This is a genomic window from Terrabacter sp. 01T434, assembly GCF_056398545.1.
Map to the genome: position 1 here is coordinate 1 of NZ_JBFTPP010000002.1, position 55,839 is coordinate 55,839.

Genomic DNA, 55,839 nt, shown 5'->3' on the forward strand with positions numbered 1-55,839 from the left:
GCAGGACTGTGATGAGACACATCCGGCGCCTCTAACGCCAGATGGTCAAGCTCCTGATCAGGCCAGCTCCTCCAACCGGGCCGGGGCCGGTGACCACGAGCGGACAAGTCGCAACAAAGGCACGAAGCCAGTCATTCCGGGGGTCACACTCGCGGTCACCAACCACAGCCCAGCACCATCAGGCTGCCTTGGCGATCCTCACAGTCCTTTCGCCGCCTGACGGCGCATACGTTTCACCCACATGCAGCCGATAAGCGGACGTGTGTAGGCCTCTCGTGGCGTTCACCCGGGCTGGGTGAGGCGGTCGTCCGGTTGGGTGGTGAAGTCTTGAGGTCGGGTCTTGCGTTGGGTGACACGGCGCGCTGACCGTGGAACAGCACCGGAGGTAGCAGATGGCCGAGGTCGCACCGCCCCACGAGGGAATTCTGCTCACACACTTCATCGTGTCGGGCGATGTCGAGCGCTCTCGTCGCTTCTACACCGAAGTCCTTGGGGGGCGGGTCGCCTTTTCCGGCCCCGGAGGGCCGACCAACGTCGCACTGTCCAATAGCTGGATCGTCATCAACACCGGCGGAGGCCCCACCGACGACAAGCCGGAGGTCACCCTGGCAACGCCTGGCGATCCGAATCGGGTGAGCAGCTTTGTCAACATCCGGGTCAAGGACGTGGAGACGGTGTACTCCGAATGGAGCGCCCGAGGTGCTCAGTTCCTGACACCCCCGAAGCCACACCAGTACGAGATCCGTTGCTACATCCGTGATCCCGATGGTCACCTGATCGAGGTGGGGCAGACCACCGATCCGCAGGGAGACTGGGTGCCAGATCATTGGCCAGTGACTTCGCCCGCCGGCGAGCTCCCACCGGCCCCAGAGGGAATCGTGCTGGCGCACTTCATCGTGTCGGACGATGTCGAGCGCTCTCGCCGCTTCTACACCAGTGTGCTCGGGGGAAGGGAAGCGTTCTCAGTTGCCGGAGGGCTCACCTATGTCCAACTGTCGAACAGTTGGATCATCATCAACGTCGGCGGAGGGCCGACCGACGACGAGCCGGAGGTCACCCTGGTAACGCCTGGCGATCCCAACCGGGTCAGCAGTTTCGTCAATATCCGGGTGAGGGACATACACGCTGTGCATGCCGAATGGAGCGCGCGTGGAGCGGAGTTCCTGACGCCCCCGAAGCAACACCTGTACGAGATCCGTTGCTATCTGCGAGACCCCGACGGTCATCTGATCGAAGTGGGGCAGACCACCGATCCGCAGGGAGACTGGGTGCCAGATCACTGGCCATCGAGCAGGTCTGAGTGACCCTCGCGACGGGGCGGAGGACTCCTCATCCTCATCACCACCGAGATCATCGGCACCCCCATCATCGCCCGGGTCGGCGTCTCTTCGTTTGGGCCTATCGCACAGTCACAGTCGCCATGGCCTTGACGTTCCTGGGATCGGCTGCTGCGTTCGTCTTCTTCGACGCCGGTGGGTCGAAAGGTACCGACGCGTTGCTAGGTTCGGGTTTCTTCGTTGGGGCGGCTTACGCGCCCTTCCGGACATGCCGCCGAATGCGCGTTGTACGGGCCTGCTGGAGACTACAGCGATGACGACCATCCAACCTGAATTGTGGGTAGACGCCGGCGCCTCTGCGGTCAGCTTCTACGAGAACGCCTTCGGAGCCAGGCTGCTCCACATGGCGGGCGACGGGGAAGACGTCGTTGCTCAATTGGCGATCGGCGAAGCCGTCCGCTGGATAGCCACCGCCGGTGCGAGTTCCGAGCGACTGGTCCCTCGGGACGTCGGCGGTTCAACCGGTCGAATCCTGCTTGTCGTCGACGATCCCACGGCCGTGCAGACGAGGGCGGTCACGGCCGGCGCGACTGAGAAGTCGCCCGTCGATCAGGAGCACGGATGGCTCGTTGGCCGGGTAGCCGATCCATACGGTCATGAATGGGAGATCGGCAAACCACTTGTCGACTGGCCTCCCGCGAACATCGGGTGACGCTTCCGTCCAACGCACGCAAATGCCGCGATCCACTCGATCAAGCGATGGTCGTAGAAGGTGCTTCTAACCGCCGCCTGTCGGGCGCACTCGTCTCACCCACATAATGCCGATGTGAGGCATGGGTATAGGTGGAGCCATCGCGGACTCCGGAACTGTCGAGGTCTGGCGCGGCTTCGAGGGTCTCGCAGCTTAGCTTAGTAGCCGGGGAAGACCTTCCGGAGCTCGTCCAGCGTGACGTTGCCGGTCACGGTCACGCCAGCGGCATGTTCGCGGCCGAGCCGTCCGCTGAGCAGCCGCACCACGGCCTCCGCCGGACCCTCGAACGTGGCCGTCGGATGATCCACGGAGTCGGTCATCGTGACCGCGTCGGTGATCTCGAGTGCGCCGCCCGGGATCGTCAGGCGGACCTCCTGTTCGATCGCGTCCGCCTTTGCGGAGAACCCCAGCAGGAAGGCCAACGGCCCGCGAAAGAGCTCGACGAGCAGTTCGGCAGATTCCGGGTCCACCGTCGCTGACGGGTCGACCCCAACGCGCACGTCCCAGGCATGGTTGGCAACCTCATTGAGCCGCATGCCGAGCGCGACCAACAGCGGCACTGGCTCGGGAAGGAAGCCCAGGTCGATCATCAAGCTATCGCGCTGCTGGGTGGTGAGCGCCTCGATAGTGTCGAGGTACGCCTCGTCGTGCTTGACGAACTCGGCTGCCTGGTCGGCCGGGGAAGACGCGTTCCACCGCGCCCAGATCGCCTGGTTGTCCTCAGCCTCGACGCGCTCGCCCGCGGCGGTCGCGATCGGCTTGCGGCCGATTTCCGCACCGCTGCCGAGGTGCGAGAGCGCCTGCGCGACGCTCCACTGCGTCGCGCCACTGGGGTCGCTCAGGTTCTCCTCGGACAGGGTCGCCACCAGCGCGGCGAGGGTGGTGTGGTTGACACGCAGCGCCGCGACGGTGCGCTCGACAAGTGTGGTCATGTCCGACGTAACCGTGCAGACCATGGCCTTCTTCCCGCGGTCGCCCAGTTCGCATTGCAGCCGCCGGATCTGGCTGCTCGGAGTCCGAGGACGGCCGGGACTGGATGGACATCGCAGCAGCGGTCTTCGGCGCAGGACTGCGGGGCACGTGCCGTTGCCTGGGGCGCTTCAAGATGCCGGGCGCGCCAGATGCGGCTTTCTCAGCCCCGTCGGACAGCTGGCCCTCGAGTCACTTCCCGGTAGCTATGCCCTCAGCCCTGCCGCATGGCCAGAGCCTCGAAGTTCTCGTAGAGCTCAGGGACGCCGTGCTTTTCGCGCAGCTTCACGGCTGCTGGACCCACCCGTGTCCATAGGCCTGAGACCCAGAGCCAGTCCAGGACCAGGTCGGTGTCGAGAAGTCCGTTCTTGGTGAGCGTGCCAACGGTCTCGCCCCAGGTGAGGATTCGGGATACGAGAACGTCGTCGGCGGACGCCGTTTCGGGGTCGAAGGTGTCGCTCCACACTGCGTGCTGTGCTTCCTCGATGCCCATCGTGGAGCCCCACTGTGCGAGTTGCACGAGCAGAGTTGCGTCTTCCCGATTCGCCACGTCACGTCTCCTGTCCGAACATCTGCCGCGGCCCCCGATGGTGCTGTTAGGAACGCTACTCGCCAGCCCGTGCAACTGGAGGAACTTTGCACGGGACCCTGGTTGGCTGGAGCGACCATCGAGGAAACGTCAGGACCACAGACCGACCCGCACCCGATGCCGCCTCGGCTTCGGCCAGCCGCCGCTTGTCGGTCCCCGACTGGATTCGCCGTGTCGGGGACTTGTCAGCGACGGTAAAGGCTGTCGACCGCGATATGGCGCCTACCTGCGCCCAAGCTCGAGCAACCCCGTCCGCAAGACCCGGCCTGTCGCGATGCCGCCGAGCCGAAGCTGGGACAGGATTCGGCAGTGTCATAGCGCCGCCGGTCGGGCGTATGGCCAACTCGGCCACGGTTCAGCCCCGGATCCACTTGGAGACATGTGCGTGGATCTGCTTTCGGTCCCGGCGGCGGGGGGAAGCGGCGAAGAGAGACCCAGCCACGGGGACCAAGACGGCTGCTGCAAGAGCCGCCGATGTGAGGATACTGAAGCCCGCCCGGAGCCCGGTGTTCGCGATCGCGCCGATGCCGACTACCCAGAGCAGCTGGGCTCTGGCGGGACGACCCGTGCACCCTCTGGGCGGTCCACACCCATGGGTCGATCGAGCGCATTGTCGGAATAGAGGCGACCCACAGGTTCGGACGTGACCGCGAGGGCGGCTCTCTCCACCGCCTGCGGCCGCGGTGACCTCATTGGGACTAGCGTCGATCTGGTCCAGTTGCCCGGCCTCGTTACCCGCGGCCGAGTTCGCGTCCGATGCCCAGTCGCCCTTGAGAAGACGCCATGTCCGCTTCAACGACTCTTGTCGACTTCCGCCTTGCGACGATGACGGACGCTCAACTTTCGGCTGTGACCTACCTCGCCGGCGACTCCGAACTCACGCACCACCCGCGACGGCGCCCAGCCGTAGAAGCGGTGGTTTACCGAGCGATCACGTGTGGCCCTGGTCGACGGCGCGTCATCGGCATCACCTTCTTGCAGGGCCGCGTGACGGGGAAGCCTGTCGCTCGCCGGTCATCTCGTGTCCCGGAAACGGTCAGGGCAAGGGCAACGCGGGGGCCTAGATGAGTCACGCTTCGGGTCGAGCCGGTCGATGCAGCCACGCATCGCCGGTGCTCATCGTGCTCGTGTCGTTGGTGCTTACTGGCTGCTCATCCCGGAACGTCCAGGCTTCGGAGTCGTCTGCCTCGCACGTCGGCTTCCCCCCGTGCGCAACATCGGTTGGACCTGAACCCCCGCTTTCGAGGGCACGGAGCGAGTTTGTTGCTGTGCCTGGTGATCCCTTCGCGATCGTCACCACGCACGATGGCCGGTGGTCGTTCGCTTCGCTGGGGCCCAGGATTGGCCTGTTCTCCGACGACTCCTTCGTTCCTCGCCTCGTCCGTCAGTTCCCAGTCCCGGGCACCAGCGCGGGAATGGCCCTGACCGCCGACGGGTCCGATCTCGTCGTAGCCGACAGCGGCTCGGGCGCGACCGTGATGGATGTGGCTGCCGCCATCGCGGGCACCGAGGGCGCGGTAGTGGGCACCATGACAGACCCGGGACGATCCGGCGCAACCGGTGTGGCGATCTCCCCGGACGAAAGGTACGCCTTCGTCACACAAGAGAAGTCCTCAGCCCTCGATGTGTTCGATCTTGCCGCTGCGATCGACGGAAAGTCTCCCACCCTGGTCGGGGCAGCACCTCTCGGCCCGGCACCGGTGGGCGTCGCCGTGTCCCCGGACGGAAAGTGGCTGTATGCCACCAGCCAAGGCGGCTCCGGACGCGACGGCCTGCTCAGCGTTCTCGACCTCCACCGTGCAGAGACCGACCCGGCCCACTCCGTCGTTGCCAGTGCGGCCGCAGGCTGTAGCCCGGTCCGTGTGGTCGTCTCCGCCGACGGGACCGTCGTCTGGGTCACCGCAAGGGGCAGCAATACGGTGCTCGCGTTCGATGCCGCCGTCCTGCGCACCAGTTCGACCCATGCCCGGCTGGCCGAGGTCGCCGTCGGCGCGGCACCGGTGGCTCTGGCGTTCATCGGTGACGGCCGATACCTGCTCGTGACGGACTCCAACAGGTTCAGCGGCTCCGCCGCCGGCGACGTTCGCATCGTGGATCTTGCTGCCGCGCTCGCGCGGCGCCCGGCCGTGGTGGCTCGAGTCGAGGGGGGCGGCTTTCCCCGGGATGTGGCCGTGGAGCCGGGTAGAAACACAATCCTGGTCGCCAACTACGGCTCCCAAGAGATCCAAGCCATTGACGCCGCTCAGATCACCGAGCGGGGGCAGCCAACAGGCTCGCCCTCGCCCGCCCCGTTGGGCCGATGAAAGAAGATCGCGCCCTCGAGCTGAACACCTAGGCGATGGTCGTGAGCAGTGCGTCTAACCGCCGCTATAGACTGCCGATCCTTCGGCGCTTCAGGCGCCACTCCACCAGGAACTTGTCCTTCTTGGCGTAGTTGCACGATGGGCACGCGGGCAAGATGTTTCCCACGCCATGGGTGCCGCCTCGGACTAGGGGAACGACATGTTCTCGCTGCAGCGCGTCGCTGCGCTCGCCGCAGTAGGCGCAGCAGCCGCGGTACCGGGTTACGAGCCGTTGCCAGTCCTTCTCGGTGAAGCTGAAACTGTTGGCCTTGATTCGTCCCTTGCGACGAAGTCGAATCGCCCGCATCCGCTCCGGATTCGCTTGCAGGTACTGCCTCGCATACTCACGGCGCTTGGCGCCCTCGCGGTCGTACCTGGCACGGTCGCGCTCCTGAAGGAGGCCTTCTGTTCTGTATTTCACCTGGGCTGCAGCGGCCTTGCATTTTCGCGAGCAGAAGCGCGCGTGTGGTCGCTTGCCGATCATCGAAGCGCCACACTGCTCGCAGGCTCGCGACACATCGACACCAGCCCACTTCTCTGCCTTGCGACGAGCGGCCAGCCGAGCGTGGTTGCATGCGGTTGAACACGCAAGTGCTGATGCCTTCTTGCCTTCCATTCCGCGCCCGCACCACAGGCACGCCCGGACCGGCTCGCCTGAGAGTTCTGCACCGTTCTCACCCACGCAGGAGATCTTGGCACCCGGTTCGCCTTCGCGCTGCGGTCCCTGACGGCAAGCCGCCGGACGGTTCTCCCAGGTGCGGTGTCGACATGCGTCTCTACGCCGCCTGCCGGGCAGGCGGCTCAGCCATCATCCGCGCTCAGGCCGGTGATTTGCCTGGTCCGCATCTGACGGATGGGGTCCTGGCCGGTTTGCCACCGTCGTAGTGGCGATCGGGGCTTGCCCGAAGTCGCTCGAAGGTTGCGTACTGCGCGTCGACCGGACCTGAGTCCAGTCGCACCCATCCTCGGTCTCCTGGCGCTAACCATCGCGGACAGGTCCGCTGGATGCACGCTCGACCAGCGTTACGGGTACTGAATCCACTGCCGCCTTCTTTCTGGGACGCGGGGTGCCGTGCACGGCATCGAGGAGGCGTCTCATGGCCAACCGGCCCACTGACGTGGGCAGGTCGACGGTGGTGAGTTGGGGACGGACAAGGCGGGCGACGGAGAGATTGCCGTAACCGACGATGGAGAGTTGGTCAGGGACCGGGACATTTCGTTCGCTGCATGCCACAACGAGCACAGCCGCGAGCAGGTCGTCGTCACATACGACGGCTGTCACTGAGCCCACAGAAGTGATCGCGTCCAGGAGCTGATTGGCCGCCGATTCGGCTGCTTCGAGTTCCAGCGGCGACTCCCCCGAGCACGTATCGACGAGTTGTCCGCCGCGCGAAGCCACGTATGTCCGCAGCGCTTCCTTACGACGCCGGAACGTCTCGCGATGTGCCTTCACGCCGAAGTAGCCGATGTGCCTGTGTCCGAGCTTCGTCAGGTGCAAGCCGACCAGTTCAGCGCCGCGCTCGACTTCCAGATCGATCCGCTCGAAACCGGCTGAGCTCGCCTCGATAAGCACCAACCTGCTCCGAATCACCTTGAGAAGAAGAATCTCCGCTTTCGTCGGCGCCCAGACGATGGCGCCATCGAGTTGACGGCTGCGGATCATCCGAACCAGCCGACCGGTCCAGTCGTTGTCGGTGCCGCTGTCGAAAAGGATCACATCACAACCGACTTCGCGAGCCTCCTTTTCGGCTTCGACAAGGACGCTCGCGAAGTACGGTTGTGTGACGGTTGGCACGACGAGCGCGACGACGTCGGCGCGGCCTCGCTTGAGGCTGACGGCCACGGCGTTCGGCTCGTACTCGAGTTCGCGAGCGGCCTTGCGCACCCGTTCCGCCGTGGTCGGGGTTATGCGACCCTCGTCCTTTCCGCGCAGGACCAGCGACACCGTGGACTGGCTTACGCCGGCACGGCGGGCCACGTCGGTGCTAGTCGCCGGTCGCTGCATGGGAGGCCTCTCGGTAGTGGGTTAGCGGGACAGCGGTACGGCGCTGCTTCCGAGGCTCTCCTCGGCAGTGGTTCGCGAGAGCACATAATCGTTCGCCACGCGCTCATCGACAAAACGTGGCACAGGCACGACGCAATGCTCCGGCCCGACGCGTCCCGCCGCAACGGCTTCCAGGCAACGCGCCTGAAGCGCGAATCCCAAGTCCATCGAGTCGATGGAGTTGCCCAACGGAAGGGGTCCGCTGAGATTCATCATGTGCCCCTCGGCGATCACATGCACCCGGCGGCCGCTCTCGAGCAGCCATGTGTCCATGCCGTTGACATTCGGGATAACCTTCGTGACGGCTGAGGAAGACACCATGTCGGCGACGTCGATCTCAAACGGGAAGTGCCCGGCGTTGGCCAGGATGGCATCCTGCTTCAGAAGCGGCAGGTCATCGCGGGTGAGCACGTGGTCGGCACCCGTCACAGTGATGAGCACGTCGGCCGAGCGGATCGATTCCTCGCGAGAGGCGACGATGTAGCCGTCGAGGAAGGCCTCCAGACGGCGAACCGGGTCACTGTCGACGACAGTCACCTGGGCGAAGGCGCTGCGGAAGTTCATGGCGACACCGCGTCCGCACTCGCCGTAGCCGAACACCGTGATGCGCTTCCCGTTGGTCATGATGTTGGTGATCCGCAGCACTGATTCGAACACACTCTGCCCAACAGCATGGCGGTTCTCGCCGAACTGCTTGATCGGGCTGTCGTTGATCACAAGGATCGGCATGGCCAGCTGGTCGCGCATCCTCGTGAGGCGGGTACGGCCCGAGGTGGTCTCCTCGGTGCCTCCGCGAAGGCCACTGTACGGGTCGGCCAGGTAGCGCGCGAAGAGATCCCCTCCGTTGTCCAGGATGAGGTCTGGCTTGGCGGCAATGACCTCCGCCAAGAACGCCTGGTGTTCGTACGGGTCACGGGTTGGACCGCCGATGACGGTGACGCCGTGACGCCGTAGGTAGTCCACTGCGGTCGGCTGGGTCGTGTTGAGATTGCCGGTGCTGACGACCTTGGCGCCGCCAGCGGCCAGCGTAAGCAGCAACGTGACCGTCTTCGGTTCGAGATGGATTCCAGTGCCAATCGTCATTCCGGCAAAGGGCTGTGACTCGCTGTATTCCTCACAGAGCGCCCCGAGGAGTCGGCACTGCGACTTCACCCACTCGATGCGGGCGTCGGCGTTCGAGATCGTCATTCTTCCGTCCTTTTCTCTGGTCCGTCGGACGACAGGCCAGTCGCGGTTGCGAGCGGTGGCACAGGAGGCCGCCGCCGTCTCATCGGGGCGGAATTGCCCCGTCCAGTCATTGGTCAGAACCGGGTGGGGTCGATTCCCTTCGTCTCGGGCCCGTAAGGAAAGGTTTGGAGAACGCCCATGGTCAGTCGTTGGCGAGGGCCGTCGGTTGGCGCGCTCACGACGACCACGTCGGGGTCGCCGCCGCAGAACTCCCACACCGTCTGTCGGCACTCCGAGCAAGGAATGCCGGAGTAGGGGCCCACGACGCAGACGGCGCGGACGCGCCGATGGCCAGCGTTGGCCATCGCGATGACGGCTGCTCGCTCGGCGTGCACGGAGCTTTGGAGGGTCACTGTCTCCATGTTCGCTCCAGCGAAGACACTTCCGTCGGCGGTGAGGACGGCGGCACCGACCAAGTGTTGCGAGTACGGCGCATACGCGTGGTCGCGGGCGGCGGTTGCGGCGTTCACGAGTTGGGTGACCTCGGATGGGGTGATAGTCACGCTGCGGCCTCGCATCCGGCACTGACTACAACAGCTGAGTTGCGATCGACGTAGACGTCGAGGCTTTCCCCGGGTGAGGGCGCCGGCCAATCGGGCCCCACCGACACGATGCCTTCGTTGCCCGAAGGACCCAGCAGTTTCAGCTTCAGGTGGTCCCCGGCGAACGCCGAAGCTACGACTGTCGTGGACATGCGCGTCCAGGAACCGTGAGCGTCGACGGGCGGGATGGGAGTTACAGAGTTGCTTCGCCAGATTGCCTTTGCGGAGCCGTTGGATATCTCGGGATCGACGTTCAGAACGAGCGGGGTTTCGCCGCCGGTCGTGAAGACGCCGTCGGTCACGCCGCCACTGATGGAGAAGGACTCTCCAAGGAAGTCCGCGACGAACAACGTCCGCGGCTCGCGGTACACCTCCTTGGGTGTACCCACCTGCTCGACTCGACCGTGGTTGAAGACCACGATCTGGTCGCTCATGGCGAGTGCTTCCTCTTGGTCATGGGTCACATAGATGATCGTGACGTCGAGGCGCTCGTGCAGTGCCTTGATCTCGAGCTGCATGGCCTCACGCAGTCGCCGGTCCAGCGCGCCGAGTGGTTCGTCCATCAGCAGGAGTGCGGGGTCGAAGACGAGGGCTCGGGCGATCGCGATGCGCTGTTGCTGGCCGCCGGACAACTCGTGCGGCCGACGATGAGCAACATGCGGCAGCTCGACCAGCTCCAGCGCCTCGCGGACCTTGCGGCGACGAAGGTCGCGGTCGACATTCCGCATGCGAAGAGGGAACTCGACGTTGCGAGCCACGGACATGTGCGGAAAGAGCGAGTAGTTCTGGAAGACGACACCCACCCCACGCTGCTCCGGCGGGAGCAACGTGATGTCGCGGTCGCCGAACATGACAGCACCTTCGTCAGGACGCTCGAAGCCAGAGATCATCTTCAGAGTGGTGGTCTTGCCTGAGCCGGAAGGTCCCAGGAAGGACACAAACGATCCCGCCTCTACGGCCAGGTCGAGGGGGGCGACGGCCGTTTCGGCGCCGTAACGCTTGGTGACGCCGCGAAGCAGAACGGGCACGGCTCCACTTTGGACGTGCGCCGACCCGCGGGCACCTCGGCTGGCAACCGCTTCATCAGGTCGGGCGCTCGCTCGAATCTCACTGGACACGTTGCTTGCTCCCTCTATTGAAGACGACGTAAGCCATGACCAGGCTGGTCACCGCGAGAAGCAGGGTGGCGACGACTGCCACGTTGGGGTCTACACGTTCGCGCAACTGGTTCCACATGACCACGGGCAACGTCTTGAAGGTTGGGTCGGTGAGGTAAAGCGCGACGACCACTTCATCCCAGGAGGTGATGAAGGCGAATACAGCGCCCGTAGCGAGGCCGCCCTTGACCAGCGGCAGGACGATCTCGGCCAGCACTCGCCAACGGCGTGCTCCCAGGCTCTGAGCGGCGGTGAGCAGCGTCGGGTCGACGAGTTGAGCGCTCGACATGACGGTGAGCACGACGAAGGGAAGCGCCATTACCGTGTGCGCGGCTACCAGTCCCCAATAACCGAGGAGGTCGAACTGGGCGTAGGTGATGTACATCCCTAGTGCCAGAACCATCGGTGGCATCACCGCGGGAACCAAGGCGAAACCGAGGAGTAGCGATCGGCCGCGCCACCGCCACAAACCAAGGGCTATGCCAGCGGGGGCGCCGATGAGGGTGGAGAGAACAACCACAGCCAGTGCCACGGCGAGGCTGTTACGGGCGGCTTGGAGCCAAGCATCGTTTGTTGCGATGGCTTGGTACCAGCGCAGGCTAAAGCCTTGCGGAGGAAACTCCAGGATTGCCCCCGACGAGAAGCTCATCGGTATGACGACCAGCGACGGTAGGACGAGGAGCGTCACGATGAGCAAGACGGGCAACACCGTGACGGTGCGCCGCAGGGCTAGGCCTCGGGCCATCATGCTTTCCTTCCGGTCTCGAGGACGGATCGAGTGAGCGACCGCCAGCCCGCCATGAGGGCGACCAGCACCATGACGGTTACAAGCGCCGCCAGCGCGCCGGCCGAACCCCAATCTCCCTGCTGCTGAACGGCGTTCTCGATCAGCACCGCAATGGGCTGGTCGCCGGGACCGCCCAGAAGCACGGGTGTGATGTAGTAGCCGGTCGCCAAGATGAAGGTGAGGAACGCGCCAGCTGCGAGACCAGGGCGCGTGAGCGGAAGGAAGACGCGAAAGAAGGCGTTGCTTGGCGAGGCTCCGAGGCTCCGTGCCGCCTGCACCAGGCCGCCATCGATGCGGGTCATGGCGCTGAAGCACGGCAAGATCACAAAAGGCAGAAGTATCTGGGTCATGCCCAGCGTGACGGCAAAACTGTTGCGGAGCAGAGGCAGTGGGACGTCAATTAGCCCGATCGAGGCGAGCGTCTTGTTGACCACTCCTTCGTCACGGAGCATGACGGCCCATGCGTACGTGCGGACCAGCAGACTCGTACAGAAAGGCACGAGTACGCAGTAGAGCATGAGCCCCTGCACGCGTCGTGAGGCCCGGAAGGTGGCGTACGCGTAGGTGTAGCCAAGAACGGAAGCGCACACCGTGACGGTGACTGCCGTGCGAATGGTGTTCCACGCGAACCGCCGTGAGGCTGAGTCTTCCAAGACGCGTTGATAGTTGGTCCAACCGGCGCCGGGCGGATCGGTGAAGCCACGCGCGATGACGAAGTAGAGCGGCGCGATGAAGAGCACAGCGAGCACCGTCAGGAGCGGCAGGATCAGGAGCCAGTGCAGTGACCCGGTCTTATGTTTCGACATCAGTTGCCTTACCTCGTCATCGAGCGTGGAGCGGCCGAACGGGGCCGTGGATGAGTCACATCGACGCGCGCCATTGCTGGTAGGCCGTCTCGATGTCCGCGGCATTCTTGGCGATCCATGCGTCGTCGAACGCGGCGTGTGGCTCGGCGAGGTGCGAGGTGGGAAGGTCCTTCTTCATCTTCGCGTCTGGCGTTGCCTTGGTGTTTGAGGGTGCGAGAGGCAAGTACTTGCTCGGGTTGCCATTCGCCTGTGAGCCCACGGCGTAGCCGATCAGCTTCATTGCTGCGTCCTTGTTCTTCGTGCCCTTCGGCACTGAAAGGTATGACGCAGCCAAGATCTGGTCACGGAACGTGTAGTCGACCGGCTTTCCGAGGACGTGCTTCACGTCGTAGGCTCGAGCGTTGTAGGTCATCACCATCGCGACCTCGCCTGAGCCGACAAGGTCCTCAGACTCCGCACCGCTCTTCCAGAAGACCAGGTCATCCTTGATGGTGTCGAGCTTGGCGACCGCTCGCTTGATGTCCAGCGGGTAGAGGTCGCCAGGTGCGACGCCGTCAGCAAGCAGAGCGATCTCAAAGATGCCCCCGGCCGAGTAGTCCATCACCGCGCGCTTGCCGGGGTACTTCTTGGTGTCGAAGAAGTCGGCCCAGCCCTGAGGAGTGCCCTTCACCTTGTCGGTGTTCCATGCGAGCTGAATCGAGTAGATGGTGTTAGCCACTCGGTACTTCGACGCGTATCCCGCAAGAATCTGCTCCTTGGGGATGGCCGCGTAGTCCAGAGGCTCGAGGTACTGCGCGTCCAGGTCCGTGCCCCAGGTGTTGTCACCGTTGTACACGTCCCAGCTCACGCGGTTGGCCTCGACCATGGCCCGCAGTTTGGCGTTGTCGGTGCCGGCCTCCGAAACGATGTCAGCACCGCCCTGGGCTTGGTACGGCTGCAGGACGCCCTTGTCCAAGGCCTCGTGGTAGGCGCCTCCGCCGTCCACCCAGACCAACGAACTCTTGGCCCCGCTCTCGCTGCCAGAGGACGTGCCGCAGGCGGAAACCAAGAGGAGTCCGACGCCGGCGAGGGCGGCCAGTGCTGCTGTCCGTTTCATGATCTCTTCTCCGTTGAAGCGAGGGGTACGACAGACGACCGGGGTGGACGTCAGTCATTCGTATGACTGCCGACGGTAGGCGCCTTGGGGTCCGGACGTCAAGGGTCTTGCCAAGTCCGATGTGGCCATGACATCGTCCCGCCATTCCCTTTAGTCATACGATTGAGCAGGAGACACCATGCTGAGCCGACCTGTCCCGGTCCTCCTTGACAGCAAGCGCCAAGGCGCTGAGATGAGTGAGGACGACATCCGTGGTCTCGTCCAGGGCTACGTTGCCGGCCACGTGGCCCACGAGCAGATGGCGGCCTACTGCATGGCGGTCTGCTGCCTGGGCGCCAGTCCGCGGGAGACAGTTGCGCTCACGCGGGCGGTCATCGAGTCCGGTCATCGTCACGACTTGTCCGACTTGGGCCGCCCCACCGTCGACAAGCATTCCACCGGCGGCGTGGGCGACAAGATCAGCCTTCCCCTCGTGCCGCTCGTGGCCGCATGTGGCGTCGTGGTGCCCCAGACTGCCGGTCGAGCACTGGGACACACGGGTGGAACTCTGGACAAGATGGAGTCCTTTCGGGGTTGGCGCGCGCAACTGAGTCCCAAGGAGCAGTCCGACATTCTCCGCGATGTTGGTGCCGTCATCAGCGGTCAGAGCGACGACTTGGCGCCCGCGGACCGCCTCATGTACGCCTTGCGCGACATCACCGGAGCGGTCAAGTCGGTACCGCTCATCGTGGCCAGCATTTTGGGCAAGAAGATTGCCGAGGGCACGCGAGGCCTCGTCCTCGACGTAAAGGTTGGCTCCGGAGCGTTCATGAAAAGCGTCGACGAGGCCCGCGAGCTCGCCACCGCTCTGGTTGAGACCGCGAGGGACTTCGGCGTCTCAGCCAGCGCTCTCCTGACCGACATGAACACCCCCCTCGGGCTGACGGTGGGGAATGCCCTCGAGGTGCGCGAGGCGGTCGAAGTTCTCCAGGGCGGCGGGCCCTCCGACGTCGTGGAGCTGACCATCGAGCTCGCCCGGGAGATGCTGAGGCACGCTGGGGTCGATGCCGACCCGGCCGGGAAGTTGAGCGATGGGAGCGCCTATGCCGTTTGGCGACGCATGGTGGCCGCCCAAGGCGGGGATCCTGATCAGCCGCTCCCCACAGCTCTGCACGTCGATAACGTGGTTGCCGAGCAAGATGGATATGCGGTTCTGGACGCTTGGGACGTCGCCACTGTCGCCCGCGCCGCGGGCACCGGCCGTGACCGCAAAGAAGACCGGGTGGATCCGACTGCAGGCGTCGAGTTGCTCGTGGCTCCGGGGACCTGGGTGGTCGCCGGGCAGGAGGTGGCGCGGGTGCATTCAGCATCCGAACAGCGACTGCAAGCCGGTAAAGCTGCGGCGGTTCCGTTGAGCGTCACCATGCCCGACCCGGCGTCGCCGGTGCCTCGCAACCGCGTACTCGGTCGGGTCGACTGAGGGGAGCGAGCTTCACGGCGCACCTGCCGCCACCCGTGATTGGTTTGGGTCCTGCCGTGGTGAGGACCTACTCATTTGCCATGGTCCGCTCGGTCAAGCGACGGTTGTGCCCGCTGCGTCTATCCGCCGCCAGTCGACCATGTTGACTGCAGCAGCGGGCACTCCCTTGAAGAGGAGGTTGGAGCTGTAGCTCACAACGACTAGTGAGCGACAGCTCGCCGAGGGCGCTGTCGACGTGTTGCCCCGCGCCTACGCGCCGAGCTCGACCTGGACAGTGTTGGCGATGCCGCTTCGGGCGACCTTGCGCGCGGGCGCCCGCCTGATCTCGTCGCTGACATGCGCAATCATGCGCGGTTCGGGCAGGCATCGAGCAGAAATGTGCAGTCAAACCCTTGACTCCGAGCTGAGCGGCTTCCTAGTGTCAGCAGCACCGTTCCATCCGAAATGTCGTTTTTTGACTCTCCTTGGCCGCGACGTCGCCCTCGCTCCGCGACCAGATCTCCCGACCGTCGCGCGCGTAGCGCGCCTCCCCAAGGAACGTCCCATGACAAGAAATCGCACCTCCCGAAGGACCCCGCAATCCTGGACGACGACCCGAACCTGGTCCGTCACCGCCGTCGGGGTGGCGGCCCTGTGCCTCGCTCCCGTGCTATCCGCGGCCAGTACCGCAACGGCCGCGCCTGCGCGCTCCGCCTCACCTCAATTTGCTGCATCGAGAGACCAACTCAGTCTCCGAGTTCCCGCATCCAGCGGCGCACCCGGCTACCGGCTGAACATCCGACGTGCACCGTTGCGGATCACGACGGTGAGTGACGGGCACACCGTGCTGCAGACCGCCAATACCGCGGTCGGTTTCACGACTGCGGCCGGCCCGGGATCGGCCACGAGCGTCACCGATGCGCGTTGGCACGACGGAGTCCTTGACCTGACGCTGGCCACGACTGTCGCGGGCGACACGGTGAACTACCGGATCACCCCCTCAGCCGACCGGTACCGCGTCACCTGGTCCGTCACGGGGACTACCGCCGCCACCCAAGTGTCCGCCCACTACGACCTGGCTTCCGCCGGGCACTGGTACGGCCAAGGTGAGGCGCAAACGCCCGACGGCGGGCCCTACACCCGCCAGCCCTGGCCCCTGGACTCCGGCAATGTCCACGATGACGCGATGGCCCCCGCCGAATACCTGATGACCGACCCGTTCTGGTTCACCGAGCGGGGCACCGGGCTATGGGTCGACACCCGTAACGTCATGGACGTCTCCCTGAACTCCGAGCAGCACGGCGTCTTCGGCTACGCGATCAAGGACGCGAACTCGATGGACGACACCGTGTTCGTCGAGAGGAACGCGCACGACGTGTACCAGGACTACGTCGGGATCACCGGTACACCCACCAAGAGCGACGCGAGCCCGGCGGAGTTCAAGACCCCGCTGTTCAACACGTGGGCGCAGAACTACACGGCCGTGTCGCAGCAGTCCGTCCTCGACTACGCGAAGGGTCTGCATAACGCGGGGATCCCGCTCCACGCGATCCAGATCGACGACGGCTGGTCGACCCACTACGGCGACTTCGACTTCAACAGCAAGTTCCCGGACCCCAAGGGACTCTCCCAGCAGATCCACGCCATGGGATACGACTTCGGCCTCTGGGTCACGTTATGGATCAACAACGACGCCAAGAACTACGCCTACGCCGCCGACCACGGCTACCTGCTCAAGTCCAAGACGGACCCGAGCAAGCCGTGCAGCGTCACCTGGTGGAACGGCACGGCCGGCATCGTCGACCTGGGCAACCCGGCTGCCAAAGCCTGGTACATCGCGCAGCTGAAGAACCTGCAGAGCACCTACGGTGTCGACGGCTTCAAGTTCGACACCCGCTTCTTCGACGAGTCCTGCGCGCCCTACCCCGGCTACAGAGCCCTCGACTACATCAAGCTCGGCGCCCAGGTCACCGGCCTGTTCGACCAACAGGGCGCGGGCGTACGCCTCTCGTGGACCGGCTCACAGAAGTACGGCTTCGTCATCCGCGAGGTGGACAAGGGCACCGGATGGGACTCCCTCCAGGCCGGCGTCGCGCAGGCCATGGCGATCAGCACGATCGGCTACCCCTTCGTCGAAACGGACATGATCGGCGGCTCGCTCGGGCAGCCACCGGCAACCAAGGACGTGCTGGTCCGGTGGGCGCAGGCAGCCTCCCTCATGCCACTCATGTACTCCTCCACCTCACCACTGGGCGTGAGCAACGCCAGCGGCAGCCACGCGTACGACGCCCAGACCGCGCAGCTCTACGCCGACGCCGTTCGCCTGCACCAGGCGCTCGCCCCCTACATCGACACACAGGTGAACCGTGCGGTCCGCACCGGGGAGCCCATCATGAAGCCGCTGTTCTTCGACTTCCCGAACGACCACGCTTCCTACACGGTCGACGACGAGTGGCTGCTCGGCGACTCCCTGCTCGCGGCACCGGTACTCACCACAGGCACGACCCGCAGCATCCACCTGCCGGCCGGCAGCTGGTACGACGTGCTGCGCCATCGGGTCGTGCATGCCGGGGCGCAGGGTGTCACGCTCAAGGATTACCAAGCCAGCCTCGCGCAGACCCCCCTGTTCGTGCGGCTCGGGACTGGCTCGTCCCCGCGCCTGGTGCAGGCGATGACGCAGCGAGGCCACAAGTGAGCGGGCTGGCACGGGCACTCGCCGCAGCGGCCGCCGCAGGCCTGGGCATCTCGCTCGTGGCCGCACCGGTGGTGGCTCAAGAAGCGGCTCGCAAGGCACAAAGCACCGCCACCCCGCAGTCCTCGGCACCAGCCGTCCTGCCAAGCCTGCGTCAGTGGACGGGCCGGGCCGGCAGCTTCGCGCTGACACCCAGGTCCCGCATCGTCGTCGAGTCGAACGCGTTGCGGGCGACGGCCACCACGTTCCGCGACGACCTGGAGCTTGAGACCGGGCACCGACTTCGAGTGGTGACGGGGATGGGCCACGCCGGGGATGTCGTGCTCACGCTGGACCACGACACCAGCCTGGGCGCTGAGGGCTACCGGCTCGACTCCAACCAGCAGCTGAAGATCAGCGCGCCCACCGACACCGGTGTCTTCTATGGCACGCAGACCCTCGAACAGATGCTCAAAGCCGACCCACATCGAGCGCGGGTGCCGCACGGCTCAGCGAGCGACTCGCCGAACTTCGGCGAGCGCGCCCAGATGCTCGATGTCGGGCGGAAGTTCTACCCGATCTCCTACCTGCGCTCGCAGATCCGCACGATGGCGTGGGAGAAACTCAACACCTTCCACCTGCACCTGAGCGACTGGGAGGGCTTCCGCATCAACCTGCCACAGTTCCCCGGCCTGGCCGCTGCCGAGTCGTACACCCCCGCGCAGCTGCGGGACCTGCAGGCCTACGCCAACCGGTACCACGTCACCATCATCCCCGAGGTCGACCTGCCGTCACACGCAACCACGTTCACGCACTGGGACCCGACGCTGCGGTTCAGCTGTCACTCGCTGGACTACAGCCACTGGCCAGGGGCGCAGTACGGCGGCTGGGTCATGAACATCACCACTCCGCATACCCGCGCCTTCGTTCATGACCTGCTCGCCGCGGTGATCCCGATCTTCGACAGCAAGGTGTTCCACATCGGCGGGGACGAATATCCGTATGACGCCGACCAGGCGGCCTGCCCGGAACTCGTGGCCTACCAGCACCAGCGCGGCTTCGCCTACACCGGGGATGTGTTCACCGACTTCTTCAACACGCTAGACGCGCAGGTCCGCTCCTACGGCAAGACCACCGAGATGTGGGAATGGTGGGACTTCAACAACCAGAAGACCAGCATCCAGCCCAACAAAGACATCATCATCGACTCGTGGGTCAACAACGACCCGAGCGGCTTGGCGGCGCAGGGCTATCGGGTCGTCGGGACGCCGGAGATGGCGCTCTACGTCAGCGCCGGCTTCGGGCAGAAGCCCGGGGACTACGGCTACGTCGACGTTCAGAACGTCTACGAGAACTATCCGTTCGAGCACCCGGCCGGCGTGCTGGGCTACAGAGTCAGCCGCTGGTCGGACAAGGCCGAGACGCAGTCCCCGCAGTGGCTGGACTTCTTCGCCCGTCGCCCGCTCCAGATCCTCGCCGAACGCACGTGGGGCGGCCCACGCTCTTCATCGGTGTGGCAGTTCTTCGGCCGGGCCGACGCGATTGGCGACCCGCCACCGTCCCAACTCACCGGCATCGCCAAGTCGGCAATCTCGGTCACGTCGCTGGACGGCACCGCAGCTGGTGCAGCGCGCACCATGCTCGACGACAACCCCTACACCAAAGTCGATACAACAGGGGCACTCCCACAAGGGATGACCCTCGATCTCGGCGTGCCGACCCGTCTTGCAGGGCTGCGCTACGAGCCCCCGCAGGATGGAACCACGACCGGGCGCATTGCGGGCTATCGCGTTGAGGTCGCGTCCAGTCCGGGCCGTTGGCGGCTTGCAGCAGCCGGAACCTTCAACGGCGACCAGACCGAGAAAGAAGTCGACTTTGCGCCGACGCACGCGCGCTGGCTGCGCCTGGTCGCTCTGTCTACGTCCGACGGCGGAAACACCGTGAGCACCGCCGAACTAACCCCGCTGCAGGCGCCTGCATCGCCCTGACGCACCCAGCAGCGCGACGGTACCCGCCGATCTTCGGACCGGCGGGTACCGCTGTGAGTGCTGTCCAAGTCGGCAGGACCGCGTTTGGACGAGCGCCCGAGCGACAGCGCGCCTTTCCGCCGCGAGGCGGCCACCTCCTGAAATGTGCAGAAGTGCACTCCCCCTACCAACCCGTGGCGACTCCAAGGCATCCTCGAGGTCGCTCAGCCGTTCTGCACGAGTCGCAGAAGATTGCCGTCCGGATCGACCAGGGCACCAATTCGCAGCCCGGACGACTCGCGGCGGGGTGGATGGATCCGAGGCCATCCGTGTGTGGTCTCGGGCAATCCATCGGCGCGGCATACCGCATAGAAGTCGTCGACATCGTCGAGCCTCAGGCAGCAGCTGAACGAGCTCGTGGATGGGTCCAGGTCGGGAAAGGGGAAGAACTCCAGGTGCACCCCGCCGCGTCGCAAGATCATCCAGCCGTCGTCGCGGTAGTCCTCGGTGAACCCCAGCTGCGCGTAGAACGCGCTCGTACTCACGAAATCACGCGCTGGCAGGTTCGGTGTAGCCCGATCGGTCATACCGCATCGTAGGCGCGCACCAGAGGCTGAGATCGGGCGCGGCGCCCCCGGGCGACCGAACGATTGGGCGTATCCCACTCCGCCGCGAAGCGGCAGGTCCTCCGGCCCGCTTGCCGTCCTGGAGGATGAAACCACCTCATGAAAAGGGAGCTCTCGTTTCACGAACACGGCCTTCAGCGCGTCGGGACTGCCCTGATCAAGGAAGCAGTCCAGTCACGTCCGAGCGAGGCTAGGGTCGAAACCATGAGCATCACCGACATCGGCCCCAATCCTCAGGCCTTCGACCTCGAGGGCGAGACGCTCGACAACGCGAACTACCGCACCGTGGCCTGGAGCGGCAAGTACCTGCAGGTCACGCTCATGTCGATCCCAGTGAACGGCGACATCGGACTGGAGAAACACCCCGACACCGACCAGTTCATCCGACTCGACCGCGGCCGCGGCCGGGCGCAGATGGGACCCAGCAAGGACGAACTGACCTTCGACCAAGAGGTCACCGACGGCTGGTGCGTGATCGTTCCGGCCGGCAGCTGGCACAACGTGACCAACGTCGGCGACGAGCCGATGCAGGTCTACACCGTCTACGCGCCGCAACACCACACACCAGGCAAGGTCCACCAGACCAAGGCGATCGCCGACACCGACACCGACGACGAACCCGCAGACTGGTCGGTACAACCAGACTCGGCCGCGGACCAACACGCCTAGGCTGAGCGGCCCGAACAGCAAATCTGCAACGATAACCGCGTCCTTCCGCAGCCAGTCGGTCATCCTCATAGCGGCGCGTCGGTGATTCTTCAGAGACCGAACCGGGTGGACGTCACCTCTTCGACGGCTCGCGGTGGGCCCTCGATCTGGACGTCAGCAACATCTTGACGCCCGAAGAGATACAGCAAGAGTTCGCCTGGTTCTCCGTCGAGTCGGACCATGTCCGGGCCGCGCCGGGCGCGGACTGTCTCTCCGGTCAAGGCGTTGTGCAGTTCAAGTCCACAACCGCGCAGTCGGCGAGCCAGGAGCCAGCTTCCGCTGCGAACGTTCCCCCAGAGCGCCCGGCTCATAGCCGGGTCGAGGTCCCGAGGGGCGCCGCCGTTCGCACGGCGGACGTCCTCGTGGTGGACGAACAGCTCATTGAGATTCGGCACGTGTCTGAGCCAGCTGAGCCGGAACACTCCGGTGGGCCCCGACCGGACCGACGCGACGAGCTGCGAGTAGTCCCTCGTCGCCGCACGCGCATGGTGACGCTGGGCGAGACGCGCCCACGGGCCAGGCACCACCAGCCCGGGGCCGGCCACCGGGTCGCGCTCACGCAGGACCAAATGCACGGCGATGTCGCGGGTGGTCCACGGCGCGAGAACAGTTGCGGCGTCTGGCCCCAACTGGTCGAGAAGGTCGCACAGCGCCGCCCTCTCCGAGGCGTCGAAGAAGGGCCGACTCACGCCCACAGCGTAGCCACGCACGGGGCGACGGTCGGCGAGCGATGCTCGAGACAGCGTCCTACCGCCGCTTGCCGATCATCGTGCCTGCGTTCCCACTGATGGGGGCCTAAGTGGCCGCGTTCTCGAGGAGGCTCCTGAGGGTCCGGAGGTCTTTGAGGTTGGCGCGGCGCATGGCGCGTGCCATCACGGGCGCGGCGAGCTGGCCGAAGCCTGTCGGTTCTCCCTGGTTGCGCAGGGTCATTCGGGTACCACCGGTCGCCGTATCGGACCAGGTGTAGGTCGTCTCCATCGGGAACGGGCCTTCAGCGGTGCTCATCACGAACCGCTCGCCGACCACCATTTCGCGAACCTCGTAGGTGTACGCGATCCGCCGGCCCAAGAAATGTGCAACGAACGCCATACGCGACCCGACAGCGACAGGTGGCGGAGTCTCCATGACGACGGAGCTGATGTTCACGTACCAGCGAGGGGCGTTCTCGGGATCCGAGGCGAAGGCGGCAACCTGATCGCGGGCAACGTCGGTCTCGATAGAGGTCACCACGTCCACAGTCATCGCAGGAGCCTACTTCCGACCGGATCGACGGGACGGCTCACGGGCACGCGCGCGGCAATCCGCCCCGTGCGTTCGCCTGCCATGCCCGAGCTGGCACCCGTCGACCGCCGCAACTGCACGGCCCGACACTTCGCCGCAATTCGGGCGAGGACGACGAAGGGCAGAGCCCCAGCTCCGCGTCCGTTCCACGTCGGCTCGCAACTGCTGCAGCTCTCTCTCCAGCCGACTGGAGTGACCAGAAAAGACTCGGCGAAAGTGACTAGTCATGGCGTGCTCAAAACGGTCTAAATGGGCTATATCAGGACAGGGTTTGCGCTCGTAGTGTCTGTCCTTGGGCCTGTGGGGGGTCCGCATGATCGGGGCCGGTGTGACGGCCCGGGTCGGCTCGGTAGTCATGGGAGGCGCCGGGCCGGGGAGGGGTGGTTGACATGAGTGCTGTCGCGTTGGATCTGTGGGTGGACGAGTGGGCCAGGGAGGCCAACTGTGCCGGCCAAGACCCTGAGTCGTTGTTCGTCCGGGGCAAGGCCCAGCATGCCGCAAAGGCCGTCTGCAAGACGTGTCCGGTCCTCGCGCAGTGCCTGGCCGAGGCCTTGGACAGCAGGACAGACTCTGGGGTGTGGGGAGGCATGACCGAGCGGGAGCGCCGAGCGCTGCTCCGGAAGCGGCCCGACATCACCTCATGGAAGTCTGCCCTTCGGGCAGGAATGGAGTCACAGGCCAGGTAAGCGCGCTTGGCGATGCGAGGTGACCGGTAGATCGGTTCGTGACCGTCCGGTCGGTCGGAGATCGCGGCTCCGTCGCACGGAGCAGCTCCTCGCCACAAGTGGGACGGGGCCGCTCCTATGCGCGACAGGACGGCCATACAGGGCGCCTGAAGAGGAGACAACCCCATGCCAGAAGGCACCCCTCACGTTCAGGGGACGGATGATCCCGCACCGCCGCCGCGGCGCGACCTCGTCGACGATCAGCTGCTCGAGGAGATCGAGCTCCTGGTTGACGTGATCACCCGCGTGGCAGGTCACGCCGGCTACCTGTCGAGAGACGAGGTGGACTCCGTACTGGGCCTGCCTGGTGTTGCCCACGGAGCCTTCTATGGCCCGGAGGACACAATGGCTTCAAGTCGCCGATCACACGCCGACCGTGCAAACCTTCTCCAGCCTGAAGGAGCGGTTACAGCCGTCCGCTAACTGACCGCGGCCCGCCGTTTGCAGGGTTGAGAGTCTCCGGCACCGGTCCGCCTCCCCACGGAGTTGCGTCTAACCGCCGCAGTCGACCCTCGAAGGGGCGCAGCCGGACGCCGCTTCAGAGCTCAAGTCGCTGCTCGGCCCACCCAGCCTGCGGCCGGCGGCTGCACCCACGGCCGGTCAGCGTTGTCACGCATGCGCTTCATCGCCAGGATTGCTTGCTCTCGCAGGCTGCGTCACCGCCGTCGGGCGACGGTCAGACCATCGAATGCGGTGAGAACCATGGCCTCGACGCGATCGTCGGAGGCGACCACGTCGTTGAAGGCGCGCAGGGCGGTGGTGTTGGCGTCTGTCGCCTCCGGGTCGGCGATCCGGCCACTCCACAGGACGTTGTCCGCAAGCAACAGACCGCCGGGGCGGACGCGCGGCACCAGCTCAGCCCAGTAGGCGGCATAGGAGGGCTTGTCCGCGTCGATGAAGACCAGGTCGATGTCTGCCGCCAGGGGTAGGGCGCGCAGGGTGTCGATCGCCGGTGCGATGCGCAGCTCGATCCGGTCGGCCAGACCGGCCGCGGCCCATGCGCGTTGACCGAACTCCGTCCACTCGACGCTGACGTCGCAACACAGCAGTGAGCCTCCCTCGGCCAGGCCCCGAGCGATGCACAGGCTCGAGTAGCCGGTGAACGTTCCCACCTCGACCGCTCGGCGCGCGTTGATCAGCCGAGCGAGCATCGTGAGCAGCTGGCCTTGGTCGTCGCCGATCTGCATGCCTGCCGGGTCCCCCAGCTCGGCTGTCTGCGCTTGCAGCTCACGCACCACACCGTCCGGGCGCCAAGTCCCGTGAGCCACGGCGTAGGAACGAATCTCGTCGGTCACCGGGAAGCTGCGCATCCTCGGACGCTACGCCTGCCGTCGCGCGGTGCGGGTGCGTTCAGGACGTCTTGGCGCTGTCACTACGCTCGGATCCGCGGATCGTGTGGGCGGGCCGTGCAGGCGACCGTCCGCGCGGCGCACTGAGCTTCGAGGAGAACCGTGCTGGCCAAGTTTCCGGGACGCTGTACGCGCTGTCAGGCACCCATCCGAGCAGGCGACGAGATCGTCGGCGCCGGCAGCGACGCCACGGGCTGGGTGCACACCGACTGCCGGGACGACCTCGCGCTCCCGGGCCTGACCACGCCACAGTCGAACACGTCCAGTTCGCCGCATGGCCGGACCGCGGGCAAGGCCCGGGCGTCGAGGCCAGCGATGGTCGCTCCCGAGGGTGCGACCTTCGTCTACACCGACGGCGCGTGCTCGGGGAACCCGGGCCCGGGTGGATGGGCCTGGGCGATCGACCACGACCACTTCGCGTCGGGCTCGGAACGACCGAGCACCAACCAGCGGATGGAGATCCGCGCAGCCCTGGAGGCCGTCACCTCACTCTCTGGCCCGCTCGTCGTGGTGAGCGACTCGACCTACGTCGTGAACTGCTTCCGCGACACGTGGTGGGACGGGTGGCTCAAGCGCGGCTGGACCACATCGGCGAAGAAGCCGGTGGCGAACCGTGACCTATGGGAGCGGTCGTACTGGCCGTCAAGGAGCGCGGCGACGTTGCCTTCCAATGGGTCAAGGGTCACTCCGGCCACGAGATGAACGACCTCGTCGACCGGCTCGCCGTGGCGGCCAGTCTCGGCCGGGAGCAAGGCGGTCGCGCAGCGTCAGGACGCTGAATTTTCCGACTCCCACTGGGCACCGCAACGGTCACACTCGCGGTCGTACCCGGGGTGAAGGCAGCCCACCCACTCGACCCACGGCGGCGTGCTCGTCAGGGGTTCCGGGTCAGCGGGCAGGCCGATCACGAGATGCCGGACCTGGCCGCCCCCGCACGCTGGGCACGTGCCACGGGGAAGGTCGTATGCCGTGACGTCATCGGCATCCTCGTCACCCCAGCGGATCATCATGCTGCGAATTCTGCATCGGGACCGAAGGGGCTGAGGCGGTTTTCCAGCTCGCCCACCCAAGCGATCGGCTTCGGTCAGAGTTCGGCCCACCGTCGTGGCAGGTCAGCCACGGAGTCGAACACCGCGTCGGGGCTCACCCCGCCGTGGAGATCGGACGCGTGGAACTTGCCCGTGCGCACGAGCACTCCGGTCAGCCCCGCCAGCTGGGCACCCTCGATGTCGGTGTGGATGTCGTCGCCGATCATGACGACCTGGTCGGCCGGAAGGTGCAGGGCCTCGACCGCGGCGCCGTAGAAGGTCCGATCGGGCTTCCCGACGACGACCGCGGTCCGGCCCGCGGCATACTCCAACGCCCGCACGAAGGCGCCCGCGTCGAGGCGAAGGCCGTCCTCGGCTCGCCAGTACCGGGTCATCCCCAAGGCGACCAGAGGGATTGCAGGGTCGCTCATCAGCAGACGAAGAGCGCGGTTGAGCGCGGAGTAGCTCCAGCCCTCGCCCAGGTCGCCGATGACCACCGCACCAGCCCCGTGCTCGAGCCCGTCCGGCAGGGGATCCAGCTCGGCGAACTCCGCAGCAGTGGCCTCCGGGACGAAGACGGCGGGCCGAGTGACGTCTTGGCGCCGCAACCAGGTCACTGCAGCCACGGCCGGTGTCAGGACCTGGTCCACCCCTGCCGCGATCCCCAGACCAGCCAGCTTGGCGACCACCGCCAGCCGCGGACGCGAGGTGGTGTTGGTCAGGAAGAGGTGTCCAATGCCCTCACGCTCCAGCCAGCCGATGGCTTCGGGGGCGCCCGGCACCGGCCGGTCACCGACGTAGACGACACCATCGAGATCGAGCAGCACCCCGCGCACGTCTCCATCATCATGCGCCAACGCGCGGGGCATGGCTTCCCCGGGCCCGTCCCTCCGGCAGGGCCCGACCCAGCGCCGTCAGGCTGCCTTGGCGATCCTCACAGTCATCCCGCCGCGTGCCGGGCGTCGGCGATCAGCCGAGACCGAGGAGAACGCACAGCACAGCGAGGCACGCCGTCAGCGCTCCCATGCCCCATCGCTCCAGGGGGTGCCGGCCGGCGAGGTTCCCCACGGTGTTCACCGCGAAGAGCAAGGCGAACACCCAGCACGCCAGAATCAGCGCCGAGCTCTGCGACGTGGAGCCGACCACTCCGCCGCGAAGCAGCAGCAGCCAGCCGATCGCGATCAGCACCACGGCCGTGACCAGGCTGGCGGCGCGGTACCTGCTCGGCAGTCGGCCGTCGGACAGCGCCACGCGGCCGCCGTAGGCGGCTGCTGCCCATGGGGCCCCGGCGCTGAGCCCCAGCTGGAACGCGGCGGCGAGCAGCAGCAGTCCGCAGGCTGCGACGGCCAGGCCCTCGGTGACGGTGTGAGTCATCGCGCTCCTTTGCGTCGGGGGCCTCCGTGACAGTGGTCGCGAGGCGACGTGATCATTGCATCGTTCAACGACGGGCATCACCTCACGGCGCTCCGGGCTTGCGCCTACAGCTTCCCGACGTGACTCCGCGCCTGCTCGATGACGGCGTTGACGTCGAGGCCGTAGGCCCAGCGGCCGGTCGCCTCGAAGGCGGTCAACCGCTCCGCGGCCCGGTCGAAGAGTCGATCGGCTCCGACCTGGTTTCCGCGGGCGGCATGTGTCATCGCGACGCAGACCTGCGCGAGCCCCTGCCACAGGTCCCGTTCCTCGACCGGCCCCGCCTTCCAACGCGCCTCCAGCACCTCGTGCGCGGAGAACGGACGGCCTGCTCCCACGAGCTCTCGCGCTGCTGCAAGTGTCTCTTCGGGTGGCAGCGGTTCCTCCGACACCGGCTCGACACCCTCGGCGCCGTAGGGCAAAGGCCGGCCCAGAGCGTCGCGAGGCCTCCCCTGGCGCGCGCGGCCTACGGCGTCCCGGTCACGATCAGGTCCCGTCATACGACCAGTCTGCCAAGGGGCCGCACCCGGTCCGATCCGGATCAGACGTGGAGCACGTGCTCCTGGCGGTAGCCGGTCGTGAGATCGGTGAGGGACAGCTCGATGATGCCGGCCGGGTCGACGGTGTAGCGCTCCTCGAGCAGCGGGCCGGCCTCGAGGCGCACGATGGGCACCTCGCGCAGGGCCGAGGCCTCGGCGGGGGATTCGCTTCCGGTCGGGCTCACCGTCCGCTGGAGCTCCGGGTCGAAGGGGAAGACGATCTGGGCCACCGGCGTGAGGTCCCCGCGGGGCTCGCCCTGGTCGTCGACGGAGGAGTACTCCACGAAGCGGAACCAGCCGATGTTGTGGGCGGCCCGGTAGCGGCGCGTCACCACCACCGGCTCGGCGGATGCCGGGTCGCCGAGTGCGTCGGTGGTCCGGAGCGACCGGTCAAGGACTGGGTCGAAGGACACCGCGGCCCCACCCTCGCGCTCCCGGAAGACGCCGAAGCCGCGCGACAGCCGGTCGCGCAGCGAGAACCCCGCGTCGGGGTCGGCCGCGATGGCCAGGCCGATGGCGGTGGAGGCGCTCGGCATCGGGGAGCGGTGCACGCGGCGGCCGAACCGAGACCGCAGCAGCCGTGGGACCAGCGGTAGTCCGCTCGCGCCGCCGACGATGTAGATGCCGGCCACCCCCTGGAGCTCGTCACCGTCCCCGTCGGGCGAGCTCAGGGACTGCACCAGCGGTTCCATCGCCTCGGTCGTCGCCGTGACCAGCGGAGTCACCGCGGCGTAGAAGTCGTCGACGGGGACGGTCACCGCGGTGCCGGCCTCGCCTTCGGCCGCGGGCACCTCGACGGCGACCCGGCGTGACTGCGGGCCGATGCGCTCCTTGGCCTCGCGGCACTCCTCGAGCAGGCTCGCCCACGACGCCTCGGACAGCTCGGTCCCCGAGCGGCCGACACCCTGCAGGGCTGCCTCGGCGAGGGCGTGGTCGAAGTCGTCACCGCCGAGCCGGTTGACGCCGAAGGAGTCGAGCACCTCGTGCTGGGTGCCCGACAGCCGCAGCAGCGAGGCGTCGAAGGTGCCGCCGCCGAGGTCGTAGACGATGACGAGGTCGCGCCGGGAGGTGATCGACCGGGCCTGCCGGTGCGCGAACTCGAAGCTGGCTGCCGACGGCTCGTTGACCAGGCCGGCCACGTCGAAACCGGCACGTCGGCACGCCTCCAGCGTGAGGAAGCGCTGGGCACTGTTGGCCTGGGCCGGCACACCGAGCATGGCGCGGGGCGGGACCGCCCCCTCCAGCCGGCCCTCGATGCTCGACGCGGTCCGGAGCGCGTCGAGCACGGCCGAGAAGTGCCCGGTCAGCACGTCGAAGAGCGGCACCTCGCGGTCACCGAGACGCATGAGCGTGTCAGGCGTGACCCGCGGCTCGGCGAGCACCCGCTTGAACGAGCGGGCGCACGGCATACCGCGTCGGGCCGCCTCCAGCGCCGCGAAGCCGTAGACCAGCGTGCCCGCGTCGTCCGCGACGACGGAGGGGAAGTGGTCACGGGCGTCGCCGTCCTCGTCGAGGAAGGACACGACCGGGTAGTTGCCGCGGTCGCCGTGGGCCACGACGGTGTGCGTGGTGCCGAAGTCCAGGCCGAGATCCATCCCACAAGGCTAGGCGGCAGCGCCGAGACCACAGAGCCGAGCGACCAGCTGACGAGACGGCGCTCGTGCGCCCGCTCAGGCCCAGAACGCGATCACTGCGGGCGGGTCGCCGACGAACTGGTCGACGGAACGCACCTTGCCGTCCTCGAGCTGGAAGTAGAGGACCTGGGTGTCGTCGAACGTGCGGCCGTCGGGGCGCGCCCCCGTGATCCGGGTGAGGACCGCCACGTGTCCGGCGCCGTCGGGCATGAACAGCTCGGGCACCGGCCGGAGCGTGCCGGCGGTCAGTTCCATCGAGGCTCCGAGGAACGCGAGGATCTCGTCGATGCCGTGCTTGATCCCGCCGAGCCGGTCGGGGTTGCGGTGGTTCCAGGTCGCATCGGCGTGGAAGCCGTCCGCGAAGGCCGCGAGGTCGCCGGTGCCGACAGCCTCGAAACCGGACCGCACCGCCTGGACGTCCGTCTCGGCGGTGGAGTGGGTCATGGTGGTCATCAGGTCCTCCTGAGGTCGGTGCTTGGTTGGTCCGGCCCACGCTAGGAGGGGGCGGGCGACCGGCACATCGACCGTTCAGTCGATATCCGGTCCGGCCCGGACGGGTGCCGCGACGAGGCCGTGGCGCATGGCGAACATCGCCAGACCGGCGCGGGTCGTGACCTGGCACTTGGCGTACACGTGCACCGTGTGGGTGTGCACCGTGGCCGGCGAGATGAACAGCTGTTCGGCGATCTGCTTCTTGGTGAGCCCGTCGACCAGGAGGCGCAGCACCTCCAGCTCCCGTCCGGTGAGGTCGACCGGCAGCGGCGGGAACGTCGGCCGCGGGCCGTGGGCGGCAGCCAGGACGGCGCGGACGGCGTCCCGGTCCAGCGGCAGGGCCGAGATCAGCCGGGCGGCGTCCGCAGGTGGATGTGCGGGCCGATGGGGCCGTGGCTCCCCCAGCGTGTGCCACACGTCCGCGGCGGCGAGCAGCCTGGTGGCGGCGTCGAGCTCGCCGGCCTGGACGCCCATGGGGTAGCCGGAGCCATCCAGCCGCTCGTGATGTCGGCTCGCGATCGGCGCGAGCGGCGCCAGCTCCGGCGACCGCGACAGGATCCGGCCCGAGTGGTAGGGATGCAGGCGCACCAGCTCCCATTCCTCTGGTCGCAGCGCCCGGGGCTGCTCCCAGACACCCGTCGGGACGGCCACCCGGCCGAGGTCATGGACGAGCCCGGCGCGGTACACCAGCCTCGGCTCGATGCCGTCGAGCTCATGGGCCGCTGCCCGCGCCAGCAGTGCCACACCACGCGAGTGGCCCTGGAAGAACGGGGCCTTGAGGTCGGCCGCATCGCCGAACCCCGCCAGCACCTCGTCCAGGTGGTCGTCGTCCCGGAAGAAGCGGTGCGGATCCGGCTCTGCGGCAACGACCGTCGCCCACAGGTCCTCGGGATCCGCGAGCTCGAGCAGCTCGCGCGACGCGTCGAGGAAGCTGCCAGTGGTCCGCGGGTCCAGGGCACGTCCGGACCACCGGGTGAGGTTCTCGACGGCGAGACCCGGCCCACCGACGGCGTCGAACATGACGGCGGCGTGGCCGACCGCGGCGTAACGGGCCGGCTCCGGCAGCTCGTCCCCCGACCGACCGACCGGCGCGCCCTTCCCGTCGTACCGCTCGAAGGCGCACAGCACGGATGCCGTGACCGCCGAGGGCAGGCCGAGCAGCGTGGTCAGCTCGGCGCCCACCTCGCAGTCGGCACGCGCGGCCGCTGCCACCAGGCCGGGGACCCTCGGCATCCGTGCCAGCACGCGAAGCCGCTCGACCCCGGTGCCAAGGCTCGCGAGGAACCGCACGGCCTCCGCCGGACGGGCCGTGTCGACGAGGTCGCCGCGGGCACGCACCGCGATGTCGTCGCCGCCGAAGGCCGCCGCCGCCTCGTGCGAGGTGGCCGCGCACCCGGCATAGCGCATCAAGGTCGAGTAGTAGACCTCGCCCAGACGGACCGGAGGGAGACCGTCACGGCGAGCCAGCTCGCCGGCCACCAAGCACGCCCGCATGGCCTCTCCCGGCGGACGGCCTCGAGTCAGGTCACTCGTCACCGAGAGCGCAGCCACGACTCCCGCGACGCGGACCCGGCTCGGCACGTCGTGAGTCTAGCGCCGTCACCGGCCCCACCCGGGTCGCTGCAGAGCGACAGTGCAAGGACCTTCGCCTCTTCTCACGCCCTGCACGGCGAGCGACGCTTGCACTGGAGGAGGCGCTCATCATGGCCAGCACGACGCATACGACCAGCTCGTCCACCAACGCTGCGGACGAGCAGGGCCCGCGGACCCGGAGCCCGTTGGCCCGGGCGTGGATCTCCATCGCCCTCGTCCCGGCCTTCTTCGTCGTCGCGTTCGCTGCGGCGCATGGCCGCTCTGTTGGGCGTCGGGGCGGGCCTGCTCGTCGTCCTCTAGCAACCCACCTCTGGAGGGCCAGCCTCCGGACTGCTGTACGTCGCGCTTGACCGGTTCATTCGCGTCCCTGCGCGCAGCTCATCGGCAACGATGTCAGAGAGGGGAGCAGACTCGCGGGCCATCGAAAGGGGCGCCCCCATGAGAAACGCGGTCAAGGCGTTCGCGCCGCACTCCCCGATCGGTTGGACCGCTGTCGCCCTCGGGTTCGGGGTCGCTGCCGCCGGCCTGCTGCTCTACTACGTGTCCGACGCGGTCACGAACGGGGGTTCGCGGTCGGCGCCCCTGTGGCTGCACGTACTCGTCCCTGTCGCCGTCCTCGCCGTCGCGATCCCCGCGGTCATCGTGGGCTTCCGGTCCCGCCGCACGGATCCCTCGACCCTGGGCACCATCGCACTGGCCGTCGCGTGCGTCCTCGGCGGCTGGACCGCCTTCAGTGGGGTGGTCGGCTTGATCGTCTAGCGCCGATCTGACCGGCCCGTGGCTCCGGGTGGGAACGGACGTGGGAGGTTGGTCGACTGCTCAGGCGGGTAGGACTCGTGAGTCCAGCACCCCGATCGAAGGAGCGCACATGTCGGACGACGCAAACGTCGCCAAGGAACTCGTGGAGACCCTGAAGGACGGCGAGCGAGGCTTCGCCTCCGCCGCCGAGAAGCTGCGGGACAGCGACCGCGCCGAGTGGGCCACCACCCTGCAGCGCCTCGCTGAGCAGCGCGCGGGCTTCCGGAACGAGATCGTCGCCATGGGCCACGAGTACGGCGACGACGTCGACGAGAGCGGCTCGGCCGCCGCGGCCCTGCACCGCGGGTGGATCTCGCTCAAGGACGCCCTGACCGGTGACGACGCGAGCAGCGTCCTCGGTGCCGCGGTCACGGGCGAGGACCACGCGGTCTCGGAGTACGAGAAGGCCGAGAAGGCGGACCTCAGCGCAGGCTTCCGTGCAGTCGTCGCCCGCCAGCACGCCGCCATCGTGGCGGCTCGCGACGAGGTCAAGGCCCTCCAGATCGCGGACTGACCCGATGCCTCCCCGACCCGGTGAGTCGGGGATGTGACGCAGCCTCGGGAGCCTGGCTCCTGACGCGGTAAGCGACACCGGTTGGTCGACACCCCTCCGAGGAATGAAGCCCTCGGAGGGGTGTTGTCGTTCCGACGACGGCACTGGGCGGCGCGGCGGCTCCGGTTCCTCAGTCGGCGCGGAGGGTCAGTGGCTCTCGCGCCCCGAGAGCTGCTGTCGCAGTTTGCTGACCAGCTCGCGAGTGGGCAGGTCGGCGGCGAGCGCGTCCGAGACGATGGCGGCCTGCGTCGGGGGAGACATGCCGTCGACGGGCTGGTCCCGGTCGAGGTTCGTCGGGAAGGCGTAGCCCTCGGCGCTGGCGGCGACGACGTTGGCGACGTCGCGACCCGGCATGCCGGCGGTGCGCGCCGAGAGCAGGGCCGGGTAGACGGCCTCCACCACGCGGGCGCGGTCGACGGTCTCCATCGCGCGCCCGAAGGCCGAGCTGACCTGCAGGAGGTTCGCCATGCGTCGCACGTCGGTCGTGTGGTTGGTCCCGGCGGCGTGGAAGAGCGCCGGGTTGAAGAACACGGCGTCGCCGGCCGACAGGGGCAGCTGCACGTGGTGGCCGACGAAGTAGTCCTGGAACTGCGGCTGCTGGTAGGCGACGTAGCCGTGCGCGTACTTCTGGCTGTGCGGCAGGTAGAGCGTCGGGCCCGACTCCACGGGCATGTCGACGTGGGCCACCGCGCCCTGCAGGGTGAGCACCTGCGAGAGGGCGTGCACGTGCGCCGGGTAGGCGGCGCACGTCTGCGCCGACTGGAACCCGAGGTGGTAGTCGCGGTGGACCGTCTGCCCGGCGCCTCCGGGGTTGACGACGTTGAGCTGCGAGGTGACCTGGTAGCCGGGCCCGAGCCAGGCCTGCGCGGCGAGCGCGACGGCGTCGTTGGCGTAGTAGTCGACGAATGCCTCGGGGTCGGCGACGGCGAGCTTCTCGAGGGCGTTCCAGATGCGGTCGTTGGCGCCCGGCTTGGCGAAGTGGTCGCCGGCCGCGACGCCGTTGGCGCGTTGGTCGGCGATCATCTGCTCGAAGGCCGCGGTGGCGCGGTCCAGGGGTTCGGCGTCGAACGCGCCTGCCAGCACGACGATCCCGGGGCCGTCCGAGAGCGCCCGGGCCAGCTCCGCCTGCACGTCGCGACGGGACGCGTCGTCTGCTGCCGTATGCCGCAGGGTGGCCCAGTCGTAGACGAGCACCTGCTGCTCGACGCGGGTCGCATGGGGGTAGTCGGCGAAGTGGGTCTGCTCGGTGAGCACCTCGAGCAGGTCGGACAGGTGGGCATCCTCGGGACGGATCCAGCGCGTCGCTGAGCTGGTCGACGTGACGGTCATGGTGCCCTCCTCGGGCTGAACGGTGCTCACCGGCTGACGGCGCGGACGGTGGCGAGGGTGGTGGGGTGATCTCTCAAGGATGCGGTCGTGACCGCCCCCGGTCAGGCCGCCGAAGACCTCAGAAAGACCTCAGGCACAGTGGCCCGGCGTTAGGCTCCGGCTCATGGCTCCACAGCGATCCACGTCGCACCGGGTCCGCGACATCGCCGAGCAGTCGGGCCTCTCGGAGGCGACGATCGACCGGGTGCTCCACGGCCGTCCGGGCGCGAGCCCCCGGGCGGTCCAGGCCGTCGAACGGGCCGTGCTCGACCTCGACCGGCAGCAGACGCAGCTGCGCCTGGCCGCCCGCACGATCCTGCTCGACGTCGTGGTGCAGGCGCCGTCCCGCTTCAGCTCCGCCGTCCGGTCTGCGCTCGAGGACGAGCTGCCGGCGGCGCGTCCGGCCGCCGTGCGGGCCCGCTTTCACCTACGCGAGAACGCTGACGTCGACGCCGCCGTCGAGGTCCTCGACGGTCTCGGTCGTCGAGGCCGCGTCTGTCACGGGGTGATCCTCAAGGCACCGGACGACCCCGGGGTGGCCGCTGCCATCGGGCGGCTCGCGGAACGCCGCATCCCCGTTGTCACGCTCGTCACGGACGTCCGCCACAGCGCGAGGGTGGCCTACGTCGGGCTCGACAACGCCGCGGCCGGCGCCACGGCGGCCTACCTCGTGACCCAGGTGCTCGGGGACCGTCCCGGTGACGTCCTGCTGACCTTGAGCCGGTCGTCGTTCTTCGGGGAACGGGAGAGGGCCGCCGCCTTCGGGGCGGCCCTCGCACGTCTCTCCCCTGCACGGCGCGTGCACACCATCACCGACAGCGACGGGCTCGACGCCACGATGAGCGCCCTCGTGTCCGATCTGCTTGCGGCGCAACCGAAGGTGCGCGCCGTCTACTCCGTCGGCGGCGGCAACCGGGCCATCGCCGAGGCGTGCGCGGCGGCGGACCGCCGACCGACCGTGTTCATCGCGCACGACCTCGACGAGGACAACGTCGAGCTGCTGCGCTCGGGTGTGCTCACGGCGGTCTTGCACCACGACCTCCACGCGGACATGCGCAACGGCGTGCGTCAGTTGATGCGAGCGCACCGCCTGTTGCGTGGCGCACCCACCTCGGTGGCGGCCAACGTCGAGGTCGTCACGGCATACAACATCCCTCCCCGCACCCGCGTGCACTGACGCTGAGGTCTTTCTGAGGGGTCGAGGTGCTGCCATGGCAGCCGTCGCCACTGCACGATGGGGTCATCAACCGGGACCACGACGTCATCGGTCGCCTCGGCGGGTCGGCGTCGCCCCTTCGCCCGCTCGAGGAGAACCATGCGCCTTGGCCTGATCGGACTCGGCCGAATCGGCTCCTTCCATGCCGATACCCTGTCCCAGCTCCCCGCCGTCGAGTCCCTCGTGGTGACCGACGTCGTCCCCGCTGCCACGAAGAGTGTGGCGGAGCGGGTGGGCGCCGACCCAGCGGACTCGCCGCAGGCTCTGCTGCGCAGCGGCGTCGACGCCATCGTCATCGCGGCGGCCACCACGGCCCACACCGAACTCATCCGTGCGGGGGTGGATGCGGGCGTCCCCGTGTTCTGCGAGAAGCCTCTGTCCGGTGATCTCGACGAGGCCGTAGAGATCGCTCGCTACGCGAGCGCCAGCGGGACGCCCGTGCAGGTCGGCTACCCGCGTCGTTTCGACCCCGCCTTCAGCGCAGCCCGTTCGGCAGTGGAGTCCGGTGAGCTCGGGTGGGTGCACACGGTGCGGTCCACCACTCTGGATCCCGCGCCCGCGCCACGTCCCTACCTCGAGGCGTCCGGAGGCATCTTCCGGGACTGCAGCGTCCATGACTTCGACACCGTCCGGTGGGTCACGGGCCGCGAGGTCGTCGAGGTCTACGCCACCGGGAGCGCCCGGGGGGACGACGTCTTCGCAGAGCTGGGTGACGTCGCCACCGCGGCCACGGTGCTGACGTTCGACGATGGCGCCACCGCGGTCGTGTCGAACTCCCGCTACAACCCTCGCGGCTACGACGTCCGGCTGGAGCTGCACGGCACCAGTGACAGCGTCGCCGCGGGGTGGACCGATGCAACGCCACTGCGCAACCTTGAGCCCGGCGCCACCTGGCCCACTGGGCCACCCGCCACCTTCTTCATGGACCGACTCACGGCCGCCTTCCGTGCAGAGCTGCAGGCGTTCACGGATGTCGTTGCCGGACAGCGGAAGTCGCCCTGCACGGTCGACGACGCCCTGGCCGTCGCCTTCATCGCCGAGGCTGCCACGCTGTCACTCCGGGAGCACCGCCCGGTGCGGGTCGATGAGGTGCGGCGCGGATGACGATGCCCCACGGTGACGCTGCCGCGGAGCCCCTGCGGCTCGGCCTCCTCGGGGCCGCCCGCATCACGGACCTGGCCGTCATCAAGCCGGCGCGCGTCACCGGCACCCGACTGGTCGCCGTGGCGGCGAGGGATCCCGCCCGTGCGGCGGCGTTCGCCGAGGCCCATGGCGTCGAGAAGGTGCACCAGTCTTACCTCGACGTCATCAACGACCCCGACGTGGAGGCGGTCTACAACCCGCTGGCCAACAGCCTCCACGCACCCTGGAACAAGGCCGCCCTCGCCGCCGGGAAGCACGTCTTCACGGAGAAGCCCTCGGCGAGCAACGCGGTCGAGGCGGAGGACGTCGCCGCCCTGGCGAGCACCACCGACCGAATGTTCTTCGAGGGGTTCCACTACCTCTGGCATCCGCTGGTCGCGCGCCTCCACGCGATCCTCGCCAGCTAGGAGCTCGGCGAGCTGCGACACGTCGAGACCGTCATGGACATGCCCGCGCCTGACGCCGACGACCCGCGCTGGTCGCTGGAGCTCAGCGGGGGCGCCCTCATGGACCTCGGCTGCTACAGCCTGCACTCGATGCGCATCCTGGCCCCGTTCGCCGGCGGGGAGCCTGCGCTCGTCAGCGCGACGGGCGGGGAACGACCGGGGCAGCCCGGGGTCGACGAGTGGCTGACCGCCGAGCTGGCGTTCCCGAACGGTGTCACCGGGACCGCCGGCTGCAACATGGCGAGCGACCGCCACCAGATGAGCCACCGCCTGGTCGGCACCGCCGGTCAGGCCGTGATCACCGACTTCGTCAACCCGCACCACGACGACCGGCTCATCGTGACCACCAGCGAGGGCAGCCGCACTGAACACCTCGGCCGCCGGTCCTCCTACACCTACCAGCTCGAAGCCCTCACCACGGCGGTGCGCACCGGTGCGCCGGCCCGCACGGACGCGGCCGATGCCGTCCGGACGATGCGTCTGATCGACGAGTGCTACGAGGCGATCGGCCTGCCACCGCGCCCGTCCCACTCCGACACCACCACACCCTCCGACGCCCACTCCGGGAGCGACCACCGATGACGATGCCCACCGACGAGCTGATGGCCACCTGTTGGACGAGCGCGGGCGATGCCGCCTCCGACCGCCCGGACCTGCGCAGCCCGCTGACCCTGCGTGAACGCGTCGAGGCCGCTTCGGCGGCCGGCTTCCGGGGCTTCGGCCTGCTCTCGGACGACCTTCCGGGCGCCGTGACCACCTACGGCCTCAGCGGGATCCGTGACCTGCTGACCGACAACGGGATCGTCCACCTCGAGCTCGAGGGGATCCCCTGGTGGTGGGACGAAGGGCCCCACCGTGCGGAGTCGGACCGGGTCCGCCACCTCCTCCTCGAGGCGGCCGAGGTGCTCGAGCCGCGCCACCTCAAGGTGACCCCCGACGGCGACGACGGGCCGTGGGACCGCGCGGTCTGGGCGTCGCGGTTCGCGGGGCTCGCCGACCAGGCCTCGGGCGTGGGTGCGCGCCTGGGCATCGAGTTCTTCCCGTGGTCGAACATCAAGACCCTGCACGACGGACTGCAGCTCGTCACCGACGCCGGGCACGAGGCGGGCGGCGTCATCATCGACACGTGGCACGTCGCCCGTGCGCACACGCCGGTGTCCGACCTCGCAGTCGTGCCGCTGGACCGGATCATCGGGGTCGAGCTGAACGACGCCGACGCCGACGTCGTCGGGACCCTGTTCGAGGACACGGTCCACCGCCGCCGGTACTGCGGCGAGGGCACCTTCGACCTGACGGGCATGATCACGGCCCTGCGCACGGCTGGCTGGAACGGGCCCTGGGGTGTGGAGATCCTCTCCGACGAGCACCGCGCCCGGCCGGTCGGCGAGGCGCTCGCCCGCGCCGCCGACAGCGCGAGGAACGCGCTCGACGCGGCGACGTCGGACTGACCCCTTCCCTCGATCGCCGTGCGGGAGCATCCTGACCCCATGGCAGCAAGTGCGCCGTCGAGGAACATGGCCGTCCCCTTGACGGCTTTTGCCGCAGGAGCGGTCGTCGCGCTGCTCGTCGGGGTGTTCGGCAAGGTGCACGACCCGACCCTCGCCGGCACGACGACGCTCGGCTTCCACACGGTCATCGACATGAAGGTCGTGCTCACCATCGTGATCGGGATCCTCGCCGTGGTCCAGCTCGTCGGGGCACTCTGGATCTACGGCCGGCTCGGCGTCGAACCGCCGTCCTGGCTGGGAACGGCACACCGGGTCTCCGGCGCGGTCACGGTCGTGCTCATCGTCGTCGTCGCCTACCACTGCCTCTGGGCGCTGGGCCTGGAGTCCGGGACGTTGGCCGACGGCGAGCCCGTGCCGACCCGGACGGTGGTGCACGGCCTCCTCGGCTGCGCCGTCATCGGTGCGCTCGTCGTCAAGGTGACCGCGGTGCGGTCGAGGCGCGCGCCCGGCTGGTTCCTGCCCGTGGCGGGCGGCCTGCTCTTCGCGCTCCTCGTTGCCGTCGTGCTGACATCCGCCGTCTGGTACCTCGCCGCCAAGGGCTGACCCCGCAGAACGGGCCAGCCCTTGGCCGCCGGACGGATCAGGCGTAGAAGGCGGGCTTGGCGATCATCTCGACCTTGACGACGCCGTCGTCGGTGAGCGCACGCACGCCGGCGTCACAGACGCACGCGGCGGCATACCCGTCCCATGACGTCGACCCCGTGTGCTCCCCTCGTGCGACGGCGCTGATCCACTCCTGCACCTCGGTGACGAACGCCCCCCAGAAGCGGTCGTTGTGGTCGCGCGCGATCGAGTTGCGCACCCCGACTCCGTCGCGCACGACGATCGCGTTCTGGTCCCCCAACGAGACCGTCCCCTTCTCGGCAACCGCCTCGCAGCGGATGTCGTAGCCGAACTGGCAGTTGACGAAGATCTCGTCGTCGACGCGCACGCCGGACTCGGTCTCGAGCACCAGCACCAAGGGGTCCTGCAGGTGCTCGAAGCGCAGAGACGTCTTCTTCGGCTTGTCGACGCGCGCCGAGACGAACTCCTCCCCGAGCAGCCACCGCATCGTGTCGACCTCGTGGATCGCGGTGTCGTTGATCGCCATGTCCCACGTGTAGTGCTCGGGCACGGTCGCGTTGCGATGCGCGCAGTGCACCATGAGCGTCTCGCCGAGCTCCCCGGAGTCGAGCAGCGACTTCATCTGCCGGTAGCTGCGGTCGAAGCGACGCATGAATCCCACGGTCACGAGGCGGCGCCCGCCCGCCTGCTCGGCCTCCATGATCCGCTGCGCCGCCTCGGCGGTCGGTGTCAGCGGCTTCTCGCAGAAGACCGGCTTGCCGGCCGCGATCGCGGCCAGGACGTCGACCTCGTGAGCGGGGCCGTAGCTGCAGATCATCACGGCGTCGACCTCGTCGGCGGCGATGAGGTCGCCCGACGACGCGTACGCGGTCCCACCGATCCGGTCGGCGACCTCCTTGGCGCGCACCTCGTCGACATCGGCGACGGCGACGACACGGCCGCCCGCGATGACGGTGTGGATGCGGTCGATGTGGGCCTGGCCCATGCCGCCGGGGCCGATCATGCCGATGCGAACGGTCATTGCTGTGACTCCTTCGTCACTGGGGCTCAGCGGAGGCCGAGACCGATGGATGCGAGGTACTCGCGGGTCTGGATGGCATTGGGCAGCGGGTAGGACGGGTCGCAGGGGTACATGTCCTGCTCGCACACGACGTAGAGCTCCTTGTCGAGGTCGGCGAGGGCCTCGACGAAGGCCGGCATGTCGGGAGCGCCAGCCGGCGGCGCGACCGAGCAGCCCTTGGCGACGGCCAGGCCGAAGGGCCAGTCCTCGTCGTGCGCCTGCTTGACGAGGCCCTCGTCCATCGCCTTGATGTGGACGTAGGAGATGCGCTCGGGGTACTTGCGGCACAGCTCCATCGGGTCGCCGCCGCCGTAGACGATGTGGCCCGTGTCGAGGCAGAAGCCGACGTAGTCCGGGTCAGTGGCCTGGAAGACCCGGTCGATGTCCTCGGGCGTCTCGATGTGGCTGTCCCCGTGCGGGTGCAGCACCATCTGGAGGCCGTAGTCCTCCTTCATGATGCGACCGAGCCGGTCGGCGTTGCTGATGTAGGCGTTCCAGGCCTCGGTCGACAGCACGCGGTCGTCGGTGTAGTCCCACGTCTTCTCGTCCCGGAACATCGGGGGCAGGTGCACGATGTACTCCGCCCCGACGGCAGCGTGCGTCTCGGCGATCTCGCGGAAGGTCTTCTCGGTGTCGGCCCACGCCTCCGGCTTGTGGAGGATGCCCCAGCCGGTGCCGGCAACGACCTTGAAGCCGCGCTGGTCCATCTCCTCCTGCAGGCGCTTCGGGTCCTTGGGGAAGTAGCCGAACGGCCCCGTCTCCATCACCGAGAAGCCGGCCTCGGCCATCTCGTCGAGGGCGGTCTCCCAGTGGATCTGCTTGTCGTCCTCGGGGAACCAGACGCCCCACTGGTCGGGACAGACGCCGATCGTCAGCTTGCTGTAGCGCTCGTCGGTGTTGCGGGCCTTGGACTCGGCCATCGTTGGTCGTTCCTCTCGAAAGGTTTGGGAGTCAGTCGTTCTGGGGGAAGCCGAGGTTGAGTCCGCCGTGGCTCGGGTCGAGCCATCGCGACGTGACGACCTTGCCCCGGGTGAAGAAGTGGACGCCTTCCATGCCGTGGGCGTGGGTGTCGCCGAAGAGCGAGTTCTTCCACCCGCCGAAGGAGTAGTACGACACCGGCACGGGGATCGGCACGTTGACGCCGACCATGCCGACCTCGACGTTGCGCTGGAACTTGCGCGCCGCGCCGCCGTCGTTGGTGAAGATCGCGGTGCCGTTGCCGTAGGGGTTGCTGTTGATGAGCTTCAGCCCCTCGTCGTAGGAGTGGACCCGCACGACCGACAGCACCGGCCCGAAGATCTCGTCGTCGTAGAGCGACATGCCGGGCTTGACGTTGTCGAAGAGCGTCGGCGCGAGGAAGTAGCCTTCGCCGTCCGAGTCGTAGTCGTCCCGACGTCCGTCGACGACGAGCGTCGCCCCCTCGGACACCCCGGCGTCGAGGTAGGACGTCACCTTGTCGCGGTGCTGGGACGTGACGAGCGGGCCCATGTCGCAGCCCCGCGTGCCGTCGCCGGTGACGAGCTTGCCCATCCGGTCCTTGATCTTGCCGATCAGCTCGTCGGCGATCGGCTCGACCGCGACGAGGGCCGAGATCGCCATGCACCGCTCCCCCGCCGAACCGAAGCCGGCGTTGACGGCGGCGTCGGCGGCGAGGTCGAGGTCGGCGTCGGGCAGCACGAGCATGTGGTTCTTCGCGCCGCCGAGCGCCTGGACGCGCTTGCCCTGGGCGGTGCCCGTCTCGTAGACATACTTCGCGATCGGGGTCGAGCCGACGAAGGACACCGACTTGATGTCGGGGTGCGTCAGCAACGCGTCGACGGCCTCCTTGTCGCCGTTGACGACCTGCATGACGCCGTCCGGCAAACCGGCCTCCTTCCACAGGGCGGCGATCGCAAGAGCCGCGGACGGGTCCTTCTCCGACGGCTTGAGCACGACGGCGTTGCCGCACGCGATGGCGACGGGGATGAACCACATCGGCACCATGGCCGGGAAGTTGAACGGGGAGATGACGGCGACGACGCCGAGCGGCTGGCGGATCGAGTAGACGTCGACGTTGGTCGAGGCGTTCTCGGAGAAGCCGCCACGCATGAGTGTCGGGATGCCGCAGGCGAACTCGGCGACCTCCAGGCCGCGAGTGACCTCACCGAGCGCGTCGGACAGCACCTTGCCGTGCTCGGCCGTGATGAGCGCGGCGATGTCCTCCTTGCGGTCGTTGAGCAGCTCGCGGAAGGCGAACAGGACGGCAGTCCGCTTGGCGAGCGAGGCCTCGGCCCAACCCTCCCAGGCGCCGGCCGCGCTCTTGACGACCTCGTCGACGAGCGAGGCCGAGGCGAGGTCGAGCACGCCGGTCTGCTCGCCCGTCGCGGGGTTGAAGACGGGCGACGTGCGTTCCGCGGTGCCGGTCCACGGCCGGCCGTCGATGAGGTGGGTGATGCGGGTTGGCGTGGTCATGAGGGTTTCCTTCTCTTGCAAGCTGGTTCAGGGGTATGCCGTGTGCTTGGGCGGGGTGGGCTCAGCGGCGGTTCGGGGAGACGAGCGTGGGAGCGGTGGCCCACTTGTCGAGGTAGGAGCGGATGGTGTCGCGCATGTAGGTGCTCGACTCACGCGCCCGGTCCTCCCAGGCGAAGACGCACGAGGTGACGATGCCGTCGAAGCCGATGCGCTCGAGGCCGGCGAAGAACTGGCCGAAGTCGACCTCGCCCTGTCCGATGTCGAGGTGCTGGTGCACCGTGACCTGAGAGCCGGGCGGGTTGACGATGTAGCGCAGCCCCGACGACGCGATGTGGTCGTAGGCGTCGGCGACGTGGACCATCGTCACGAGATCGCCTGCCTTGTCGAGGATCCCGTCGCAGTCGTTGCCCTGGTGGAAGGTGTGCGGAGCGCAGTAGAGGAAGCTGACGTTGGGGCTGTTGATCCCCTTGATGATGTCGACCGCGCGCTTGCCGTCCTCCTCCCAGTCGTCGGGGTGCGGCTCGAGCACGAGCCGGATCCCCTCCTTCTCGAAGACGGGCAGCAGCTCCTCCATCGACTGCCAGAACATCCGCTCGCAGGTCGCCGCCTCGCGCGGGTTGCCGTTGAACTCGGAGTTCATCGTGTCGACGCCGAGCAGCGAGGCGATCTGGATGGCGCGCGTCCAATAGCGCACCGCCGCCTTGCGGTCCTCCTCGTCGGGACCGCTCCACCTGAAGAGCGGCAGCACCGACGACACCCCGACACCCGCCGAGCGCAACGCCGTGCCGAAGGCGGCGACGCCTGCGTCGTCGACGCGTGGGTGGTTGAAGAACGGGATGAAGTCGTCGCGCGGCGACAGCTCGATCCACTCGTAGCCGAGATCAGCGACGAGAGAGGGCAGCTCGAGCAGTGGCGTCTCACGGAACATGTACGGGTCGAGGGCGAGCTTCATGACGAGGACTCCGGGCTTGTCGGGCTGGTGTTCGGGCGGCCGGGGGTGAGGAGCGGGCGCTGGGTGGCCTTGTGGTCGACGTACTCGCCGTATGCCGTCTGCGTCGTGTCGAGCTCGCTGACCGCCGAGACCGGCACGTCCCACCACGACGCGCTGTCGGGCGCGTGGACGAGCGGGTCGGTCTCGACGTGGATGACGACGGGTCCGCCGTCGGTCGGCCAGGCCTTGGCCTCCTTGATCGCCTGGTGCAGCTCGTCCAGCGAGTGCACCTCGATGACGTGCGCCCCGAGGGAGCGCGCGTTCGCCGCGAGGTCGACGGGCAGCACGTCACCGTCGAGACGGCCGGACGACTCGCCCCGGAACCGGTAGCTCGTGCCGAAGCGCTGCGACCCCAACGACTCCGACAGCGAGCCGATCGAGTGGAAGCCGTGGTTCTGCACGAGCACGACGATCACCTTGACCCGCTCCTGCACGGCGGTGACGAGCTCGGTCGGCATCATGAGGTAGCCGCCGTCACCGACCATGGCGAAGACGTCCCGTGACTCGTCGGCGAGGCGGATGCCGATCGACGCCGGCACCTCGTAGCCCATGCAGGAGTAGCCGTACTCCACGTGGTAGGCCTTGCGGTCCCGGACCCGCCACAGCTTGTGGATGTCGCCGGGCATCGACCCGGCCGCGCAGAGCACGACGTCGCGCGGGTCGCTCAGCTCGTTGACGGCGCCGAGCACCTGGCCCTGGGTCAGCAGCCCCTCGGCGAGGCGGTCGGTCACCTCGGCGGCCGGGTGGAAGGCGCCCTCGACGGCTGCGTCCCACTCGGTCCACAGCGTCGCCTGGCGGTCACGGTAGGCGTCGTCGACGGCATACCCCTGCAATGCCGTCGTGAGAGCCGTCAGCGCCTCTCGCGCGTCGGCGACCACCGACAGGCCCGAGTGCTTGCCCGCGTCGAAGCGGGCGACGTTGATGTTGACGAAACGGGCCCCGTTGTCCTGGAAAGCAGTCCGCGACGCCGTAGTGAAGTCGCTCCACCGCGTGCCGATGCCGATGACGACGTCGGCCTCGGCCGCGAGCGCGTTGGCGGCGGTCGTGCCGGTGGAGCCGATCGCACCCATCTCCTGCGGGTGACCGTGCGGCAGCGAGCCCTTGCCGGCCTGCGACTCCCCGACGGGGATGCCGGTGGCCTCGCAGAACGCGCGGAGCGCCTCCTCGGCCCCCGAGTAGTGCACGCCACCACCGGCGACGACGAGCGGCCGCTTCGCCGAGCGGATGACGGCAGCGGCGTCCGCGACGTCGACGGCCTCGGGCAGCGGGCGGGCCACCCGCCACGTGCGCGGCGCGAAGAGCTCGACCGGCCAGTCGTGGGCCTCCGCCTGGACGTCCTGCGGCAGTGCGATCGTCACGGCGCCGGTCTCGACCGGGTCGGTGAGCACCCGCATGGCGCCGAGGAGAGCCGACGGCAGCTGCTCGGGACGGCTGACCCGGTCGAAGAACTTCGACAGCGGGCGGAAGGCGTCGTTGACCGTCACGTCGGCGGCATACGGCAGCTCGAGCTCCTGGAGCACCGGAGCGCTGACGCGGGTCGCGAAGGTGCCGGACGGCAGCAGCAGCACGGGGATCCGGTTGATCGTCGCCAGCGCCGCGCCGGTCAGCATGTTCGTCGAGCCGGGACCGACCGAGGCCGTGCACGCCCACGTCTGCAGGCGGTCCTTCTGGCGGGCGTAGGCGACGGAGGTGTGGACCATCGCCTGCTCGTTGCGGGCCAGGACGTAGGGCAGGCGCTCCCGGCCGTCGGCCAGCTCGTTCTGGAGCAGCGCCTGACCGATCCCGGCGACGTTGCCGTGGCCGAAGATGCCGAAGCAACCGGCGAAGAGCTTCTGCCGCTCCCCGTCACGCTCGCTCCACTGGTTGGCGAGGAAGCGGACCACGGCCTGGGCCACCGTGAGGCGCACGGTCGTGGCCGCCTGGGTGTCGCTCGTCATCGAGCACCTCCAAGGGGAAGTCGGGGGTCGACCGGCTGGTCGGACCACGTGTCGCGGACCCACCCGTGGGCGGGGTCGTCGCAGATGAGCCAGGCGCGCTCCGCTCCGGGGCCGGCCATGACGTTGAGGTAGTAGAGGTCGTAGCCGGGCGCCGCCATCGCCGGCCCGTGCCAGCCGTGCGGCACGAGGACGACGTCGCCGGACCGGACCTCGGCGAGCACGTCGATCGGACGGTCGTCGGTGCCGTAGACACGCACATAGCCCAAGCCAGGACCGCCTTCGGCGGGCTGCCCCTCCAGGGTCGAATCAAGCTCGCTTCGCTCGGTTGATTCGACCTCGAAGTAGTAGATCTCCTCGAGCTCGGTCTCGACGCCCGGGCGCTCCTCGTCGTGCTTGTGCGGCGGGTAGGAGCTCCAGTTGCCACCCGGCGTGATCACCTCGCAGGCGATGATCGAGTCGGCGTCGAGCACGCCCGGGATGCCGAAGTTGCGGACCTCCCGTGACGCGACCCCCGCACCGCGCAGCTCGACGGGCACGTCCGCGGCGCCCACGTGACGGAACGGCGGCGTGTGCCGCTCCGCCGCGCGGGCGCCGCAGATCGCGACCCTGGCGGGGCCGCCCACGGCGGTCACCGTCAGCTGGCAGTCCCGGGAGGCATAGGCGACGTCGGTCGGGCCGGCGAAGACGGACTCCCGCCCGGCCAGGTGCGCCTCGTGCTTCTCGCCGTCCGCGTCGACGGCCGTGACGGACACGGATCCGGCGAGCGGCACGACGACGTGCTCCCACTCGCCCGCGACGACGGTGCGGCTCTGTCCGGGAGCGAGGTCCACGGCATACAACCGCGTGTGCGCCCACCCGTCGATGGTGTCGTCGATCGCGACGGACCACTCGGCCGTGCCGGCGCTCCCGAGCGGACGCACCCAGCGCTCGTTGTCACTCACGCGCCGACCCCGTTCCCGTTGGCCGACCCGTCGACGGACCCGTGGACGAGGCCCGCGGCGATGTCGACGGCCGCGGCGACGTCGCCGCCGGGCGGGAAGAGCAGGGCGCGACCGACGACGAGACCGCGCACGGCGGGAAGGTCGAGCGCGTGCCCCCACGACGCATACGTGTCCTGCGGGTCGCCCTGCGGGTCACCGCCGAGGAGCAGCGTCGGCAGCGTCGTCGCGTCCATGACCCGGTCGAGGTCGTCGACGACGGGCAGCTTGAGCCACGTGTAGGCGCTCGACGCGCCGAGCCCGGCGGCGATGTGGACCGACTTGATCGTCGAGTCCGGGTCGAGCTGGTTGACGACCCGACCGCCCTCGCGCGTCGAGAGGAACGGTTCGACCATCGCCATGACCTGGTGCTCGGCGAGCTCGGTGACGGCCCGTGCGCTCGCCTCGAGCGTGGCCACCGTGCCCGGGTCGTCGAGGCAGATGCGCGTCAGCATCTTGCCGCCGTCGATGCCGCGCGCCGCGATCTCCGCGGCGGTGTAGGCGGTGAAGCGGTCGTCGAGCTCGAAGCTGGCGCCCTGCAGGCCACCGCGGTTCATCGAGCCGATGGCCACCTTGCCGTCGAGGGCGCCGAGCAGGAGCAGGTCGTCGAGGATGTCGGGCGTGCCGAGCACGCCGTCGACGCCGGGACGCTCGAGAGCGGTGACGAGGCGGTCGAGCAGGTCGCTCCGGCTCGCCATCGCCGTGCCGGCGCCACGGACCCCGAGGGCCCCGCGGGCCGGGTGGTCGGCGGCCACGATCAGCATCCGGCCGTCCTCGCGCACGAGCGGGCGGCGCTGCCGGGCGGCCCAGGCGGCGGCGATGCGGCCGGGCTCGCGGACGCGGATCTCGGTCAGGTCGGCGACCGCGACCTTCGGGCTGGCGGCCGGGCTGACGGCCGAGCTGACGGCCGGGCTGACGGGCGTGGTGGTCATCGTGCCTCCTCGGCGACGGTGGCGAACGGGGCAGCGGGCCGGTCACGGGTGGCCAGGCGCTCCTCGACCTCGGCAGAGGTCGGCATCGCGGTGGAGCACTCGAGCTTGCTCGCGACGATCGCACCCGCGACGTTGGCGAACTCGAGGACGCGCCGCAGGTCCCATCCCTCGAGCAGCCCGTGGCACAGGGCGCCGCCGAACGCGTCGCCGGCGCCGAGGCCGTTGACGACGTCGACGGGGAACGGCGGCACCTCGACGCGCTCGTCGCGGGTCGCGGCGAGCACCCCGTTGGGGCCCTGCTTGACGACGGCGAGCTCGACGCCGCGCTCGAGCAGCGCGTCGGCGGCCCGTTGGGGGTCGGTCTCACCGACGGCGACCTCGCACTCCTCGCGGTTGCCGACGGCCACGGTCACGTGCCCCAGCGCGCGTCCGACCTGCTCGCTCGCCTCGGCCGGGTCGGTCCAGAACATCGGGCGGTAGTCGAGGTCGAGCACCGTGTGGGTGCGGCGGCCACGGGTCTCCCAGGCCCGGAAGTGCGCCGAGCGGCTCGGCTCCTGCGAGAGTCCCGTGACCGTCGCCCAGAAGACGCCTGCGTCACGGATGGCGCCGAGCGGCAGCTCGTCGGCCTCGATGATGAGGTCGGGCGCGATCGGGTAGCGGTAGAAGTAGAGCGGGAAGTCGTCCGGTGGGAACACCTCGCAGAAGGTGACCGGCGTCGGCGGACCCGCGACGGCGGAGACGAAGGCGTCGTCGACCCCGAAGCCCTGGAGGGCCTCGTGGATGTAGCGACCGAAGGCGTCCTGCCCGGTGCGGGTGATGAGGGCGACCCGGTGCCCGTGCCGGGCCGCAGCGACGCTGACGTTGGTCGCGCTGCCGCCGAGGAACTTCTGGAAGGTCTCGACCTTCTCGAGCCCGACGCCGTGCTGGAGCGGGTAGATGTCGACGCCGGTGCGTCCGATCGCAACGACGTCGTACGCGGTGTCGTATGCCGTGTCGCCGGGTGTCGTGGTGGGGGCGCTCATCGCGGCAACCTCCTTCACAGGCCGGGGATCTCGGTGAGGGCGACGGGGCGGTTCTCGCGGCGCGACAGCTCGCAGGCCTCGGCCACGCGGAAGGCCTGGAGGGCGTCGTGGACCGTGCACGGCGAGGCGAGCGAGCCGCGGGCGACGGCGGCGAAGGCCGTCAGCTCGGCGCGGTAGGCCGGCAGGAAGCGCTCCATGAACGACCAGTGGCGCGGGCCGGACGGGTAGGTCGCGCCGGGCTCGGCCGAGGTGACGGCGAGCGAGTCGTCGTAGCCGACACCGATCGTGCCCTCGCTGCCGAGGACCTCCATGCGCACGTCGTGGCCGGCGCCGTTGTAGCGGGTGGCGGAGAGCGACACGAGCGTGCCGTCGTCGAGCGTCAGGACGGCGGCGGCGGTGTCGACGTCGCCGGCCTCGGTGAAGAACGCCGCGCCCTTGTTGGCGCCGGTGGCGTAGACCGAGGCGACCTCGCGGCCGGTGACGAAGCGGATGATGTCGAAGTCGTGGATCGAGCAGTCGCGGAAGAGGCCGCCGCTCGTCGGGATGTAGGCGGCGTGGGGTGGCGCCTGGTCGTGCGTCTGGGCGCGGATGCTGTGCAGGAAGCCGAGCTCGCCACCCGCCACCGCCTGCCGGGCGCGCTGGTAGCCGCGGTCGAAACGCCGCTGGAAACCGACGTGGACGGGCGTGGAGGTCCGTGACACGAGTTCGGCGAGGTCGAGCGTCTCCTCGAGCGTCGCGGCGACCGGCTTCTCGCAGAAGGTCGGCACGCCGGCCTCGAGGCCGAGGCGGATGAGGGGCGCGTGGCCCGGCGTCGCCGTCGCGATGACGAAGCCGTCGACGCCGGAGGCGAGCAGCTCGGCGGGCGACGCGGCATACCCGACCTCGAGCTTGTCGGCGACGGCGCGAGCCGCGTCGGTGTCCAGGTCGGCCACGACGACCTCGTCGACGTCCGAGAGGTCGCGGAGGGTTTCGGCGTGAAATGCCCCGATGCGGCCGACTCCGGCCAGTCCGATGCGCATGTGCACACTCCCTTGGGTGATCGCGGTGGGCGGCGATCGGGTGGGTTGGTCGCCGCGGGGTCCGGTTGGGTCCGGTCGACGTGCGCGGGGGCGCCGTCGGCCTTCCGACAACGATCGTCGTGCCAGGGGCCACGTCGTGTCAAGCAAATGTTAGGACATTCTGATGTTTGCTCAATCTCTTGACACGACGATGAGGGCGGGGGATCCTCGAATCGCTGGCATCGACGCCGGGACCAGCAGACCTCCACCGCGAGGTCTGCCGCGACGCAGGAGCCAGGCCGACGCTCCACGGCTCTCCGCCCACCGCGCCACCGGCGCCCCGGGCCCGGGGCCGCACCCCTTGACCGACGGGATCTGCCGTCACAGCACGTCGCGCAATCCGGCGACCGGCCACCGCGACGCAACGAAAGGAATCAACGATGACTCCGACTCGGACTCGCAAGAGTTTGACCGTCGCCGCCGCCGTGGTCACCGCGGCCAGCTTCACCCTCGCCGCCTGCAGCAGCGGCGGTGCGCCGAGCACCACCTCGACGGGTGGGGGCGGAGGTGGCGGCGGCAACAGCGGCTACACCTTCGCCATGATCACCCACGAGACGCCGGGTGACACGTTCTGGGATCGCATCAAGGCGGGCGCCCAGCAGGCCGCCAAGGACACCGGCTCCACCTTGAAGTACTCCTCGGACCCGGACGCCGCCAAGCAGGCGGTGCTGATCCAGAACGCCATCGACTCCAAGGTCGACGGCATCGCCACGACGCTGGTCACCCCGGACGCGCTCATCCCCACGATCAAGAAGGCCGAGGCGGCCGGCATCCCGGTCGACACCTTCAACTCGGGCATCGACTTCTTCCAGCAGGCGGGGGCCCTGACGCACTTCGCCTCCAACGAGAAGCTGGCCGGGCAGGAGGGAGGCAAGCGGGCCGCCGCCGCCGGCGCCACCAAGATCCTCTGCACCATCCAGCAGAGCGGGTCGGTCGCCCTCGAGGACCGCTGCGCGGGCGTCAAGGCGGCCTTCCCGAACACCGAGAACCTGCAGGTCAACGGCGCCGACGACGCTGCCGTCACCAGCGCCATCCAGGCCAAGCTGACCCAGGACAAGACGATCAACTGGGTCATCACCCTCGGTGCGCCGCAGGCCCTCGACACGGTCAAGGCCGCCCAAACAGCCGGGCGGTCGGACGTGAAGGTCGGCACGTTCGACACCAACCCCGATGCGGCCCAAGCGGTCCAGGACGGCAAGATCCAGTGGTTCATCGACCAGCAGCCCTACCTGCAGGGCTACATGGCCATCACGCAGCTCTACCTCTTCAAGAAGAACGGCAACGTCCTCGGTGGCGGCCAGGCCGTGCTGACCGGCCCCTCCTTCGTCGACAAGACGAACATCGCCCAGGTCCTCCCGTTCATCAAGCAGAACACTCGCTAACCGCCTCCAGGGGGTCGGGCCCGTCCACGTCCGTCTGGGCAGCCCGGCCCCCGCCGAAACAGCACTGGAGCTGTCATGAGTAGCACCCCCGTCAAAACCGATCCCTCGCCCTCGGCCCCTGCCGAGGCATCCAACCGGGTCACCCTGGGCTGGTCGAACCGACTGCTGGCCCGACCCGAGATCGGCGCCCTCGTCGCGGCGATCGTCATCTTCATCTTCTTCCTCATCGTCGCGCCGGCCTTCCGCACCCCGGCATCGTTCTTCACCGTCCTCTACCAGTCCTCGACCATCGGCATCGTGGCCGTCGGGGTCGGCATGCTGATGATCGGCGGCGAGTTCGACCTGTCCGCCGGCGTGCTCGTCACCACTGCCGGGCTCGTCAACGCGATGTTCTGCTACCAGCTCGGGATCAACCTGTGGGTCGGCGCCATCCTGTCGCTGGTGCTGTGCCTGGCGATCGGGTTCCTCAACGGCTACCTGGTCATGAGGACCGGGATCCCGAGCTTCCTGATCACCCTGGGCACCTTCTTCGTCCTGCAGGGCGCGAACCTCGGCGTGACCAAGCTCGTCACCGGATCGGTGTCCAGCCCCAACATCAACCAGATGGCCGGCTACGACACCCTCACCTGGATCTTCGCCCATGAGTGGCAGATCGGATCGGTCTCGTTGTCGATCACCGTCGTCTGGTGGTTCCTCTTCGTGGCGCTCTCCGCCTTCATCCTGCAGCGCACGAAGACCGGGAACTGGATCTTCGCCGTCGGCGGCAACGCCGACTCGGCACGCGCGGTCGGTGTCCCCGTCACCCGCGTGAAGGTCGGCCTCTTCATGACCGTGGCCTTCCTGGCCTGGTTCGCCGGCATGCACTACCTCTACAACTACAACACGCTCCAGGCCGGCAACGGCGTGGGCAACGAGTTCCTCTACATCATCGCGGCGGTCGTCGGCGGCACGATGCTCACCGGCGGCTACGGCAACGCCATCGGCGTGGCCATCGGCGCCTTCATCTTCGGCATGACCAGCCTGTGCATCGTGTATGCCGGTTGGGACCCGAACTGGTTCAAGGCCTTCCTCGGCGTCATGCTCCTGCTCGCCGTCATGGTCAACCTCTACGTCAAGAAGCTCTCGACCGCCCGAAAGGTGGGCTGACATGACCGACACCCTTCACGACCACGCCGATCCGGGACTGTACAAGGGCGAGCCGCTCGTCGAGATGATCAACATCGGCAAGACCTACGGGGCGATCCGGGCGCTCAAGGGCATCAACCTGACCGTCAACGCCGGGGAGGTCACCTGCGTCCTCGGGGACAACGGCGCGGGCAAGTCGACCCTGATCAAGATCATCGCCGGCCTGCACCCGCACAACGAGGGCACGATGAAGGTCGACGGCAAGGAGGTCTCGTTCTCCTCGCCGCGCGACTCCCTCGCGCACGGCATCGCGACCGTCTACCAGGACCTCGCCGTCGTCTCGCTCATGGAGGTGTGGCGCAACTTCTTCCTCGGGTCCGAGATGGTCAGCAGGCGTGGCCCCTTGGCACCGATGAAGATCAACGAGATGAAGCGCATCGCCGACGAGGAGCTGCGCAAGATGGGCATCGTCGTCAAGGACATCAACCAGCCCATCGGCACGCTCTCCGGCGGCCAGCGCCAGTGCGTCGCGATCGCCCGCGCCGTCTACTTCGGCGCCCGGGTGCTCATCCTCGACGAGCCCACCGCTGCCCTCGGCGTCAAGCAGTCCGGTGTGGTGCTGAAGTACACCGCGGCAGCTCGGGACGCCGGCCTCGGCGTCGTCTTCATCACGCACAACCCGCACCACGCCTACCTCGTCGGCAACCACTTCGTCATCCTCAAGCTCGGCGAGGCCGTGCTCGACAAGAAGCGCGGCGACGTGAGCCTCGACGAGCTCACCCGGCAGATGGCCGGCGGTGACGAGCTCGCCGAGCTGTCGCACGAGCTGCAGAAGTCGTGAACGGGGGGAAGCGGTCATGAGCGTCGCTGTCGCACATCAGGTGTCGGCGTCCGCCGCGCGGGCGCTGTGGGAGGGCGCCCGCGAGGCCGCCTTCCGCGGGGTCCGGCTGGACGTCATCCACGTCGTCGACTCCCTGGACCAGGACATCGCCGAGGCCAACCGGGCCGGCATCTCCGACGCCATCGAGAAGGCGCTCGCCGATGACGACTCGCTCAAGGAGGTCACGTGGGACCTGCACCTCGTCGCGAGCAAACCGGGGGTGGGCGACGTCGCGTCCGCCATCATCGGCAAGATCGCGGAGATCGCACCCGACCTCCTCGTCATCGGCGCCCGCCGCCGCTCCCCCGTCGGCAAGGCGCTCCTCGGCAGCGTGACGCAGCACATCCTCCTCGACGTCGACGTGCCGGTGCTCGTCGTCAAGAGCCCGAGGTGATGACACGAAGGTGTCCTGACATGAACACATCTGTGCAGGTTCGTGCGCCCTCGCTAGTGTGCGGACATGTCCAACCCCGTTGACGTCCGCATCGACCGCGAGACGCCGGTCCCGCTCTACCACCAGCTGGCCGAGCAGCTGAGTGCGGCGATCGCGAGCGGGCAGCTCCAGCCGGGCGACGCCTTCGAGAACGAGGTCGCCATGGCCGACCGGCTGGGCCTCTCGCGGCCGACGGTGCGGCGGGCCATCCAGGAGCTCGTCGGACAGGGTCTGCTGCTCCGGCGGCGCGGTCTGGGCACGACGGTCGCGGGGCGCCAGATCCACCGGCGCGCCGAGCTGACGAGCCTCTACGACGACCTGCGGCGCGAGGGATCGGGTGACCCTCGCACCGTGGTACTGACCCACGAGGTGACGACCGACGAGGTCGCGGCGACGGCACTCGGCCTGCCCGTCGACACCCCGCTGCTCAAGCTCGTCCGGCTGCGCTTCGACGGCGACCGGCCGCTCGCGATCCTGCGCAACTGGCTGCCGCCGGCCTACTCCGACATCAGCCGGGAGGACCTCGAGCGCGACGGCCTCTACGCCCTGCTCCGCGCCCGCGGGGGCAAACCCGTCGTCGCGCACCAGCGCATCGGCGCCCGCCAGCCGTCGGCCGTCGAGCGCAAGCACCTCGCCATCACCCCGTCCCAGCCGGTCCTGACGATGTCACGCACGGCATTCGACGCCATCGGTGGTCCCGTCGAGTACGGCGACCACTGCTACCGCGCCCAGGACTACTCCATCGAGGTCATGCTCGACGAGCGCTGACCGCGCCGGTTTCGTCACGGCGCCCGACCACCGAGAAGGTATGCCGTGTCGACCCTTTCGCTGCCCGACGCCCTCCCCGCGCCGCGCCGTCCGTCGCCCTCGTCCGTGCCGAGCCTGCGCTGGGGCGTGCTCGGGACCGGGTGGATCGCCTCGCGCTTCGTCGCGTCGTTGCAGGCCTCGACGACACAGCGGGTCGTGGCCGTCGGGTCGCGGACCCAGGCCTCGGCCGATGCGTTCGCCTCCACCTTCTCGATCGAGAGAGCATTCCGTCGGGCTTCCGACCTCGTCGAGGATCCAGGCGTCGACGTCGTCTACGTCGCGACGCCGCACCACCTGCACCGGCGGGGCGCCCTGCTCGCGATCCAGGCGGGCAAGCACGTCCTGGTCGAGAAGCCCATCGGGCTCGATGTCCCCGAGGCACAGGAGATCTCGGCTGCGGCGGCGGCTGCCGGAGTCTTCTGCATGGAGGCGATGTGGACGCTCTTCCTGCCGCGCTTCGACGTCGTGCGTCAGGTGCTGGACGCCGGGCTGCTCGGTGACGTGCGCACCGTCCTCGCCGACCACGGAGAGCACTTCGACCCGCCGCACCGCATCCTCGACCCGGCCATGGCCGGCGGCTCTCTCCTCGACCTCGGCACCTACGTGACGACGCTCGCCACGTGGGTGCTCGGGCCGGCCATGCGGGTGCAGGCGTCCGGCGAGATGGCCTCGACCGGCGTCAACGGACAGGCCGCCATGCTGTTGACCCATGCCGGCGACGCGACGAGCGTGCTGCACTCGACGCTGCTCACGCGTACGCCCACGTCGGCGACCATCGCCGGCACGGCGGCGACGTTGACCCTGCCCGGACCGTTCTTCATGCCCGGGGACGTCGTCGTCACCTCGGCCGACGGCTCACGGTCGGTCACGTGGACCGACCCCGAGCCGGTCGGCCATGGCGCGCTCCACCACTCCGCGCTCGAGGTCGCCCGGTGCATCGGCGACGGCCTGATCGCGTCTCCCCTGCACGACCACGAGTCGGTCGAGGCCAACATGGGCGCGCTCGACGAGGTGACCCGGCAGCTCGGCATCACCTACGCCCCCGCTCGCACCCCCTGAAAACCCGATCGCACCCCCTGAAAACCCGATCGAAAGAGCAATCCGTCCGGTCGGATTGCGCTTTCGATCGGGATGGGGCAGGCGGGAGGCGGTCGGCGCAGTCAGGCGAGGGGCTTGAGGACGTCCAGACCGAGGAACGGGCGCAGCGCGGCCGGGACCACGACCGAGCCGTCGGGCTGCTGGTGGTTCTCGAGGATCGCGACGAGCCAGCGTGTCGTGCCCAGCGTGCCGTTGAGCGTCGCGACGGCGCGGGTGCCCGAGCCGTTCGGGTCGCGCTCGCGCGTGTTGAGTCGCCGCGCCTGGAACGTCGTGCAGTTCGACGTCGAGCTCAGCTCGCGGTACTTGCCCTGCGTCGGCACCCAGGCCTCGCAGTCGAACTTGCGCGCTGCTGGACCGCCGAGGTCACCGGCCGCGGTGTCGATGACGCGGTAGGGCACCTCGATCTTGGCGAGCATCTCGCGCTCCCACGCGAGCAGGCGCTGGTGCTCGGCCTCGGCGTCCTCCGGACGGCAGTAGCTGAACATCTCGACCTTGTGGAACTGGTGCACGCGGATGATGCCGCGGGTGTCCTTGCCGTGCGACCCGGCCTCGCGGCGGTAGCAGGCCGACCAGCCGGCATACCGCTTCGGACCGTCCGACAGGTCGATGATCTCGTCGGCGTGGTAGCCGGCGAGCGCCACCTCCGAGGTGCCGGTGAGGTAGAGGTCATCGGCCTCGAGGCGGTAGACCTCCTCGGCGTGCGCGTCCATGAAGCCGGCGCCGACCATCATCTCCGGGCGCGCGAGCGTCGGCGTGATCATCGCCGTGAACCCGGCCGCGGTGGCCTGGGCCATCGCCATGTTGAGCAGGGCCAGCTCGAGCAGCGCGCCGACACCAGTGAGGTAGTAGAACCGGGCCCCGCCGACCTTGGCGCCGCGCTCCATGTCGATGGCGCCGAGCTTCTCACCGAGCGCGAGGTGGTCGAGCGGCTCGAAGCCCTCCGCCGCGAAATCCCTTGGCGTGCCGACGGTCTCGAGCACGACGTAGTCGTCCTCGCCCCCCAAGGGCACGCCGTCGATGATGACGTTGCCGACCTGGCGCA

55 protein-coding genes (1 of these 55 only partly in view) are annotated in these 55,839 nt (G+C 68.4%); 24 read left to right on the forward strand and 31 right to left on the reverse strand.

The genetic code is table 11. The features are described 5' to 3' along the window. Positions 1-392 precede the first annotated feature (392 nt). Positions 393-1,304 (forward strand): VOC family protein, encoded by a 912-nt coding sequence (locus tag AC1DIW_RS05195; RefSeq protein ID WP_478106716.1) that lies wholly within the window; start codon positions 393-395, stop codon positions 1,302-1,304. Positions 1,305-1,590: 286 nt separating this feature from the next. Then, positions 1,591-1,989 carry a VOC family protein gene (locus tag AC1DIW_RS05200; protein ID WP_478106717.1) on the forward strand — a complete coding sequence of 133 codons (399 nt, stop codon included), beginning with the start codon at positions 1,591-1,593 and terminating at the stop codon, positions 1,987-1,989. A gap of 197 nt (positions 1,990-2,186) precedes the next feature. On the opposite strand, the gene AC1DIW_RS05205 is transcribed toward AC1DIW_RS05200, so the two are convergent. Together AC1DIW_RS05205 and AC1DIW_RS05210 are read right to left on the reverse strand one after the other, a co-directional pair. Then, positions 2,187-2,960 (reverse strand): maleylpyruvate isomerase family mycothiol-dependent enzyme, encoded by a 774-nt coding sequence (locus tag AC1DIW_RS05205; RefSeq protein ID WP_478106718.1) that lies wholly within the window; start codon positions 2,958-2,960, stop codon positions 2,187-2,189. Positions 2,961-3,211: 251 nt separating this feature from the next. Continuing rightward, positions 3,212-3,547, reverse strand: coding sequence for a DUF4760 domain-containing protein (locus AC1DIW_RS05210; RefSeq protein WP_478106719.1), 336 nt, complete (start codon positions 3,545-3,547; stop codon positions 3,212-3,214). A 1,307-nt stretch (positions 3,548-4,854) separates the two neighbouring features. On the opposite strand from AC1DIW_RS05210, the gene AC1DIW_RS05215 reads away from it, so the two are divergent. Continuing rightward, positions 4,855-5,889 (forward strand): YncE family protein, encoded by a 1,035-nt coding sequence (locus AC1DIW_RS05215; RefSeq protein WP_478106720.1) that lies wholly within the window; start codon positions 4,855-4,857, stop codon positions 5,887-5,889. A gap of 64 nt (positions 5,890-5,953) precedes the next feature. Here the strand turns inward: AC1DIW_RS05215 and AC1DIW_RS05220 are convergent, their stop codons facing one another. The 8 genes from AC1DIW_RS05220 to AC1DIW_RS05255 all read right to left on the reverse strand — a co-directional run bounded on the left by AC1DIW_RS05220 (position 5,954) and on the right by AC1DIW_RS05255 (position 13,587). Continuing rightward, on the reverse strand, positions 5,954-6,610 hold the full coding sequence (locus AC1DIW_RS05220; RefSeq protein ID WP_478106721.1) for an HNH endonuclease: 657 nt from the start codon (positions 6,608-6,610) through the stop codon (positions 5,954-5,956). A gap of 297 nt (positions 6,611-6,907) precedes the next feature. Then, positions 6,908-7,933 (reverse strand): LacI family DNA-binding transcriptional regulator, encoded by a 1,026-nt coding sequence (locus tag AC1DIW_RS05225; RefSeq protein ID WP_478106722.1) that lies wholly within the window; start codon positions 7,931-7,933, stop codon positions 6,908-6,910. Positions 7,934-7,954: 21 nt separating this feature from the next. Beyond that, positions 7,955-9,160 (reverse strand): adenosylhomocysteinase, encoded by a 1,206-nt coding sequence (locus AC1DIW_RS05230; RefSeq protein WP_478106723.1) that lies wholly within the window; start codon positions 9,158-9,160, stop codon positions 7,955-7,957. Positions 9,161-9,273: 113 nt separating this feature from the next. Beyond that, positions 9,274-9,702, reverse strand: coding sequence for a cytidine deaminase (locus AC1DIW_RS05235; RefSeq protein ID WP_478106724.1), 429 nt, complete (start codon positions 9,700-9,702; stop codon positions 9,274-9,276). Next, on the reverse strand, positions 9,699-10,769 hold the full coding sequence (locus AC1DIW_RS05240) for an ABC transporter ATP-binding protein (RefSeq protein ID WP_478106725.1): 1,071 nt from the start codon (positions 10,767-10,769) through the stop codon (positions 9,699-9,701). The genes AC1DIW_RS05235 and AC1DIW_RS05240 overlap by 4 nt, the downstream gene beginning before the upstream one ends. Positions 10,770-10,848: 79 nt before the next feature. Further along, positions 10,849-11,586, reverse strand: coding sequence for an ABC transporter permease (locus AC1DIW_RS05245; RefSeq protein WP_478107069.1), 738 nt, complete (start codon positions 11,584-11,586; stop codon positions 10,849-10,851). Between the two features lie 56 nt (positions 11,587-11,642). Then, positions 11,643-12,491 carry an ABC transporter permease gene (locus tag AC1DIW_RS05250; protein ID WP_478106726.1) on the reverse strand — a complete coding sequence of 283 codons (849 nt, stop codon included), beginning with the start codon at positions 12,489-12,491 and terminating at the stop codon, positions 11,643-11,645. 55 nt (positions 12,492-12,546) lie between these two features. Further along, positions 12,547-13,587, reverse strand: coding sequence for an extracellular solute-binding protein (locus tag AC1DIW_RS05255; protein WP_478106727.1), 1,041 nt, complete (start codon positions 13,585-13,587; stop codon positions 12,547-12,549). A 178-nt stretch (positions 13,588-13,765) separates the two neighbouring features. Between AC1DIW_RS05255 and AC1DIW_RS05260 the strand changes: the two genes are divergently transcribed. From AC1DIW_RS05260 to AC1DIW_RS05270, 3 genes are all read left to right on the forward strand, one after another. Continuing rightward, the gene (locus AC1DIW_RS05260) at positions 13,766-15,046 is read left to right on the forward strand and encodes a thymidine phosphorylase (protein WP_478106728.1); all 1,281 of its coding nucleotides are present in this window, start codon (positions 13,766-13,768) and stop codon (positions 15,044-15,046) included. Positions 15,047-15,851: 805 nt separating this feature from the next. Then, positions 15,852-17,720 carry a glycoside hydrolase family 31 protein gene (locus tag AC1DIW_RS05265; protein ID WP_478106729.1) on the forward strand — a complete coding sequence of 623 codons (1,869 nt, stop codon included), beginning with the start codon at positions 15,852-15,854 and terminating at the stop codon, positions 17,718-17,720. After that, positions 17,717-19,684: a family 20 glycosylhydrolase gene (locus tag AC1DIW_RS05270; RefSeq protein WP_478106730.1), complete on the forward strand. Its 1,968-nt coding sequence runs from the start codon at positions 17,717-17,719 to the stop codon at positions 19,682-19,684. Before AC1DIW_RS05265 ends, AC1DIW_RS05270 begins: the two co-directional genes overlap by 4 nt. Positions 19,685-19,887: 203 nt before the next feature. Here AC1DIW_RS05270 and AC1DIW_RS05275 read toward each other — a convergent pair whose 3' ends face one another. Beyond that, positions 19,888-20,250, reverse strand: a complete 363-nt coding sequence (locus AC1DIW_RS05275; protein WP_478106731.1) for a bleomycin resistance protein — start codon at positions 20,248-20,250, stop codon at positions 19,888-19,890. A 243-nt stretch (positions 20,251-20,493) separates the two neighbouring features. On the opposite strand from AC1DIW_RS05275, the gene AC1DIW_RS05280 reads away from it, so the two are divergent. Then, positions 20,494-20,958 (forward strand): cupin domain-containing protein, encoded by a 465-nt coding sequence (locus AC1DIW_RS05280; protein WP_442278765.1) that lies wholly within the window; start codon positions 20,494-20,496, stop codon positions 20,956-20,958. Between the two features lie 89 nt (positions 20,959-21,047). Here the strand turns inward: AC1DIW_RS05280 and AC1DIW_RS05285 are convergent, their stop codons facing one another. Together AC1DIW_RS05285 and AC1DIW_RS05290 are read right to left on the reverse strand one after the other, a co-directional pair. Then, positions 21,048-21,686, reverse strand: coding sequence for a TIGR03085 family metal-binding protein (locus tag AC1DIW_RS05285; RefSeq protein ID WP_478106732.1), 639 nt, complete (start codon positions 21,684-21,686; stop codon positions 21,048-21,050). Positions 21,687-21,792: 106 nt separating this feature from the next. Beyond that, the gene (locus AC1DIW_RS05290) at positions 21,793-22,239 is read right to left on the reverse strand and encodes an SRPBCC family protein (RefSeq protein WP_478106733.1); all 447 of its coding nucleotides are present in this window, start codon (positions 22,237-22,239) and stop codon (positions 21,793-21,795) included. A gap of 428 nt (positions 22,240-22,667) precedes the next feature. Between AC1DIW_RS05290 and AC1DIW_RS05295 the strand changes: the two genes are divergently transcribed. Then, positions 22,668-22,964 (forward strand): WhiB family transcriptional regulator, encoded by a 297-nt coding sequence (locus AC1DIW_RS05295; RefSeq protein WP_478106734.1) that lies wholly within the window; start codon positions 22,668-22,670, stop codon positions 22,962-22,964. Between the two features lie 695 nt (positions 22,965-23,659). On the opposite strand, the gene AC1DIW_RS05300 is transcribed toward AC1DIW_RS05295, so the two are convergent. Continuing rightward, a complete protein-coding gene (locus tag AC1DIW_RS05300) occupies positions 23,660-24,313 on the reverse strand; it encodes an O-methyltransferase (RefSeq protein ID WP_478106735.1) in 654 nt (217 codons plus the stop codon). Between the two features lie 354 nt (positions 24,314-24,667). On the opposite strand from AC1DIW_RS05300, the gene AC1DIW_RS05305 reads away from it, so the two are divergent. Next, positions 24,668-25,054, forward strand: coding sequence for a ribonuclease H family protein (locus tag AC1DIW_RS05305; protein ID WP_478106736.1), 387 nt, complete (start codon positions 24,668-24,670; stop codon positions 25,052-25,054). Beyond that, positions 24,988-25,131: an RNase H family protein gene (locus AC1DIW_RS05310; RefSeq protein WP_478107070.1), complete on the forward strand. Its 144-nt coding sequence runs from the start codon at positions 24,988-24,990 to the stop codon at positions 25,129-25,131. The genes AC1DIW_RS05305 and AC1DIW_RS05310 overlap by 67 nt, the downstream gene beginning before the upstream one ends. A 305-nt stretch (positions 25,132-25,436) precedes the next feature. Here the strand turns inward: AC1DIW_RS05310 and AC1DIW_RS05315 are convergent, their stop codons facing one another. The 6 genes from AC1DIW_RS05315 to AC1DIW_RS05340 all read right to left on the reverse strand — a co-directional run bounded on the left by AC1DIW_RS05315 (position 25,437) and on the right by AC1DIW_RS05340 (position 31,036). Beyond that, positions 25,437-26,216, reverse strand: a complete 780-nt coding sequence (locus AC1DIW_RS05315) for a TIGR01458 family HAD-type hydrolase (protein WP_478106737.1) — start codon at positions 26,214-26,216, stop codon at positions 25,437-25,439. Between the two features lie 133 nt (positions 26,217-26,349). Next, positions 26,350-26,754 (reverse strand): hypothetical protein, encoded by a 405-nt coding sequence (locus tag AC1DIW_RS05320; protein WP_478106738.1) that lies wholly within the window; start codon positions 26,752-26,754, stop codon positions 26,350-26,352. 104 nt (positions 26,755-26,858) lie between these two features. Beyond that, positions 26,859-27,290 carry a DUF309 domain-containing protein gene (locus AC1DIW_RS05325; protein WP_442278754.1) on the reverse strand — a complete coding sequence of 144 codons (432 nt, stop codon included), beginning with the start codon at positions 27,288-27,290 and terminating at the stop codon, positions 26,859-26,861. A gap of 41 nt (positions 27,291-27,331) precedes the next feature. Further along, entirely contained in the window at positions 27,332-28,924 is a 1,593-nt protein-coding gene (locus AC1DIW_RS05330; protein WP_478106739.1) for an Hsp70 family protein, read from the reverse strand. A gap of 75 nt (positions 28,925-28,999) precedes the next feature. After that, positions 29,000-29,416, reverse strand: a complete 417-nt coding sequence (locus tag AC1DIW_RS05335; protein WP_478106740.1) for a nuclear transport factor 2 family protein — start codon at positions 29,414-29,416, stop codon at positions 29,000-29,002. A 75-nt stretch (positions 29,417-29,491) separates the two neighbouring features. Then, entirely contained in the window at positions 29,492-31,036 is a 1,545-nt protein-coding gene (locus AC1DIW_RS05340; protein ID WP_478106741.1) for an HD domain-containing phosphohydrolase, read from the reverse strand. Between the two features lie 450 nt (positions 31,037-31,486). Between AC1DIW_RS05340 and AC1DIW_RS05345 the strand changes: the two genes are divergently transcribed. Together AC1DIW_RS05345 and AC1DIW_RS05350 are read left to right on the forward strand one after the other, a co-directional pair. Beyond that, complete coding sequence (locus AC1DIW_RS05345; RefSeq protein ID WP_478106742.1) at positions 31,487-31,807, forward strand: hypothetical protein; 321 nt, start codon at positions 31,487-31,489, stop codon at positions 31,805-31,807. Positions 31,808-31,916: 109 nt separating this feature from the next. Next, positions 31,917-32,360 carry a PA2169 family four-helix-bundle protein gene (locus tag AC1DIW_RS05350; protein ID WP_442278749.1) on the forward strand — a complete coding sequence of 148 codons (444 nt, stop codon included), beginning with the start codon at positions 31,917-31,919 and terminating at the stop codon, positions 32,358-32,360. Positions 32,361-32,546: 186 nt separating this feature from the next. Here AC1DIW_RS05350 and AC1DIW_RS05355 read toward each other — a convergent pair whose 3' ends face one another. Continuing rightward, positions 32,547-33,728: a phytanoyl-CoA dioxygenase family protein gene (locus tag AC1DIW_RS05355; RefSeq protein ID WP_478106743.1), complete on the reverse strand. Its 1,182-nt coding sequence runs from the start codon at positions 33,726-33,728 to the stop codon at positions 32,547-32,549. A gap of 163 nt (positions 33,729-33,891) precedes the next feature. Here AC1DIW_RS05355 and AC1DIW_RS05360 point away from each other — a divergent pair, with 163 nt between their 5' ends. The 6 genes from AC1DIW_RS05360 (at position 33,892) to AC1DIW_RS05385 (ending at position 38,623) form a co-directional block, all read left to right on the forward strand. Continuing rightward, positions 33,892-34,944, forward strand: coding sequence for a LacI family DNA-binding transcriptional regulator (locus tag AC1DIW_RS05360; RefSeq protein ID WP_442278747.1), 1,053 nt, complete (start codon positions 33,892-33,894; stop codon positions 34,942-34,944). Positions 34,945-35,082: 138 nt separating this feature from the next. Continuing rightward, on the forward strand, positions 35,083-36,087 hold the full coding sequence (locus AC1DIW_RS05365; protein ID WP_478106744.1) for a Gfo/Idh/MocA family protein: 1,005 nt from the start codon (positions 35,083-35,085) through the stop codon (positions 36,085-36,087). Then, positions 36,084-36,533: a Gfo/Idh/MocA family protein gene (locus AC1DIW_RS05370; RefSeq protein ID WP_478106745.1), complete on the forward strand. Its 450-nt coding sequence runs from the start codon at positions 36,084-36,086 to the stop codon at positions 36,531-36,533. The genes AC1DIW_RS05365 and AC1DIW_RS05370 overlap by 4 nt, the downstream gene beginning before the upstream one ends. Positions 36,534-36,545: 12 nt before the next feature. Next, complete coding sequence (locus AC1DIW_RS05375; RefSeq protein ID WP_478107071.1) at positions 36,546-37,154, forward strand: Gfo/Idh/MocA family protein; 609 nt, start codon at positions 36,546-36,548, stop codon at positions 37,152-37,154. After that, positions 37,151-38,020, forward strand: a complete 870-nt coding sequence (locus tag AC1DIW_RS05380; protein WP_478106746.1) for a sugar phosphate isomerase/epimerase family protein — start codon at positions 37,151-37,153, stop codon at positions 38,018-38,020. The genes AC1DIW_RS05375 and AC1DIW_RS05380 overlap by 4 nt, the downstream gene beginning before the upstream one ends. A 39-nt stretch (positions 38,021-38,059) precedes the next feature. Further along, positions 38,060-38,623 (forward strand): DUF6529 family protein, encoded by a 564-nt coding sequence (locus AC1DIW_RS05385; protein ID WP_478106747.1) that lies wholly within the window; start codon positions 38,060-38,062, stop codon positions 38,621-38,623. A gap of 37 nt (positions 38,624-38,660) precedes the next feature. Here AC1DIW_RS05385 and AC1DIW_RS05390 read toward each other — a convergent pair whose 3' ends face one another. The 9 genes from AC1DIW_RS05390 to AC1DIW_RS05430 all read right to left on the reverse strand — a co-directional run bounded on the left by AC1DIW_RS05390 (position 38,661) and on the right by AC1DIW_RS05430 (position 49,033). Beyond that, entirely contained in the window at positions 38,661-39,665 is a 1,005-nt protein-coding gene (locus AC1DIW_RS05390) for a Gfo/Idh/MocA family protein (protein WP_478106748.1), read from the reverse strand. Between the two features lie 26 nt (positions 39,666-39,691). Beyond that, positions 39,692-40,624 (reverse strand): TIM barrel protein, encoded by a 933-nt coding sequence (locus AC1DIW_RS05395; protein ID WP_478106749.1) that lies wholly within the window; start codon positions 40,622-40,624, stop codon positions 39,692-39,694. Between the two features lie 31 nt (positions 40,625-40,655). Beyond that, entirely contained in the window at positions 40,656-42,155 is a 1,500-nt protein-coding gene (locus AC1DIW_RS05400; RefSeq protein WP_478106750.1) for a CoA-acylating methylmalonate-semialdehyde dehydrogenase, read from the reverse strand. A 61-nt stretch (positions 42,156-42,216) separates the two neighbouring features. Further along, positions 42,217-43,107 carry a sugar phosphate isomerase/epimerase family protein gene (locus tag AC1DIW_RS05405; protein WP_478106751.1) on the reverse strand — a complete coding sequence of 297 codons (891 nt, stop codon included), beginning with the start codon at positions 43,105-43,107 and terminating at the stop codon, positions 42,217-42,219. After that, positions 43,104-45,083, reverse strand: coding sequence for a 3D-(3,5/4)-trihydroxycyclohexane-1,2-dione acylhydrolase (decyclizing) (gene iolD / locus AC1DIW_RS05410; protein WP_478106752.1), 1,980 nt, complete (start codon positions 45,081-45,083; stop codon positions 43,104-43,106). The genes AC1DIW_RS05405 and iolD overlap by 4 nt, the downstream gene beginning before the upstream one ends. Then, positions 45,080-46,024: a 5-deoxy-glucuronate isomerase gene (gene iolB, locus AC1DIW_RS05415; protein WP_478106753.1), complete on the reverse strand. Its 945-nt coding sequence runs from the start codon at positions 46,022-46,024 to the stop codon at positions 45,080-45,082. Before iolB ends, iolD begins: the two co-directional genes overlap by 4 nt. After that, positions 46,021-46,992 carry a Cgl0159 family (beta/alpha)8-fold protein gene (locus AC1DIW_RS05420; protein ID WP_478106754.1) on the reverse strand — a complete coding sequence of 324 codons (972 nt, stop codon included), beginning with the start codon at positions 46,990-46,992 and terminating at the stop codon, positions 46,021-46,023. Before AC1DIW_RS05420 ends, iolB begins: the two co-directional genes overlap by 4 nt. Beyond that, positions 46,989-48,014 carry a 5-dehydro-2-deoxygluconokinase gene (gene iolC, locus AC1DIW_RS05425; protein ID WP_478106755.1) on the reverse strand — a complete coding sequence of 342 codons (1,026 nt, stop codon included), beginning with the start codon at positions 48,012-48,014 and terminating at the stop codon, positions 46,989-46,991. The genes AC1DIW_RS05420 and iolC overlap by 4 nt, the downstream gene beginning before the upstream one ends. Positions 48,015-48,028: 14 nt before the next feature. Next, positions 48,029-49,033, reverse strand: a complete 1,005-nt coding sequence (locus AC1DIW_RS05430) for a Gfo/Idh/MocA family protein (protein WP_478106756.1) — start codon at positions 49,031-49,033, stop codon at positions 48,029-48,031. Positions 49,034-49,452: 419 nt separating this feature from the next. Here AC1DIW_RS05430 and AC1DIW_RS05435 point away from each other — a divergent pair, with 419 nt between their 5' ends. From AC1DIW_RS05435 to AC1DIW_RS05460, 6 genes are all read left to right on the forward strand, one after another. Then, on the forward strand, positions 49,453-50,454 hold the full coding sequence (locus AC1DIW_RS05435; RefSeq protein ID WP_442278733.1) for a substrate-binding domain-containing protein: 1,002 nt from the start codon (positions 49,453-49,455) through the stop codon (positions 50,452-50,454). 75 nt (positions 50,455-50,529) lie between these two features. After that, positions 50,530-51,600 carry an ABC transporter permease gene (locus AC1DIW_RS05440; RefSeq protein WP_442278732.1) on the forward strand — a complete coding sequence of 357 codons (1,071 nt, stop codon included), beginning with the start codon at positions 50,530-50,532 and terminating at the stop codon, positions 51,598-51,600. Position 51,601: 1 nt separating this feature from the next. Further along, positions 51,602-52,420 (forward strand): ATP-binding cassette domain-containing protein, encoded by an 819-nt coding sequence (locus tag AC1DIW_RS05445; RefSeq protein WP_478106757.1) that lies wholly within the window; start codon positions 51,602-51,604, stop codon positions 52,418-52,420. Positions 52,421-52,436: 16 nt separating this feature from the next. After that, on the forward strand, positions 52,437-52,853 hold the full coding sequence (locus AC1DIW_RS05450) for a universal stress protein (protein WP_442278730.1): 417 nt from the start codon (positions 52,437-52,439) through the stop codon (positions 52,851-52,853). A gap of 66 nt (positions 52,854-52,919) precedes the next feature. Beyond that, positions 52,920-53,660, forward strand: coding sequence for a GntR family transcriptional regulator (locus tag AC1DIW_RS05455; protein WP_478106758.1), 741 nt, complete (start codon positions 52,920-52,922; stop codon positions 53,658-53,660). 45 nt (positions 53,661-53,705) lie between these two features. Then, a complete protein-coding gene (locus AC1DIW_RS05460; protein ID WP_478106759.1) occupies positions 53,706-54,758 on the forward strand; it encodes a Gfo/Idh/MocA family protein in 1,053 nt (350 codons plus the stop codon). A 101-nt stretch (positions 54,759-54,859) separates the two neighbouring features. Here AC1DIW_RS05460 and serS read toward each other — a convergent pair whose 3' ends face one another. Continuing rightward, positions 54,860-55,839, reverse strand: the 3' portion of a protein-coding gene (gene serS, locus AC1DIW_RS05465; protein ID WP_478106760.1) for a serine--tRNA ligase. 346 nt of this gene lie beyond the right edge of the window; 980 of the gene's 1,326 nt are visible here — the last part of the coding sequence; its start codon lies off the right edge, out of view — the gene reads right to left on this strand; its stop codon occupies positions 54,860-54,862.

What these genes read in the sequence shown, in the direction of transcription:
- AC1DIW_RS05390 (WP_478106748.1), bottom strand. Translation starts at nt 39,665, where the DNA reads ATGACCGTTCGCATCGGCATGATCGGCCCCGGCGGCATGGGCCAGGCC.
- AC1DIW_RS05225 (WP_478106722.1), bottom strand. Translation starts at nt 7,933, where the DNA reads ATGCAGCGACCGGCGACTAGCACCGACGTGGCCCGCCGTGCCGGCGTA.
- AC1DIW_RS05395 (WP_478106749.1), bottom strand. Translation starts at nt 40,624, where the DNA reads ATGGCCGAGTCCAAGGCCCGCAACACCGACGAGCGCTACAGCAAGCTG.
- AC1DIW_RS05420 (WP_478106754.1), bottom strand. Translation starts at nt 46,992, where the DNA reads ATGACCACCACGCCCGTCAGCCCGGCCGTCAGCTCGGCCGTCAGCCCG.
- AC1DIW_RS05290 (WP_478106733.1), bottom strand. Translation starts at nt 22,239, where the DNA reads ATGACTGTGGACGTGGTGACCTCTATCGAGACCGACGTTGCCCGCGAT.
- AC1DIW_RS05350 (WP_442278749.1), top strand. Translation starts at nt 31,917, where the DNA reads ATGTCGGACGACGCAAACGTCGCCAAGGAACTCGTGGAGACCCTGAAG.
- AC1DIW_RS05440 (WP_442278732.1), top strand. Translation starts at nt 50,530, where the DNA reads ATGAGTAGCACCCCCGTCAAAACCGATCCCTCGCCCTCGGCCCCTGCC.
- AC1DIW_RS05195 (WP_478106716.1), top strand. Translation starts at nt 393, where the DNA reads ATGGCCGAGGTCGCACCGCCCCACGAGGGAATTCTGCTCACACACTTC.
- AC1DIW_RS05355 (WP_478106743.1), bottom strand. Translation starts at nt 33,728, where the DNA reads ATGACCGTCACGTCGACCAGCTCAGCGACGCGCTGGATCCGTCCCGAG.
- AC1DIW_RS05255 (WP_478106727.1), bottom strand. Translation starts at nt 13,587, where the DNA reads ATGAAACGGACAGCAGCACTGGCCGCCCTCGCCGGCGTCGGACTCCTC.
- AC1DIW_RS05435 (WP_442278733.1), top strand. Translation starts at nt 49,453, where the DNA reads ATGACTCCGACTCGGACTCGCAAGAGTTTGACCGTCGCCGCCGCCGTG.
- AC1DIW_RS05455 (WP_478106758.1), top strand. Translation starts at nt 52,920, where the DNA reads ATGTCCAACCCCGTTGACGTCCGCATCGACCGCGAGACGCCGGTCCCG.
- AC1DIW_RS05335 (WP_478106740.1), bottom strand. Translation starts at nt 29,416, where the DNA reads ATGACCACCATGACCCACTCCACCGCCGAGACGGACGTCCAGGCGGTG.
- AC1DIW_RS05330 (WP_478106739.1), bottom strand. Translation starts at nt 28,924, where the DNA reads ATGGATCTCGGCCTGGACTTCGGCACCACGCACACCGTCGTGGCCCAC.
- AC1DIW_RS05450 (WP_442278730.1), top strand. Translation starts at nt 52,437, where the DNA reads ATGAGCGTCGCTGTCGCACATCAGGTGTCGGCGTCCGCCGCGCGGGCG.
- AC1DIW_RS05345 (WP_478106742.1), top strand. Translation starts at nt 31,487, where the DNA reads ATGAGAAACGCGGTCAAGGCGTTCGCGCCGCACTCCCCGATCGGTTGG.
- AC1DIW_RS05370 (WP_478106745.1), top strand. Translation starts at nt 36,084, where the DNA reads ATGACGATGCCCCACGGTGACGCTGCCGCGGAGCCCCTGCGGCTCGGC.
- AC1DIW_RS05365 (WP_478106744.1), top strand. Translation starts at nt 35,083, where the DNA reads ATGCGCCTTGGCCTGATCGGACTCGGCCGAATCGGCTCCTTCCATGCC.
- AC1DIW_RS05295 (WP_478106734.1), top strand. Translation starts at nt 22,668, where the DNA reads ATGAGTGCTGTCGCGTTGGATCTGTGGGTGGACGAGTGGGCCAGGGAG.
- AC1DIW_RS05205 (WP_478106718.1), bottom strand. Translation starts at nt 2,960, where the DNA reads ATGACCACACTTGTCGAGCGCACCGTCGCGGCGCTGCGTGTCAACCAC.
- AC1DIW_RS05280 (WP_442278765.1), top strand. Translation starts at nt 20,494, where the DNA reads ATGAGCATCACCGACATCGGCCCCAATCCTCAGGCCTTCGACCTCGAG.
- AC1DIW_RS05200 (WP_478106717.1), top strand. Translation starts at nt 1,591, where the DNA reads ATGACGACCATCCAACCTGAATTGTGGGTAGACGCCGGCGCCTCTGCG.
- AC1DIW_RS05260 (WP_478106728.1), top strand. Translation starts at nt 13,766, where the DNA reads ATGCTGAGCCGACCTGTCCCGGTCCTCCTTGACAGCAAGCGCCAAGGC.
- iolD (WP_478106752.1), bottom strand. Translation starts at nt 45,083, where the DNA reads ATGACGAGCGACACCCAGGCGGCCACGACCGTGCGCCTCACGGTGGCC.
- AC1DIW_RS05325 (WP_442278754.1), bottom strand. Translation starts at nt 27,290, where the DNA reads ATGACGGGACCTGATCGTGACCGGGACGCCGTAGGCCGCGCGCGCCAG.
- AC1DIW_RS05250 (WP_478106726.1), bottom strand. Translation starts at nt 12,491, where the DNA reads ATGTCGAAACATAAGACCGGGTCACTGCACTGGCTCCTGATCCTGCCG.
- AC1DIW_RS05275 (WP_478106731.1), bottom strand. Translation starts at nt 20,250, where the DNA reads ATGACCGATCGGGCTACACCGAACCTGCCAGCGCGTGATTTCGTGAGT.
- AC1DIW_RS05385 (WP_478106747.1), top strand. Translation starts at nt 38,060, where the DNA reads ATGGCAGCAAGTGCGCCGTCGAGGAACATGGCCGTCCCCTTGACGGCT.
- AC1DIW_RS05400 (WP_478106750.1), bottom strand. Translation starts at nt 42,155, where the DNA reads ATGACCACGCCAACCCGCATCACCCACCTCATCGACGGCCGGCCGTGG.
- iolC (WP_478106755.1), bottom strand. Translation starts at nt 48,014, where the DNA reads ATGAGCGCCCCCACCACGACACCCGGCGACACGGCATACGACACCGCG.
- AC1DIW_RS05405 (WP_478106751.1), bottom strand. Translation starts at nt 43,107, where the DNA reads ATGAAGCTCGCCCTCGACCCGTACATGTTCCGTGAGACGCCACTGCTC.
- AC1DIW_RS05380 (WP_478106746.1), top strand. Translation starts at nt 37,151, where the DNA reads ATGACGATGCCCACCGACGAGCTGATGGCCACCTGTTGGACGAGCGCG.
- AC1DIW_RS05320 (WP_478106738.1), bottom strand. Translation starts at nt 26,754, where the DNA reads ATGACTCACACCGTCACCGAGGGCCTGGCCGTCGCAGCCTGCGGACTG.
- AC1DIW_RS05360 (WP_442278747.1), top strand. Translation starts at nt 33,892, where the DNA reads ATGGCTCCACAGCGATCCACGTCGCACCGGGTCCGCGACATCGCCGAG.
- AC1DIW_RS05230 (WP_478106723.1), bottom strand. Translation starts at nt 9,160, where the DNA reads ATGACGATCTCGAACGCCGACGCCCGCATCGAGTGGGTGAAGTCGCAG.
- AC1DIW_RS05305 (WP_478106736.1), top strand. Translation starts at nt 24,668, where the DNA reads ATGGTCGCTCCCGAGGGTGCGACCTTCGTCTACACCGACGGCGCGTGC.
- AC1DIW_RS05445 (WP_478106757.1), top strand. Translation starts at nt 51,602, where the DNA reads ATGACCGACACCCTTCACGACCACGCCGATCCGGGACTGTACAAGGGC.
- AC1DIW_RS05300 (WP_478106735.1), bottom strand. Translation starts at nt 24,313, where the DNA reads ATGCGCAGCTTCCCGGTGACCGACGAGATTCGTTCCTACGCCGTGGCT.
- AC1DIW_RS05430 (WP_478106756.1), bottom strand. Translation starts at nt 49,033, where the DNA reads ATGCGCATCGGACTGGCCGGAGTCGGCCGCATCGGGGCATTTCACGCC.